Origin of the sequence: Actinomadura hibisca NBRC 15177 (assembly GCF_001552635.1) — a bacterium.
Classification (GTDB): Bacteria; Actinomycetota; Actinomycetes; order Streptosporangiales; family Streptosporangiaceae; genus Spirillospora; species Spirillospora hibisca.
In genome coordinates, this window is the sequence record NZ_BCRO01000091.1 from 1 (window position 1) to 41,319 (window position 41,319).

Consider the following 41,319-nt stretch of genomic DNA (forward strand, 5'->3'; position numbering starts at 1 on the left):
CCCCGCTGCTGGTTGATGATGCCGAGCTGGTGGAGGATGGCTGCGTGGTTTGTGCTGTTCGGGGGTGTCCAGGGCAGAGTTTGGGTGAGCAGTTGCTGTTCCCAGTCCCACGCGCTCCAGGTGTGCAGCTGGAGGCAGGCTGCGTAGGTTGCGGTGAGGGCGGTGTCCAGGTCACCGGCGGCGTGGGCGTGGAAACGGGCCTGCACCGCGTCCTCCACATCCTGCCGCCGGTCCTGCGGCCAGTTCTGGTAGCGCCACCAGTGGTAGTCGGCCGCGGCCTGATGCGCCGCACCAAGCTCAGCCGGAGCCGTCCAGTCGGGGCGGCCTAGCACCGAAGCGGTCCACCGATGCACCACCCACCCCACCGAGCCGCCCTGCCCACCGGACACCGGCGTCACCAGACCCAACCGCGCCAGTCCCGCCAACGCCGCATCCAGCCCCGCCGGAGCCACCCGCGGCCCCGCCAACCGGCCCCTGACATCCGTATACGCCTGATCCAACTCCTCCTGCGACAACCCCAGATCCTCCAGGCCCGCCTGCGGGTTGCTCCGGTGGGCTTGGGTGACCATCTCGTCCCAGCGCTGCATGCGGGTATCGCGTTCGGGGTCTGGTTCGGCCGGGGTGCCCACCGACCAGGCCGCGCCGATCCGGTCCACCGAACGCCGGAAGACCGACACCCCCATCAACACCCGCCGCTCCAACTCGCCCAACAACCCCAGCAGGTCCCCCAGCAGCACATCCCGCGCCGCCAACGTCACCGACTCCGCCAACGCCGCGTCCAGATCACCGGACGTCTGAGCAAGCAGCACAGCCGGGTCCGCGACGTCAGACCGCTCCTTGAGGCCGCGTCTCAAGCGGCGGGTGATGTCGCCGAAGCGGCCCTCGCCGCCCCGCAACAACGCGTCCAGATACTCCAGCGTGCGCGGATGCCCGCCTACCTCGGCCCATGCCAACTTCTGCTGCTCCGGCGTCAGCGCGTCCAGCCCCGGCAGCCGCCACATCAGCTTCCGCGCCTCCGCCAGCGACAGCGGTCCCAGATGGTGAACGAGCAGATCCTCCTCGGCCTCGTCAGGCAACCCGAAGGGATACCGGCTGGTGACGATCAATCGGCCTCGGCCCGGCAGCCGTGTCCACTCGGTGAGGAATTCAGCAAGTTCCTCATCGCGGAAAGCCCGCTCGGCGTCGTCGGTGAGGTTGTCCTCGAAGTTGTCCAGCAGCAGCGTGACCGGCATGTGCGCCATCAGTTCCGACAACGCCTCCAGGCGGACGGTCCTGGGCTGGTCGGCGGCGCGTAGGAAGTGAGCCAGATTTCGTAGAGGGCCAGCCTCGGCGTGCTGCGCTGTGGCCGCCAGCAGGCGGTCGGCGATCGCGATCATTACCTGGTCAGGATGCTGGCGGCCGACGACCGACACCACCAGTCCCGCGTCCGTGCCGAGCCGTCCGATCAGCTCGGCCGCCAAGGTGCTCTTGCCCACGCCGCCGATCCCGTGCAGCACCACTCCGGACGTCCCGCCTCGCAGGGCCGCCAGCAGCTTGCGCAGCTCAGCGCGGCGGCCGACGAAGTCGCCGACCGCGCGGACGACCGTGCCGCGCGCCAGCTTGATGGCGGGCGGTGGCTTGATTTTCGTATCCACACCGGCGTTCACGTCGTAGAGGGGTAGCGACGGGCCGCGCAGGAAGAGAGCTGGGGTGGCCCATTCCGCCAACTCCGCGTCGCGGTCTCCAGCAGGTTTGGTCTGGCGCTCTCGTTCCAGGTCGCGGCGCGCCTCCGACAGCGCGGTCAGCACCTCCGGCTGCGGCCGCAACGCCAGCTCGCGGTACAGCGCTCCGCCCAGCAGCGCCGCATACCGGTCGGTGACTGAGGCCGTCATCGCCAGCACCGCCGGGACACCCGCCGCCGACAGGCCGGCCGCCAAGCCGGTCAAGGCCTTCTGCTCCTTGGCCTGGCCGTCCAGCGCGGTCGAGCAACCAGACAGGACGACCAGCGGCACGCCTTCCCCGGACCGCAACGCTTCAACCAGTCCAGCCGCGTCCACCTCGTCGGTGCCGCCTTCGGCATTCTCCAACTGGAGGAAGCCCGGCTTGGCATGGCAGGAGATGTGCAGGACGTGGAACCGCTCCACCTTCAACGCGTCTTCGATCGAGGCGAGCGTCCCCTCGTTGAGGATTCGCACATGAGCCGCCGCGTGCTGGCGGGCCTCGTCCACCGCGTTCAGGATGCGGCGCAGTTCGTCTTCCAGGTCGAGCAGCGGCCCACCGTCCGGGCCGTCTGGGCTGGCCATCACCGCCAGGATGCGTAGCGGTGCCGGGATGCGGATCGCGGTGGGGGCCGTTTGCGCAGGCAGGTGCCGGTAGAGCTCGACGCTCGGGTGCAGGCACAAAGGCGTGTCCTGGCCGGGCAGCGTCAGGGTTTCCCATGGCAGGGTCGCCAGGCTGTTGTCGATCCGCAGGCCGAGTCGGAGTGGGGCGTTCTGGCTGGACGCCTCGGTCAGGGCGGCGGCCAGGGCCTCGCCTGCTGGTCCTGCTAGGAACGTCTCCCCCAGTGTCGTGCCCAGTTCGCGTAGCCGGGCCTGGAGTGCTGCACCGCGTGACGCGTTCGGGGCGCTGTTCTTGACGAGCAGTGCTGAGGCACCGGCGCGGGCCCGGTCGAGTTCCCAGAGGGTGTGGTCGAAACCGCCTGGTAGCGGGCCAGGATGGTGTTCGGCTGTGGGGTTGTCGCCGAGCGTTCCGAAGGCCACTTTCTCCGGGGCGATCTCCAAGACCGCCTCGTGCGGGCTTTCGAGGCGGTGGCTTCGGTAAGGCCCGAGGGGTTTTCCGCCGGGTCGTGCCGAACGGTCCTGGCGCAGGGCGCGGACGAGCTGTTCGTAGGGGCCGTCCTGATCCTCGCCTTGGAAGTCGGCCGCGACGAGGGTGGCGGCGAAGGTCGGCAGCGGCACGTCGTCCAGAAGCACCGGGATGAAGCGGTGCCCCGCCTTGCGGATCAGGGCCCAGTATCTCTGGTCCGAGAAATGGTCGCCCTGCATGGCGCGGCTGAACACGAACACGCTGATGGCGGAGCGTTCGATCAGTTCCTCGGTGCGCCTGACGTACGGGTCGCCCGGCAACATCTCCCACGCGTCCAGGAGGATCTCCAGGCCGTGCTCGCGCAACCGCTCGTCGTCGCGCAGCCGTGTCGCCATGGGCAACGCCCACTCCAGGTCATCCGGAGCGTGGACGATGTACACCCGTTCTGGAGCCATCCGGCCTCACCAGCCCGCCCGTCGCGCGATCGTGGCATCCCATTAGACGCTCCTCACCGTCCGTAAGTTGCGAATCACCCGTCACTGACCGAAAGCGGCTCATCCCCGTCCCGACACGTCCGGCGCGCTCTACCGTGGTCGCTACCGCAGACGGGAGGGGACCCCGGATGGACGTTTTCATCTCCTACTCGCACGACGACGCCGCGTGGGTGAAGTCGTTCGCCGCCCGGCTCCAGGGCGACGGGATCAAGGTCGCCTATGACGAGTTGTTCCTGCTGCCCGGCGACCCGCTCGTCCACTCGATCGAGCAGGCCATCCGCGACTCGACGCACGGCCTGCTCATCTACAGTCCGGCCGCGGCCGCCAGCCGGTGGGTTCGCGAGGAGTACCAGGCGCTACTGGGGCGCGCCGTGGACGACCCCGACCATCGGCTCATCCCCGTCCTCATCGAGGACGTTGAGCTGCCGCCCTTCGCGCAGAATCGGGTCTATATCGACTTCCGGAAGGGCATCACCGTCGAGTACGACAAGCTCCTCCAGGCCCTCCGGAACTGACCCTGTGGAGACCGGTTACGACGTCTACATCTCCTATGCCTCCGAGGACAGGGAGTGGGCGGAACGCCTCGCCGAGCGCCTGGAACAGGCCGGACTGCGGGTCGGCTTCGATCAGTGGGTGCTGCAACCCGGCGACGTCAGGGTGCACAAGCTGGAAGAGACCATCCGCGTCTCGACGCACGGGCTGCTTGTCTTCAGCCGGGCCGCACTGGACGCGCCGTGGGAGCAGGAGAAGTACGCCGCTCTGATGCAGCGCGCGATCACCAACGGGGCTCGTTGCGTGCCGGTGCTCATTGGGGACGTCGAGCTTCCGGCGTTCGCTGATGCTCGGCATCCGGCTGACTTCCGCGATGTCAGCGACGCCGAGTACGACCAGCGCGTCGAAGAGATCGTCCGAGCACTGCGGGGTGCTCCGGCGCCCCGGAAGCGTGCGCTAGCCGACCCGACGCACTGGACGCTCCAGATCACCCCGGAACAGGTCATGTTCGGCCCGGCGGACGAGGCCGCCGAAGCCCAACATGAGCCGAGTGGAACAGCCGCCCGGCTGGAAGGACTGCGCTGGCAACTGGAGTCGGTGCGCCGCCGCAACCGGCATGTGGTCCGGGGTGAAGATCCCGGAGGAAGCCTGAGTTCGCTGCTGGCCGAGTACGGGCGGGAGTTGGGGGACGCCTACCTGGCCGGTCCGCCGGGGAGGCCCTTCGTGATTGTCTCGCCAAGGCCGAGGCGCAGGGGGCGGCGCTGCGGCTGGGCCTGCACGTGCCCGACGAACTGGCGGACCTGCCGTGGGAGACGCTGACGCCGCCGGGGATGACCGAGCCGCTGGCGTTGCACCCGCGCGTCCACCTGTTCCGGTCGGTGGGCAACGGCGGACGCCGGGTCGATGCGCCGCCCGGCCCGTTGCGTGTCCTGGTCGCCATGGCGGACCCGGACCGGAGCGATGGCGTCTCGCTGGACCTCGAAGCCGAACTCGCCAAGATCCTCGATGCCGTGGAGCGTCCGCGCCGGGGAGCGGCCGACCGGCCCGGCGCGTTTGTGAACATCCTCAACCTCGGCACGGTCGAAGAGATCCGCGAAGCCCTGCTCCAGCAGCCGTACCACGTGCTGCACATCTCCTGCCACGCCGCACCCGGCAAGCTGCTGCTGGAGGACGCGCAGGGCGCGGTGGACGAGGTCACCACGGAACGGTTCGTCCGTGAGTGCCTGCCGGCGGGACGGGCCGTGCCACTGCTGGTGTTGTCCGGCTGCTCTACTGCTCTGGGCGCGGGGAAGGACGCCGAGGACGAACAGAACCTCAGCGGCCTGGCACGTGGGCTGGTGGCGGCGGGCGTCCCCGCGGTGCTGGCGATGACCGCGCCGGTGACGGACCCGTATGCGACCGAGCTGGCCGGGGCGTTGTACTACGAGCTGGCAATGCGGGAGTCGCCCGACGTGCTGGCGGCGGTCAGCGACGCGCGGCGGTTGCTGGAGGAGGGGCGGCGGCGGCTAGCCGAGGGGACGGTCAAAGCGTCGCTGGTGGAGTGGGCAACACCGGCGCTGTTCTTGGCGGGGAAGCCGGAGGCGCTGTACGACCCTAAGCAGGAGTTCGAGGAGATCGAGCTGCCGGTCGGACCGGAGCTTGCTGCTGCTGTGCCGCTGCGCAAGGTGGGGCAGTTCGTGGGACGGCGGCGGGAGCTGCGGGCGCTGCTCAGCGAGCATCCGCATGTGCTGCTGCACGGGATTGGTGGCGTCGGCAAGAGCAGTTTGGCGGCTGAGCTGCTGCGGCGGCTGGGACGGTCGGCCGGGATGATCGTGTCGGCGGTGGGGACGACCACGCCTGATCAGTTGCTGGGCGATCTGGGGTTGTGCCTGCTGCGGGATTCGGAAGACGAGGCCGTTCGGCGGCTGGCCAACGAGATCAGGCAGCCCGCCCACTCGTGGCAGGACCGGTTGAAGATGCTCGCACCGCTGCTGGCGCGGGTGCCGGTGACGTTGCTGCTGGACAACTTCGAGGACAACCTGCGCGACACCGCCGGGCACGAAGTGGGAAACGAGTACCTGAGCGAGTTCCTGGCGGCCTGGATCCGCATGTCAGGCGTGCATCGGACGCTGATCACATGCAGGTACACGTTCGCGCTGCCGCAACGTGCGCACCGACGACTGAAGTTCCGCCACCTGGGACCGTTATCTCTGGCGGAGGCACGGAAGCTGATGTGGCGGCTGCCGGGGCTGGACGCGCTGTCAGGTGAGGAGAGAGTGCGTGCTTGGGCTGATGTGGGCGGGCATCCGCGCACACTGGAGTATCTGGACGCGTTGTTGCGGGGTGGCGAGGCGCGGTTCCCAGACGTGCGGGAGCGTCTAGAGGATTTGCTTGAGCGTGGCGGGGTCACTGATCCGGATGCCTGGTTCGGCGCGGTGGGCGGCGACTTCGATGCGGCGTTGGCGGAGTCGGTGACATTGGCGGCGCGGGATGTGCTGCTGGGGGATCTGCTAGGGCTGCTGGGTGAGTTGGAGCGGCGGGTGCTGGTGGGGGTGTCAGTATTCCAGCGTCCGGTGGACCGGATCGGCGCGGCCTGGCTGGTGGGGACCTTGGCCGAACCTGATCCCGAACGCGACGCACGGCTCCAGCGTTGGGAGGAGGTGGTCGGCCAGGTCCGCCGGAGCAACCCGCGTGCGGTCTTGGAGGATCTGGGGTTGTCGCAGGAGGAGCTGGAGCAGGCTCACGCGGATTTCCGGGCCCGGTTGGCGGGGCCGCGGGTGGCTCCGGCGGGGCTGGATGCGGCGTTGGCGGGGCTGGCGCGGTTGGGTCTGGTGACACCGGTGTCCGGTGGCCGGGACGGCTCGGTGGGGTGGGTGGTGCATCGGTGGACCGCCTCAGCGCTGGCCCGCCCTGCCTGGACCTCCTCTCCTGAACTTGGCGCGGCGCACCAGGCCGCGGCCGACTACCACTGGTGGCGCTACTGGGTTTGGCCGCAGGACCGGCGGCTGGCTGTGGAGGACGCGGTGCAGGCCCGTTTCCACGCCCACGCCGCCGGTGACCTGGACACCGCCATCAACGCGACCCGTAGTGTTTGCGACCAGTTGCACACCTGGGGAGCGTGGGACTGGGAACAGCAACTGCTCACCCAAACCCTGCCCTGGACACCCCAGACCAGCAAAGACCGCGCCGCCATCCTCCACCAGCTCGGCCTCATCGACCAACAACGGGGCGAATACGAGTCGGCGCTGCAGTGGTACCGACGGGCTCTGACCATTGATAAGGAATTGGGCGACCGGGCGGGGGTGGCCGTTAGCTACCACCAGCTCGGCATGATCGACGAGTTGCGGGGAGAGTACGAGCGGGCATTGCAGTGGTACCGCCAATCTCTAACCCTCAAAGAGGAGTTGGGCGACCGGGCAGGCATGGCTCGCACCTACCACCAGCTCAGCACGATCGACCTGGAGCGGGGCGAATACGAGCAAGCACTGCAGTGGTGCCGTCAATCTCTAACCCTCAAAAAAGAACTGGGCGACCGGGCAGGCATAGCCGTTAGCTACCACCAGCTCGGCATCATCGACCAATTGCGGGGAGAGTACGAGCAGGCACTGCAATGGTACCGGCGGGCCCGAACCATTGCCGAGGAGCTGGGTGACCGGGCGGGCATAGCCATAATCTCTCACCACCTCGGCATGATCGACGAGGCGCGGGGGGAGTACGAACAGGCGCTGCGGTGGTATCGGCAGTCCTTGATCATCAAAGAGGAGCTGGGTGACCGGGCGGGTATGGCCATCAGCTACCACCACCTCGGCACGATTAGTGAGGAGCGAGGCGAATACGAGCAGGCACTGCAGTGGTACCGCCTATCCCTGACTATCGCTGAGGAACTGGGCGATCGGGGGGGCATGGCCATCAGCTACGGACAGCTCGGCGTCCTGTTCACCCAGACCGGCCAGACAGAGCAGGCTGTCGGCCACAGCATCCGCGCCCTGCTCCTCTTTGCCCAACTCGGCTCACCCAATGTCGGAAGACCCCTGAACCAGCTCAACCAGCAACGCCAAGCCCTGGGCCCCGAACGGTTCCGCGAACTCCTCATCACCCACACCAACGCCGAGTTCGCCAACGCTGTCATCAACCGCCTAGACGCCGCATCCCCCAAGGACCCTTCATGAACACCACCACCCTCATCCTCACCATCATCAGCACCCTCGCCGGAGTCATCGCCGCCTACTTCGCCTACGTAGCCGTCCGCGGCCGCATCCGCCCCACTCCCCCACCGCTCCCCCCGCCCCCTCCCAACCCCACCACCACCTACGACGTCTACATCTCCTACGCCCCCGAAGACCTCCCCTGGGTCAACGACTTCGCCGCCGCCCTCAAGGACCAGCACATCGAAGTCGCCTACGACGAAGTCGTCCGCCGCCCCGGCCGCCATCGCGTCCACACCCTCCAGCAAGCCGTCCGCGACTCCGCCCACGGCCTCCTCGTCTTCAGCCACGCCTCCATGGCCGACGGCTGGGTCTCCGACGAGTACGCCCTCCTCATCGAGCGCTCCGCCCGTTCCGGCCAGCTCTTCATCCCCGTCGTCATCGAGGACGTCACCCTCCCCGAGTTCGCCGCCACCCGCTACCACTCCGACTTCCGCACCCTCCACCCCGGCGACGCCCGCTACGACCAGCAGGTCAACGACATCGTCCGCGCCCTCCGCGAACGCCCCTAGCTCCCCGTGCGTCCAACCCCATGACAGGCCCCGCACGGTGAAGGCCAGGTGAGCCATGAACTCCTGTAGCGTCTTCATCTCCTACGCCCCCACCGACGCCGCATGGGTCCGCGCCCTTACCCCTCCCCTCCTCGAAGCCGGTGTTGCCATCGCCTACGACGCCCTCGTCCTCGGGCCCGGCGCCGTCGCCGTCCACCGGCTCGAAGACGCCATCCGCGATTCCGCCGCCGGGCTCCTCATCACCAGCCGCGCCGCCCTCAGCGAAGCCTGGGTCCGCGAGGAGTACGCCGCGCTCATGCGCCGCTCCATCGAAGGCGGCCGCCGCTTCGTCCCTGTCCTCATCGAGGACGTCGAGCTTCCCGAGTTCGCCGCCAACCGTTACTGCTGCGACCTCCGCAACGCCGACGGCGAGGAATTCGCCCGCCGCGTCTCCGAGCTCGCCCGCGTCCTCCGCGGTGACGGTCCCGAGCTTCCCCAGCCCGGCCCGCCCGTCCGGCCCGGCACCGGTGTCCGGCCCGAAGGGCCCCAGCGGTTCGTGTTGCGCGTCTCCGAAGCCGCCGTCGAGCTGCGCCGTGAGGACACCGGCGCCCTGCTCGCCGAGCATGTCCCCGCCGGGTTCACCCACCGCCTGGACGATCTCCGCCGCCACCTTGAGAACGCCCGCGGCTCCGACGTCCACCTCACCAAGGGCGACGCCGCAGGTCCCGATGCCCTCCTCGACGCCTTCGGCCGCTCGCTTGGTTCCGCTTTCCTCGACGGGCCCGCCGGAGCCGCCCTGGCCGGGCAGCTTGCCGAGGCCGAGCGGTTGAACGCCACCTTGCGACTCGGGCTCGAATGCGCCGAACCGCTTGCTGATCTCCCCTGGGAAGCCCTCGTCCTCCCTGGTCAAGCCGAGCCTCTCGCGCTCCATCCGAGGGTCCGCCTCTACCGTCGCCAGGCCGCCGGGCAGACGCCCGCCATGGCCATCCCCGGCCCGCTCCGCATCCTTGTCGCCGTCGCCGGGCCCGAGTCGCCCGGCGACGACATGACCCTCGACCTCGAAGCCGAGCTTCAGAAGATCCTCGGTGCCGTCGAGTCCGCCCGGCACCCCGTCGATCCCCGCCGCAAGGCCCACGTCCGCATCCTCAACGAAGGCACGCTGGAGTCCATCCGCGACGCCCTTCTCCAGGAGCGCTTCCACGTCCTCCATATTTCTTGCCACGCCGAGCCCGGCGCGCTGCTGCTGGAGGACGAGCAGGGCGGCGTCGACCGTGTCACCACCGAGCGCTTCGTCCGCGACCTGCTGCCGCCCGATCGTGGTGTTCCGCTGGTCGTGTTGTCGGGCTGTTCCACGGCCCGCGCCGAGGGGCCTGAGCTGGGCGGGCTCGCCCGTGGGCTCGCGCAGGCCGGGGTTCCCGCTGTGCTGGCGATGACCGCGCCCGTCACCGACGTCTACGCGACCGCCCTGGCCGAGATGCTCTACCGCGAGCTCGCCATCCGCGACGCCCCCGAAGCCCTGCCCGCCTTCTGTGACGCGCGCCGTCGGCTGGAGGAGGCCCGGCGGCGGCTGCCCGAGGAAGATCCGTACGCGGCGTTGGTCGAGTGGGCCACGCCCGCGTTGTTCCTGCGTGGGCCATCGTTGCGGCTGTACGACCCGGCCGCGCCGTTCGAGGAGATCGCGCCGGTCGTGGAGCAGCAGTACGCCGAGGGTGTTCCGTTGCGGCAGGTCGGCGAGTTCGTCGGGCGTCGTGGTGAGATCCGGCGGTTGCGCCGGGCGCTGCGCGGCAGTGCGCGGGGCGTCCTGCTGCACGGGATCGGCGGGCTCGGCAAGAGCAGCCTCGCCGTCGAACTGCTGCGGCGGCTCGGCGCGGACGCGGGGCTGGTGGTATCGGCGGTCGGCCAGACCACGACCGAGCAGATCCTCACCTCGATGGCCGAACGCCTGGCCGCAACGTTCCGCGACGAGGTCGTCCAGAGCGCCGCCCAGCTTTTGTGGGACGCCAAGCAACCCTGGCAGGCGCGGTTGCGTGGCATCGCCCCGTTGCTGGCGCGGCTTCCGGTGACACTGCTGCTCGACAACTTCGAGGACAACCTCGACCTGCACGGCTCCGAGCCCGTCCCGCACGACGCCGACCTCGCCGAGTTCCTGGCGACCTGGCTTCGGCTGCCCGGTCGGCATCGGCTGCTCGTCACCAGCCGCTACACCTTCCCGCTGCCCCGCCGCTCGGAACGCCTGCTGGTCGCCGACCACCTCGGGCCGCTGTCGTGGGCCGAGACCCGCAAGCTGATGTGGCGGCTGGCCGCGCTGGAACGGCTCGCGCCCGCCGACCAGCGGCGCGCCTGGGCCGACGTCGGCGGCCACCCCCGCACGCTGGAGTACCTGGACGCGCTGCTCAGGTCCGGCACGGCCCAGTTCCACGACGTCCAGGAGCAGTTGGAAGACCTGCTGGAGCGGCGCGGCATCGCCGATCCCGACGCCTGGTTCCGCGAGGCCGGGCGCGACTTCGACGGCGCGCTCGCCGAGAGCATCACGCTGACCGTGGACGACGTCCTGCTCGGCGAGCTGCTCGACCGGCTCAGCGATCTCGAACGCGACGTGCTGGTCGGCATGTCGGTCTACCGCACCCCCGCGCCCGCCCTGGCGGGGGCCTGGTGGATCGCCGAGCCTGCGGCGTTCCTGTCGGACTCCGGCCGGAATGCCCGGCTGGAGCGGCTGAACCGCCTGTTCGAAGAGGCCGGGCCAGACGCCGGGCTCGCCGACCTCGGCCTGCCGGAGGAGGAGCAGGAGCAGGCGGCACGGGACGTGGCGTCGCTGTCCATGCCGCCGGTCGAGCCGCCGCCCGGTCTGGAGGAGGCGATGCGCACCCTGGTCCGGCTGGGCTTGTTGTCCCGCACGCCGACGCCCGAAACCCCCATGTACACGATGCACCGGTGGACCGCCGGGACGCTCACCGGTCTCGCCGGGCCGGAGGCGATCGTCAAGGCGCACCGGGCCGCCGCCGTGCGCCTGGGATGGATGTGGCAACACTGGCGGCCCGAGGCTCTGGTGGAGATCGGCGTCCTGCTCGAAGTCCGCCACCACGCCGAGGCCGCCGGCGATCGGAAGCTGGCGATCTCCTTCGCCTACACCGCCCTCAACCGCCTTCAGGAGCGAGGGGTGTGGGGCTGGCAGCGGCAGCTCCTCGCCGAACTCCTCGGCCAGGTCGAGCCCGACTCCCTGGAATACGCGTCGATCCTGATGCGGCTCGGCGACATCGCCCTGAACCTCGGCGACTACGACCAGGCGCTGGAGCACTACAAGAGCGCGCTGGAGATCCGCGAGCGGGAGGGCGACGAGGCCGGTGTGGCGAGCTGCTACAACCAGCTCGGCGGCGTCGCGACCGAGTGCGGGGCCTTCCAGCAGGCGCAGGAGTGGCTGGAGCGGGCGCTGGAGATCAGCGAGCGGCTCGGCGACCGGCGCAACCTCGCCAACGCGCATCTGGAACTGAGCAACCTGCTGCTCCAGCAGTTGCGGATGGCGGAGGCCGCGCGGCACTGCGAGGAGAGCCTGCGGTTGTTCGAGCTGCTGGACGACCGGCAGGAGGTGGGCGGGGTCGGCTACCAGCTCGCCATGATCGTGCAGGAGCTGGGCGAGGTGGACCGGTCGCAGGAGTTGCTGGAACGCTCGCTGGAGATCGCCCGGGAGACCGACCAGCAGATCATGATCTCCCGGATCCAGCACGAGATGGGCAACCTCGCCCGGCTGCGCGGGGACCCCGGTACCGCCGTGGAGTTGTACCACCAGTCCCTGGCGTTGAAGGAGCGCACCGGCAATCGGACGGGCATGGCGGTGAGCTACGTGGCGCTGGGCAGCATCGCGCGCGAGCAGGGCGACATCGAGCACGCGCTGAGCTGGTTCTCCCGCGCGCTGGAGCTCAACCACCAGCTCGGCCGCACCGCGATGGTGGCGACGTGCCTGCTCGACATGGGCGGGATGCACGCCGAGCTAGGCGACCTGCCCGAGGCCATCCGGTACGCGGCCGCGAGCCTGCCGCTGCTGTTGCAGGTCGAGTCGCCCGCCGTGCCGCAGGCCGTGCTGCGGCTGGCTCGCTGCCGCGAGCTGATGGGCGACGAGGCCGCGTTCCGGAGCGTGCTCGCCGAGTGCATGTCGGACGAGCTCACTGAGCTGCTCTACGAGGCGTTCGAGGCGAACGCCGCTACTCCAGAGGGCGGAAGTGGGTGAGGCTCTCCGGGTTCGCCATCGAGTCGCGGTTGGCCGCCTTGTCTGCGGGAGTGCCTAGCAGGATTTTGCGGACTGGGACCTCCAGCTTCTTGCCTGACAGTGTTCTTGGGACGCTTGGTACTTCGGTGATCTCGTCGGGGACGTGGCGAGGGGATAGTGCCGAGCGGATTTCACGCTTGAGGCGATTCGTCAGGTCGTCGGTCAGTTCCGCTTCCGGGGCCAGCTGCACGTACAGCAGCAGGCGGCCCTCCTGGCCCAGCCGACCCGTGTCGATGACCAGGCTGTCGGCGATCTCCTCGAACGCCTCCACCACCCGGTAGAAGTCGGCGGTGCCCATCCGGATGCCGCCCCGGTTCAGGGTCGAGTCGGAGCGGCCGTAGATCACGCAGCCGCCGTCCGGGCGCACCTTGATCCAGTCGCCGTGCCGCCACACGCCCGGGAACATCTCGAAGTAGGACTCGCGGTAGCGCTCGCCGCCGGAGTCGTTCCAGAAGAACACCGGCATCGACGGCATCGGCTCGGTGATCACCAGCTCGCCGACCTCGTCGACGACCGGCTTCCCGTCGTCGCCGTACGCCTCCACCTTCGCGCCCAGCCCCCGGCACTGGATGACGCCCGCGTACAGCGGCAGCACCGGCGACGGCCCGACGAAGCCCGTGCACAGGTCCGTGCCGCCGGAGAACGAACCCAGCAGCAGGTCCCGGCCCACGTGCTCGTACACCCACGCGAAGCCCTCGGGCGGCAGCGGCGAGCCGGTCGAGCCGATGCCGCGCAGCCGCGACAGGTCCAGTTCGGAGCCGGGGCTGCGGCCCGCCTTGAGCGAGGCCGTGATGTAGGGCGCGCCCACGCCCAGGTAGGTGGTGCCCGTCTCGGCGGCGAGCGTCCACAGGTCCAGCGGCGCGCCGTCGTACATGACGATCGTGGACCCGACCAGCAGCGCGCCGACCAGGTAGTTCCACATCATCCAGCCGGTGGTGGTGTACCAGAGGAACACGTCGCCGGGGCCGAGGTCCTGGTGGAACGACAGGGCCTTCAGGTGTTCCAGCACGACGCCGCCGTGGCCGTGCACGATCGGCTTGGGCAGGCCCGTGGTGCCCGAGGAGTACACGACCCACAGCGGGTGGTCGAACGGGACGGGCTCGAACTCCAGGTCGTGGCCGGGCCGGGGCAGGTCGGCGTAGGAGGTCGTGCCCTCCAGCGTCGCGGCGGGGTCCAGGTAGGGGATGAGGACGGTCGCGTTCAGCGTGGGCAGCGCGTCGCGGATCTCGGCGACGGTGTCGCGGCGGTCGAAGCTCTTCCCGTTGTAGGCGTAGCCGTCCACGGCGACCAGGACGGTGGGCTCGATCTGCGCGAACCGGTCGATCACCGAGGAGGAGCCGAAGTCCGGCGAGCAGGACGACCACACCGCGCCGAGCGACGCGGCGGCCAGGAAGCAGACCAGCGCCTCGGGGATGTTGGGGACGTAGGCGGCGACGCGGTCGCCCTTGCCGACGCCGAGCGCGGCGAGTCCGGCGCGCACCTCGGCGACGTGCGCGGCGAGCTCGCGGCGGCTGATGACGCGGTGGCCCCCCGCTTCGGAGCGGAAGACGACGGCGGTCTCGTCGGGGTGCTCGTCGGCCCGGCGGAGGGCGGTGGCGGCGTAGTTGAGGGTGGCGGAGGGGAACCAGCGCAGGCCGTCCACGGGCGTGGGGCCGCCGGTGCGGACGGGCCCGTCACCGCGCTCGCCGACGACGTCGAAGTAGTCCCAGACCGCGTCCCAGAAGGCGTCGACCTCGGTGACCGACCAGTTCCACAGGTCCTCCTGCGATTCGGTCGGCACCCCCCGGTCCATCAGCCAGTGCCGGAATCGGGTGACGCGGGCGTTGGCGACGACCGTCTCGGACGGCTCCCACAGCGGAGCGCCCTCGGAGACCTGGGACGACATGGGCACTTCCCTCCTGCCGCGCCCCGGTGCGCGGCATCCCCCAGCTTATGTCCGCAACCTGCGCCGCGCGGGGGCCGCCCCCGTCAGGTTCCGTAGGACTCGGCGCCGCAGACGGGGCAGAGTCCGTGCTTGGAGGTGGTGTGCACTTCGGTGCGGCAGGTGGTGCAGCGACCGGACTGGCAGATCGAGCCTCGGACGCCCAGCGGGTCGCCGTCGTAGTGGGCGGGGTCGGGATAGCCGACGGCTGAGAGTTCCCAGCCTTCGCCGGTGCGGAGTGGGGGTTCGTCGTCTTCGGGCAGGACGCGGGAGGCGACGGCCAGCACGTAGTGGGCTTCCTGGGAACTCTCGGTGCCCGGCCAGGGGCTGCGTTCGGCGAACACGCGGCGGAGGGCGTCGACGAACTCGCTGTCGGGCAGGTTCAGCAGCAGGTCGGCCGGGTCGGTGCCGGAGCGTTTGGGTTTGCGGCGGGGCTTGGCCATGGGGTCAGGCGGGCGTGGTGTTGTAGGCGGCGCGTAGTTCCGTCAGGCGCGCCGCGTCCAACTCCTCGCCCTTCTCCAGGGCACGGTGGATCTCGCGGAAGTAGTTCTCGTAACCCGCCGGCGTCAGGATGAACAGGCAGCGCGCCCAGCCGGACGACGCGTTGCGGAAGCCGTGGGCGACGCCGCGCGGCACCGACACCGTGCCGCCCGCGCCCACCGTCCGGACGCCGTCGGCCAGGTCGAAGGCGATCTCGCCGTCGAGGATCTGGAAGTGCTCCTCGTGGCCGTGGTGGACGTGCGGGGCCGCGCCCAGCGCGCCCGGCGGGAAGGTGTACTCGACGATGGCCAGGGAGCCGCCGGTGTGCTCGCCGGACAGCCGGACCAGGTACTCCCCGGCGGGCGCGCGGAGCCGTTCGGCCTCGTCGGGGGTGATCAGGGCCGTCATCGGGCGAGGTCCATGACGGCGGACACGACCTCGTCGGTGTCGGCGAGGGTGGCCAGGACGTGGTCGGCGCCTGCTGCGCGCAGTTCGGCGGCCGTCGCGCTGCCGGTGGCGACCGCGATGATCGGGGAGCCCGCGATGTGGGCGGCCTGCACGTCGCGGGGCGAGTCGGCGATGTAGACGGTGGCGGACTCGCCGTAGCGCGTGTTCTGGGCCGTGCCCATGCGGCTGCGGACCAGTTCCAGCAAGGCCGCCTTGCTGTACACGCCGTTCTCGTAGCCGCCGTTGGACAGGTCGAGGTGGTCGGCCAGGCCCAGTTCGCTGATCTTGAGGACGGCGTTGGGCTGGAGCGAGCCCGTCAGCACCGACTGCGCGAGGCCGGGCACCCGGGCCAGCGCGGCGACGGCCTCGCGCGCGCCCGCCAGCACGCGGCCGTGGGTGCGCAGGTCGGCGCGGCGGGCGGCGAACGCGTCGGTCAGCGCGACCATGAAGGCGGGCAGGTGGTCGTCGGTCGTGACGATGTCGTTGAACGCCAGCGTCTCGAAGATGATCTCGGACTCGGTGCGGCCGGGCGTGGGGGCCAGCCGGACCAGGCGGCGGCCGGTGGTGCGCTGGAACGCCTCGGCGTAGGCGTCGCGGGCGACCCGCCCGACGTCGACCAGCGTGTGGTCGACGTTCCACAGCACCAGCCGGTTCGGCGTCGTCATCCCAGTCCTTTGGCGTGGTCGGATACGGGCGCCCTTATCGTCGGGCTTGGCAGGCGATGACCGCAACCGGACGCCGGGCCGATGCGGACCGCCTTCCCACTTCCCGCGACCGCCACGCGAGTGCCCGACCTGTCCCCGGCGGGGCGAAGCCGAAGGCGAGCCCCGCCGGGGACAGATCGCGAAGCGATTGGCACTCGCAAAGCAACGGTCAGGGGCGCGAGCCGCTAGGCGAGCGCCCCTGGGCCGGGGCTCAATTGGACATGTGCGGGTAGCGGTAGTCGGTCGGCGGGACGAGGGTCTCCTTGATGGAGCGCACGTTCACCCAGCGGGTCAGGTTGAAGATCGACCCGGCCTTGTCGTTGGTGCCGCTGGACCGCGCGCCGCCGAACGGCTGCTGGCCCACCACCGCGCCGGTCGGCTTGTCGTTGATGTAGAAGTTGCCCGCCGCGAAGCGCAGCTTGTCGGACGCCTCCGCGATCGCGGTCCGGTCCTGCGCGATGACCGCGCCGGTCAGGCCGTAGGGCGCGGCGCTCTCCATCTGGGTGAGCATCGTGTCGTAGTCGGCGTCGTCGTAAACGTGCACGCCCAGGATCGGGCCGAAGTACTCGGTCGTGAAGATCTCGTCGGTCGGGTCGGCCGAGTGCAGGACGGTGGGCCGCACGAACCAGCCCTGCGCGTCGTCCACCTCGCCGCCCGCCAGGATGTCGATGGTGTCCAGGCCCTTGGCGCGCTCGATGGCGGCCTTGTGCTTGGCGAACGCGCGCTCGTCGATCACCGCGCCCATGAACGCCGACAGGTCCTGGGCGACGTTGCCCACGGTCAGGGAGTTGACCTCGTCCACGAACTCGTCGCGCATCCGGTTCCAGAGCGAGCGCGGGATGTAGGAGCGGGACGCCGCCGAGCACTTCTGGCCCTGGTACTCGAACGCGCCGCGCACCAGCGCGGTCTTCAGCACGCCGAGGTCGGCCGACGGGTGCGCGACGACGAAGTCCTTGCCGCCGGTCTCGCCGACCAGGCGCGGGTAGCCGCGGTAGCCGGTGATGTTCTCGCCGACGGTCCGCCACAGGTGCTGGAAGGTGCCGGTGGAGCCGGTGAAGTGGATGCCCGCGAGGTCGGGGTGGCCCAGCGCGACCCGGGAGACCGCCTGGCCGTCGCCGGTGACCAGGTTGATCACGCCGGGCGGCAGGCCCGCGGCCTCCAGCAGCGACATCGTGAAGTGCGCGGCGAACTGCTGGGTGGGCGACGGCTTCCACACCACGACGTTGCCCATCAGGGCGGCCGAGGTGGGCAGGTTGGCCGCGATGGCGGTGAAGTTGAAGGGGGTGATGGCCAGCACGAAGCCCTCAAGCGGGCGGTACTCCATGCGGTTCCACACGCCGGGCGAGGAGATCGGCTGCTGGGTGTACAGCTCGCGCGCGTAGGCGACGTTGAAGCGCCAGAAGTCGATCAGCTCGCAGGCGGCGTCGATCTCGGCCTGCTGCACCGACTTGGACTGGCCGAGCACGGTGGCGGCGTTCAGCACCTGGCGCCAGGGGCCGGCCAGCAGGTCGGCGGCCTTGAGGAAGATCGCGGCGCGGTCGTCGAAGGAGAGCGCGCGCCAGCCGGGGGCGGCCTCGCGGGCGGCGTCGATGGCGGCGCGCACGTCGTCGTCGGTGGCGTTGCCGACGCTGCCCAGGACGTGGCCGTGGTCGTGCGGCTGCACCACGTCGATGGCGTCGCCGCCGCCGAGCCGCCGCTCGCCGCCGATGGCCATGGTCAGGTCGAGGCGCTCGCCGGCCAGTTCCTTGATCTTGCTTTCCAGCGCGGCCCGCTCGGGGCTGCCGGGGGCGTACCCCTTGCCGGGCTCGTTCACCGGTACCGGCACGTTGGTGACGGCGTCCATCTGACCACTCCCTGGAAGTCCGACATCATTGTCGATAGGCCCACGTATCGTCGCACGCCTCGGGAACGGCCGGCCGTGCGGCGGCCCCGCCCCCGAACGGGATCTACCCCGCCCCGCCCGCGACGCTCGCTTTCAGCCTACGAAACTTTGTCGAATCCGCCCATTCGCGCCGTCAGCGGGTCAGGTCGCCCAGCTCCTGGGTCGCGTACCAGAGGAGTTCGTGGCCCTCGGCGCTTTCCACGGTGAACTGCGCGTCCTCGTCACCGGCGTCGGCGGCGGCCAGGGCCTCGATCGCGGCGCGGACGTCCTGTTCGGCGTCCTCATCGTCGACATGGCCGGAGGCGATCTTCTTCCAGGACACCGGGGCGGTGATCCGGACCAGGGAGCGGTCGTCGCCGTGCTCCCGGGCGACGTCCTGGTCGGGCACCTCGGCGGCCAGCACCACCCGGCGCGGCGGGGCCTGCGGGTCGGCGGCCAGCAGCCGCAACGAGTCGCGGGCGGCGGCCGTCAGGGCGACGTACTCCAGCTCCTCCTGGTCGCCCTCGGCGTACCACTCGCGCAGCGCCGGGGTGACCGCGTGGGCGGCGAGCGGCGCGGGGCCGGCCTCCCGGGCGGAGTGGACGGCGGCGAGGCCCGGCAGCGTGGCCGGCAGATAGACGCGCATAACGATCGGCAGCCTATCCGGACCCGGCCCGTGGACCGCGCCGGGCCACACCCGGCCGCCGGATCAGAGCGCGCCGAGTTCCCGCAGCGTGGTGATCGTGCTGTCGGGGTCGGTGTGCAGGACGCCCCGGATGCCGACCGCCTCGGCCGCGCGCACGTTGTGCTCGATGTCGTCGATGAACACGCACTCGGCGGCGGGCAGGCCGAGCAGGTCCACGGTGTGCCGGAAGATCCGCTCGTCGGGCTTGCGCATCCCGACCTCGCACGAGATCACCACGGCGTCGAACAGGTCGGCGAACAGGTCGCGCGGGTAGTCGTTGCCCCAGGAGTTGGACAACAACGCCGTGCGCGTCCCGGCCGCGCGGCACTCGCGCAGCGCCTCGTACATGGGCTCGACGGGCATGAACGCGCCGAACATCCGGGCGATCAGCCCCTCGGCCACCACGGCGTCGCCGGTGTCGGTCAGCAGCTCGGCGGCCAGCAGCCGTTCGAACTCGGCGGGCTCCAGAGTGCCGTCCTCCAGGCCGTGGATCGGGTTCACCCCCGCGCCGTCGTAGGCCTGCCGCACCCAGGCGCGCATGATCGACTTGTAGCGGTCCACGTCGATCCGGTCGGCGGCCAGCCAGCGGCCGATCGCGTCGTTGAGCGGCGAGGTCAGCACCCCGCCCCAGTCGGTGATCACAGCGTTCACGGTCACGGGCCGATGGTAGATGACGGCGGTACGCGCCTTATGCCCGGCGGTTCAGGCCCGCCGCCAGCATCAGCAGCGGCGCGGCGGGGAGCACGTAGCGGTAGTCGAACTGCGCGGTGAACGCCGGGATCACGATCAGGCCCATGCCCGCGCACCACGGCAGCAGGTTGTCGCCGCCCAGGTCGGCGCGCCTGCGCACGATCCGCACGGCGCCCAGGACCGCGATGACCAGCAGCGCCAGGCCCGGCAGGTAGACGGCCTTCTGGTACGCCCCGAGGAAGCCCGCGTACGGCTCCACCACGCGGGGCGGCTCGTAGCCCGGGTCGTAGGCGCGGATGTACTGCTCGGCCTTGGCGTCCGGCCGCGCCACCTTGGGCGCGAACAGGTACAGGCGGTAGGTGTCGGCGTCCGGGAACGGCGGGTGCCCCAGGCGGAAGGCCCGCGCGATGTCGGTCCCGGCCACCGCCAGGTAGTCCAGCGGCTGCGAGATGATCGCCCGGACGGCGAAGGAGCGGGCCACCCGCTCGCCCTCGGGCGTGAAGCCCTCGGCCTCCACCCGGTGCCGGGGCGCGTTCATGCCCCAGATGTAGGACTGGCGCACCGAACGTTCGGCCGGGGACGAGCCCAGGCACAACGCCATCTCCTCGACCGGCACGTCCATCTTGTGGCAGTCGGCGAACGGCGCGACCCGGCCGTACAGGAAGACGCCGGTGCTGCGGGTCAGCGTGAACTGGCCGTGGTCGGTCGCGAACCACGACGCGTAGGCCACCAGCGGGATCACGGCCGCCGCCACCGCCGCCGTGACCGTCCGCCAGCCGGCCCGCCGCACCAGCAGGACCACGATCACCAGGGCGAGCAGCGGCAGGCCCGTCGAGCGGGTGATCGCGGCGAGGCCCATCAGGAGCGCGCCCGCGACGGCCCAGCGGGCGCGGTGCCGCTGCGGGCCCAGCAGCGCCGTCACCGACGCCATCACCAGGAACGCGAACAGCGTGTCCGACATGACCAGATGTTCGAGCTGGAGCTGGTAGGCGTCCAGCAGCAGCGGGGCCGCCGCCAGGCCCGCCATCCAGGGTTTCAGGCCGCGCCGGTAGAGCAGGGCGTAGAGCATGACCGCCATGCCGACGCCCATCGCGTGTTGCAGGAACGCGACCAGCGTCAGGCTCTGGAACGGCCCGGCCAGCGCCAGGAACAGCGAGTACCCGCTAGGACGGATCAGGTTCGGGTTCGGGTTGACCGCGCCCGACAGGTAGTCGTAGGAGTCGGGGAACCACAACACCGACCGGTACCCGAGCATGGTGACGATCCGCAGCACGACGCCCAGCGCGGCGACCGCGAGGAACACGCGGTGCCGCCGGGCGAACGCCCGGGACCGGTCCCTCGTGGGAACGCCGCGCTCGGCCGACGGCGTCGCGGTGGTGTCCGCCGGCCGTGTGCTCAGCTCGGTCATGGTGGGTCAACGATGCCGGATCGGCACGATCTCGTCCATCTCCGCAATCGTCTCGAAACCTTTCGGTGGATCGGGCCAGGGTAGCCGCCCGAAATAACCGAACGCCGTTCTGTAAGACTGGCGGCATGGACTTTGAACTGAGCCCCAAGGCGCGCGAGTACCAGGCGAGACTCCAGGAGTTCATGGACGGGCACGTGTACCCGGCCGAACGCGTGTACGCCGAATGGCGGGCCGCCAACGACCCGCACGCGCTGCCGCCCGTCGTCGAGGAGCTGAAGGCCGAGGCCCGGCGGCGCGGCCTGTGGAACCTGTTCCTGCCCGACGTCTCGGGGCTGTCCAACCTGGAGTACGCCACCCTCGCCGAACTGACGGGCCGGTCCCCCGACCTGGCGCCGGAGGCGGTCAACTGCGCCGCCCCCGACACCGGGAACATGGAGGTCCTGCACATGTTCGGGACCGCGGAGCAGAAGAAGCGGTGGCTGGAGCCGCTGCTCGACGGCGAGATCCGGTCGGCGTTCGCGATGACCGAGCCGGAGGTGGCCTCCTCCGACGCCACCAACATCACCACCAGCATCGTGCGCGACGGCGACGAGTACGTGGTCAACGGCCGCAAGTGGTTCATCACCGGCGCGGCCGACGAGCGCTGCAAGATCTTCATCGTGATGGGCAAGACCGACCCCGACGGCCCGGCGCACCGCCAGCAGTCGCAGATCCTGGTGCCGCGCGACGCCCCGGGCGTCAAGATCCTGCGGCACCTGCCGGTCTTCGGGTACCAGGACCAGCACGGCCACTCGGAGATCCTGTTCGAGGACGTGCGCGTTCCGGCCGCCAACCTGATCGCGCGGGAGGGCGACGGCTTCATGATCGCCCAGGCGCGGCTGGGGCCCGGCCGCATCCACCACTGCATGCGCGCCCTGGGCATGGCCGAGCGCGCCCTCGACCTGATGTGCCGGCGGGCGGTGGACCGCGTCGCGTTCGGCAGGCCGCTGGCCGCGCAGGGCGTGGTGCGCGAGCAGATCGCCGAGTCGCGGATGGCGATCGAGCAGGCGCGGCTGCTGACCCTCAAGACCGCCTGGCTGATCGACCGGCACGGGGCGAAGGGGGCCCGCACCGAGATCGCCGCGATCAAGGTGGTCGTGCCGCGCGTCGCCCACCAGGTGCTGGACCGCGCCATCCAGGTGCACGGCGGCGCGGGCGTGTCCGACGACACCCCGCTGGCGGCGATGTACTCCTGGGTGCGGGCCATGCGGATCTTCGACGGGCCGGACGAGGTCCACGTCCGCACCGTCGCCCGCCAGGAGCTGCGGCGCCGTGTTTGATCGGCCTTCCGGCCCGCTTCCCTCGCCTGGCGGCTCGGCAAGCGACCGGAAAGCGTGCGAACGCTACATCGCTTCGCGATCTGCCGCAGGGGACCTCGCCTTCGGCTTGGGCCCCCTGCGACAGGTCAGCGTTCGCGTGCGGGGCGGCGTCGGTGGACAGGTGCCACCGGCCCGCCGCCCGGTCAGGCGGATCTCAGGCGCTGGAGGGCCTCCCGGACTCCCCCGTCGGTCTCTTCCAGGACCACCGTGGCGCGCGCGGCCGGCACCTCGCCCAGCAGCGACACCAGGGCCACGCGGGTGTTCCCCCCTGCCTCGGCCAGGGCGTTCTCGCAGGTGCGGGCGTCCATGCCGGTCGCCTCGGTGAGGATGCGCACCAGGCGGGCGCGCAGTTTCCCGTTCAGCGCGTTCACGCTGACCATCAGGTTGGAGTAGGTGCGGCCCAGCCTGATCATCAGGGTGGTGGAGAAGGAGTTGAGCACCAGCTTGGTGGCGGTGCCGGCCTTCATGCGGGTGGAGCCGCTGATCACCTCCGGGCCGGTGGCGAGGCCGATGTGCACGTCCACCTCGTCGCCGTAGGGCGTGTGCGGGTTGCAGCTGATCAGCGCCGTGCGCGCCCCGGCCGCGGCCGCCGCGCGCAGCGCGCCGACCACGTACGGGGTGCGGCCGCTGGCGGCGACGCCGACGGCGATGTCGCCGCGCCGCACGTCGGCGGCGTCGCGTGCGCCGAGCTCCACGTCGTCCTCGACGTCGGAGATCGCCTGCGACAACGCGCCCGGCCCGCCGGCGTGGTGGGCCACGACCCGGCCCCAGGAGCCGAAGGTGGGCGGGATCTCGGCGGCGTCGATGACCGCGAGGCGACCGGAGGTGCCGGCCCCGAAGTAGTGCACCCGGCCGCCCGCGCGCAGCGAGACCACCGCCAGGTCCACCAGCTCGGCGATCTGCGGGAGCACGGCGGCCACCACCGTGGGGACGGTGGCGTCCTCGGTGTTGATCAGCCGCAGCACTTCCATCGTGGGCAGCACGTCCACATCGACGGTGCGGGGGTTACGGCCCTCGGTGGGCAGATCGCAATCGATCACCGACGCCTCCGGTCGGGTCGCACGGTCCGGCCGCGGACCGCCTCGAACGTGGCCTCCAGGGCCTTGCGGGTGGGTCCGTAGGTGCGCTGCGCGATGCCGACGAACAGGCAGTCGATCACGGTGAGCTGGGCCAGCCGGCTGGCGGTCGCACCGGAACGGAAGGTGGTCTCCCGCGCCGCCGTCGTCAGGATAAGGTCGGCGACCTCCGCGATGGGGGACTTGGGGAAATTGGTCAGGGCCACGGTGGTCACCCCGCGGCCGCGGGCCACCTCCAGGGCGTCGATGGTCTCCATCGTCGCGCCGGTGTGGGAGATGCCGAGCGCCACGTCGCCGCTGCCCAGCACCGCGGCGCTGGTCAGCATGATGTGGGCGTCGGACCAGTTGGCGCACACGCGCCCGATGCGGTGCAGCTTCTGCTGGAAGTCGGCGGCCACGAACGCGCTGGCGCCGACGCCGTAGACGTCCACCCGCTCGGCGGCCACCACGGCGTCGACGACCTGCTCCAGCACCTTGATGTCGAGCTGGGCCGCGGTCTCCTCGACCGCGCGGGCGTCGGCGAAGGTCACCTTCTCCACGATCTGCTCTAGCGAGTCGTCGGGACTGATGTCGCTGCCGATGACCCGGCCGCCGGTGGCGCTCTGCGCGCGGCCCGCCTCGGTGGCCAGGGTCAGTCGGAGCTCTGGATAACCATGGAACCCGATCGCGCGGCAGAACCTGATGACCGTGGTCTCGGAGGTGCCACAGTTCTGCGCGAGTTCGGTGATGGTCGAGTTGGCGACCCCTTCGGGGTCGTCGATGACGCGTTGCGCGACACGGCGCTCCGCGGGGGGCAGCGAGGGCAGCAGCGAGCGCACCCGCACCACGGTGCTCAGCGGCGTCGCCTCCCTGGCGGGCGACGCCTCCGCCCCGGGCGGGTGGTGGGGCGCGCCGGCCTCCCCTGTGCTCCCCGGCTCTGAGCCGGTGGGTTTCCTCATGTAAGGAATTTTCTTACTTGCGCGATGTCACGTCAACGGTAGAAAAGGCTACGGTCGCCATGTGTTGACCCATTTGGCCGGTCCTTTCGTGATCGGCATAGACGCGGGTGGCACGAAGACCCGCTGTGTCGTACTAACGCTCGGGGGAGCCCTGGCCGGTGCCGGCACCGGTCCCGGAGCCAACCCCAACTCCGGGGGCGACACCGCGGGGGCGCTCACCACGGCCCTGCGGGAGGCGCTCGGCGAGGTGGACCGGTCCCTGGTGATCGCCGGCGTGTTCGGCATCGCCGGGGCCGGCTCGGCCGGCCGGCCCGCCGCCGTCGCCGCCGCCCGGCGGGCCTGGCACGCGGTCGGGCTGCGCGGCTCGCCCGCGGTGGTGACCGACATCGCCGTGGCGTTCGCCGCCGGGACCAGCTCGCCCAAGGGCATCGTGGTGTTCTCCGGCACCGGTGCGGGCGCGGCCGTGATCAACGACGGCGCGATCGTGCAGCGCGCCGACGGCTACGGCTGGCTGGTCGGCGACGAGGGCTCGGCGGTGTGGCTGGGCCGCGAGGCGGTGCGCGCCGCGCTGGCGGCGCTGGACGGCCGCAGCCGCCCGACCGCGCTGACCGAGTCGGTGCCGCGCGCGCTGCTCGGCGCGGCGGTGGTCGCCGAGCTGGACGCGGCCCGGCGGCCCCGCCCCCGGCAGCGCCGCACGCTGGCGATGGCCGGGGCGGCGCCGCTGGACGGCGGCTGCCACGGTGGCGGGCACGGTGGCGGCCATGGCGGCGGTCACGGTGGTGGGCACAACGGCGGGCATGCCGGTGGCGGCCACAACGGCGGCGCGTCCGGCCTGGGCGCCGGGGCCGCCCCGCTCGGCCCCGGAGCCTCGCCGCTGGGCGTCGCCGCGCCGTCCCCGCACGGCCCCGGCCCTGCGCTGGCGGCGGGCGCGAGCACCGCGATGCTGGTGCAGGACGCGCCGCGCCCGCCCGAGCCGCAGGCGTTCGCCGAGTCCCCGCCCAACCCCCAGCTCGCGCAGGCGATCATCAAGGAGGTCTACGGCCGCCCGCCGGCGGCCCTGGGCAGACTCGGCCCGGTGGTGGCGGCCGCGGCGGCGGCGGGCGACCCGGTGGCCCGGCGGATCACCGAGGAGGCCGCCGAGTGGCTGCTGCGCGACGTGGACGCGGTGCGCCCGGCGCTGGCGGACCCGGCCGCGCCGGTGGTGATGCACGGCTCGGTGCTGCGCAACGGTCCGGTGGCCGACGCGGTGCGCGAGGGCCTGCGCGACCGCTTCGCGGCGGCCCCGCGCCGCGCGGGCGATGGCGCGATCGGCGCGGCGGGCCTGGCGTTGCGCCGCCTGGGCCACCCGCTCCCCGGCTGACCCGGCCCCGCCCCGCTGCAACGCCACGCCTCACGCCGCCACGCCCTGCCGCGCCCCGTCGCGCCTTGCCATGCCTTGCCGTGCCTTGCCGTACCCCTCGCGCTCTGCCCTGCCACACCCTGCCGTGCCCCGCAGCGTCCTGCTCCGCCCTGCCGGGCCCTGCCGTGGGGCGGAAGAGGTCCGGGATTCTCCCGGTTCCGGTTGCGGGTGGGCGGACCGTTGTGATTAAGCTGTGATCAACGGTGGAAACGACCTTTCCCCGGCCGTGCCCGTCAGGGGCGGCTCCGGGGGAATCCGCCAGCCACGGATGTGGCCTGTACCGAACCGGCTGCGATACGCGCAGCGCCGTCCGTCTCGCCTGTCCCCCTTCCGAGGGGTGAACGGCCGAACGCCCCTTTCCGCCCTTCAGCAGGGCCGGTGTGGCTTCGGCACGTCCCGGCGCACGGGCGGCGGTCACGTTCTGTACACCCACACCGAACGAGGTCGTCTTGCACGCGCTCCCCCCTGCTCGTTCCCGCCTGCGCGCCGTCGCCCGGCTGGCACGCGCCGTCGCCCGCCGCCTCAGGTCCCTGCGCCCCTCGCGTCGCGTCGTGCGCGTCGTGCTGGGCGCGTCCGCCGCCCTGGTCCTGCTGGTCGCCGGGACGCTCGTGGTCGTCTACCAGCGGACCCCCACCCCGACCGAGCCCCAGGCCGGGGTCACCGACGAGGGGTCGACCGTCTACTACGGCGACGGCCGCACCCCGATCCTGCGGCTGGGCGCCAACCGGCAGGCCGTCCGGCACGGCGACATCCCCGACCACGTGCGCTGGGCCGTCATCGCCGCCGAGGATCGTGGCTTCTACCAGGGGCACGGCGTCTCCCCCGTCGGCACCGTCCGCGCCCTGTGGAGCACCGCCTCCGGCGGCGGCGCGCAGGGCGGCTCCACCATCACCCAGCAGCTCGCCCGCAACTACTACAAGGGGCTGAGCCGCGACCGCACCCTCGACCGCAAGGCCAAGGAGATCTTCATCGCGCTGAAGCTCGACCGGGCCAAGAGCAAGGACGCCATCCTCGACCTCTACCTCAACACGATCTACTTCGGCCGCCAGACCTTCGGCGTGCAGGCCGCCGCCCGCGCCTACTTCGACAAGGACGTGCAGCAGCTCACGGTCGCCGAGGGCGCTCTGCTGGCGGCGATGATCCAGCTCCCGGCCTACTTCGTGACGCGCGGCGACTCCGCGCCCGCCCGCGCGTTGCGGGCCCGCTGGCGGTACGTCATCGACGGGATGGTCGGCATGGGACGGCTGACGCGCGCCGACGCCGGGCGGCTCCGCTTCCCGACGACGCGCAAGGAGTGGCGCGGCGTGCTGCTGTCAGGGCAGTCGCCGCTGGTCCGGCAGCGGGTGCTGGAGGAGCTGCGCGACGCCGGGATCCCCGAGCAGAGCGTCGTCAACGGCCGCCTGAAGATCTACACCGGGCTCGACCAGCGCTGGATGGCCTACGCCGAGCAGGCCATGCGGGCGGCGAGCGAGCCGCGCTGGCACCGGGACGTGCAGGCCGGGCTCGTCGCGGTGGACCCGGCCGACGGGGCGGTCCGCGCGTTCTACGCGGGCGACCCGAAGCGCAACCAGATCGACACCGTGTTCCGGCCGATCGCGCAGGCCGCCTCGACGTTCAAGCCGTACGTGCTGGCGGCGGCGCTGCGCAAGGGCATGACGGTGCGCACGCGCGTCAGCGGCAAGTCGCCGGTGAAGTTCGCGCCCAACGGCGAGACCACCCCGATGACCGCGCCCGGCTACCGGGTCGACAACGACGAGAAGATCGGCTCGCTGGGCGCGGTGGACCTGGTCCGGGCCACCGCGCTGTCGGTTAACACCGGGTTCGTGAAGCTGGCGTTCGAGGCGGGGGTCGACAACGTGATCCGCGCCGCCGCCGACCTCGGCGTCCCGGCGGCGGCGCTGAAGCCGTTCAAGGGGCAGGCCGGGGTGGCGCTCGGCGTCGCGGACGTCTCGGCGTCGGTGCAGGCCGCCGGGTACGCGGCGTTCGCCAACGGCGGCACCGCCGTCACCCCGCACCTGGTCACCAAGGTCGTGGACGCGCAGGGCCGCGAGGTGCCCCTGCCCTGGAGGCGGCCCGGCCGCCGGGTGCTCACCCGCGAGCAGGCCGCCCAGGTGACCTACGCGCTGCGCAGCACGGTGGTCGCGGGCACCGGGCGGCGGGCCGCGCTGGCCGACCGGCAGGCGGCGGGCAAGACCGGCACCTCCGACCGCAACCGCGACGCCTGGTTCGTCGGGTACGTCCCGCGGTTGTCGGCGGCGGTGGTGATGTCGGACGCGCGCGCCAAGACGTTGCGGGACCTGCCCGGCCATCGCGGCGTCGTGTCGGGCGAGGACGTCCCGGCGAAGATCTGGCGGGCGTTCATGGCGAAGGCGACGGCGGGGACGGCGGCCGAGGACTTCCCCGAACCGGCGTTCGCCGGGACGACCCGCGACCTGGTGCCGCCCGCGACCCCGGCCCCGTCCCCGGGCCCCGAGCCGGAGTCGACCGAGTCGGCTCGACAGCGCGCCAAGGACCGGCTAACGTCGCGAGGTCGGATCACGAACGAGTAACGACCATGTCGGGGGGCCTGGTCCCGTGCGTCGCGCGTCACCCGCCCTGGCCGCCACCGCCGCGGCGCTCCTCGCGCTGCCCCTGGCCGCCTGCAGCGAGGAGCCCCGGCCGGCGGCCCCGGGCGCGGCCTCGGACTCGGCGGAGCCGTCCGCCACCCCCACCACGCCGCCGCCGGGCGCGTGGATCCCGGAGTTCGTCGCCGGCATGAGCCTGCCCGAGAAGGTCGGGCAGCTGTTCGTGCCGACCTTCTCCGACGCCGCCGACGCCAAGGCGATGATCGAGAAGTACCACGTGGGCGGCTTCATCTACTTCCCCGGCAACCTGACCTCGCCGCGCGCGACCGCCACGCTGTCCAACCGGTTGCAGAAGGCCGCGAAGGTGCCGCTGCTGCTGGGGGTGGACGAGGAGCAGGGCCTGGTGACGCGCACGCCGTTCATCACCCGCTTCCCCGGCAACATGGCGCTGGGCGCGACGCGCAGCACCGCCGACGCCCGCGACGCGGCCCGTGTCACCGCCGCCGAGCTGCGCGCGGTGGGCATCAACCAGGACTACGCGCCGGTCGCCGACGTCAACGTCAACCCGGCCAACCCGGTGATCGGCATCCGCTCGTTCTCGTCGGACCCCAAGCTGGTGTCCACGCTGCTGGCCGCGGCGATCGGCGGCTACCAGTCGGCCGGGGTCGCCGCGACGGCCAAGCACTTCCCCGGGCACGGCGACACCGCGACCGACAGCCATACCGGCCTCCCTGTGATCAAGCACACCCGCGAGCAGTGGGAGCGGCTGGACGCGCCGCCGTTCCGGGCCGCGGTCGCCGCCGACGTGGACGCGATCATGTCGGCGCACATCGTGGTGCCGAAGCTGGACGACTCGGGCGATCCCTCGACGTTGTCGCGCACGGTGCTGACCGGGTTGTTGCGGCAGAAGCTGGGCTTCCAGGGCGTGATCGTCACCGACTCGCTCCAGATGGAGGGCGCGCGCCGCAAGTACGGCGACGCGGCCACCCCGGTCCGGGCGATCAACGCCGGGGCCGACCAGCTGCTGATGCCGCCGAGCCTGCCCCGCGCGCACGCGGCGGTGCTGAAGGCGGTGCGCAGCGGCAAGATCTCCAAGAAGCGGCTGGACGAGGCCGTCGGGCGCATCCTGCGGTTGAAGGAGAAGCGCGGGCTGTTCCAGAACGCGCAGGCCGACCCGGCGCGCGCCGACGAGATCATCGGGTCGGCCGCCAACAAGGCCGTCGCGCGGCGGGTCGCCGAGCACGCGGTGACGCTGGTCCGCAACAAGGAGAACGTGCTGCCGCTGAAGGGCAAGCGCGTCTACGTGTCCGGCCCCCGCAGCGACACCCTCGCGGCGGCGCTGCGCAGCGCGGGCGTGAACGTCGCCGCCTCTCCCGGCTCCGCCGACGTGACGGTCCTGACCACGCTGAACTCCGACCCGTCGGCCCGCATCCGGGCGGCCGGCAGCAAGCCCGTCGTGGTCGCCGCGCTGGGCCGCCCCTACGACCTGGACCGGGCGGGCGGGGCCGACGCGGCGCTGGCGACCTACTCCTCCGCCGCCGTCGCGGTGAAGGCGCTGGGCCGCGTCCTGTCCGGGCAGGTCAAGCCCACCGGCAAGCTCCCCGTCGCGGCGGGCGCCCCGATCGGCACGGGCCTCACCTACCGGTAGACGGCCCGGCAGCGGGACTGGCAGGATCAGCGCGCGCTTACCTTCCGGGAGGTTCCGTGCGCCTGCGCCTGCTCCTCGTCGTGGCCCTCGCCCTGCCCGCCGCCGCGTGCAGCGGCGACCCCGCACCGGCCAAACCCGCCGCCGGGACCCCACCCCGCCCCAGCGCGCGCACGGCGCTGCCGCCGAAGCAGACCGCCGCCGCCCGCACGGCCCTGACCAAGTACCTGCGGGGCCTGGCGGCGGGCGATGCGAAGGTGTGCGGCCTGACGACTCCGGCCTACGAACGCGCCGTCTACGGCAAACCGGGCGGCTGCCGCCCCGGCCTCCCCCAGGCCCGCCGCAAACTGCGCCCGAAGGACCTGGCGGCGCTGCGCACGGTGACCGTCCCGACCGCCGAACCGGGCGCGGGCCCAGGCGAGTACAGCGTGCAGTTCGAGGACCTGAAGTGGAAGGCGGAACCGGCCCGCCCCGGCGGCGTCCTGGCCGCCCGCTTCACCCTGCACAAATCCGGCCCCCACTGGCTCCTGGTCTCCTGACCCTCGCCACCTGCGCGTTCCATCGCCACCGTGTGCACGACCGCCGGTAGCGTGGGTCCCGGCGAAGCGAGGAGCACACCGATGTCCATGCCTGCCTGGGCGACCGATCCCAAGTCCCTGCTGCTGACGGCCGCGCAGTACGCGGAGCTGCCCGATCATGTCCGCCGGTCCATCGAGGTCGTGGACAATCACGTGGTCTTCCTGCACTCGGGCAGCGTGGAGCATTCCCGGGTCGCGCGCCGCCTGGCCGAGGCGATCGAACGGGCCCGCCCGGACGCCCCCTGCATCGCGGTCAGCACCGAAGTGGACATGCACTACCGGAAGTTCCATCGCAACTCCGACGGCGACTGGCTCTCCTTCCGCCGCCCCGATGTCACCGTGCACCGCTGCCTGGCGCGCGGCAGCGATCTGACCAGCCGCGACGCGCTGATCGTCGTCGAGGTCGTGTCGCCCGGCAGCGAGCAGGCCGACACCGTGCAGAAGGTCGCCGAGTACGCCAAGGAGCAGATCCCGGTCTACCTGGTGGTGACCTTGGACGACGAACTGTACGTCAAGTTCGTGCGCGAGTACCGGCTCGACTGGTCGAAGGCGGGTTACCAGCTCGTGGCCGTGCACGAGGGCGAGCTGACGCTCACCGAGCCGGTCGCCTTCTCCGCGACGTTCGCCGACCTCGACCGGGCCTGAGAACACGGAGGCGAGGTCACCCCTACACCGGGTGGCCTCGCCTCCGCGGGTTCTACAGGCCCAGTTCCGCCAGGGCGGGCAGGGTCGCTCGGGCCGCGTCGCGGGCCTCGGTCGCCGAGCGGGCCTCGCGGGCCGCCAGGGCCGCCGTGCGGCACTCGGCCAGCGTGTGGTGGGCGAGGGCCGCGCGGACCAGGGGCAACGACGGGGCGCTCATCGACAACGACGTCACGCCGAGGCCCACCAGCACGCACGCCAGCGCCGGGTCTCCGGCCGCCTCGCCGCAGACGCCGCACGGCACGCCCGCGTCCGCCGCCAGCGCCACCAGGTCCAGCACGGCGGGCTGCCACGGGTCCTGGAGACGGGCCAGGCCGCCGATCTGGCGGTCGGCGGCGCAGGTGTACTGGGTCAGGTCGTTGGTGCCCAGGCTGAAGAACTCGATCTCGGGTGTCAGGTCGCGGGCGCGCAGCGCCGCCGCCGGGACCTCGATCATGACGCCGGGGTGCTCGATACCCGCCGCGCGGCAGGCGGCGGCGAAGTAGGCCGCCTCCTCGGCGTCGGTCACCATCGGGGCCATGACCTGGAGCTTGGCGCTCTGGCCCGACGCGGCGCGCGCCAGCGTCGTGAGCTGGGCCGTCAGCACGTCCTCGTGGCGGCGGAGCATCCGCAGGCCGCGCTCGCCGAGCGCCGGGTTGGGCTCCTCCCCGGGCGGCGGCAGGAACGCCAGCGGCTTGTCCGCGCCCGCGTCCAGGGCCCGCACCACCACGCGGCCCTCGGGGAACGCCGCCAGCACGCGGCGGTAGGCGTCCTCCTGCTCGGCGTCGTCGGGCGGCGTCGAGCGGTCCAGGAACAGGAACTCGGTGCGGTACAGGCCGACGCCTTCCGCGCCGTTGGCCAGCGCGGCGTCCAGGTCTTTGGGGCCGCCGATGTTGGCCAGCAGCGGGACGGCGTGGCCGTCCTTGGTCGCGCCGGGGCCGGTCGCGTCCGCCAGCGCGGACGCGCGGGCGTCGGCGGCCTCGCGGGCCTCGGCCACCTCGGCGTCGGACGGGTCCACCCGCACGGTGCCCGCCGCGCCGTCCACCAGCACCATCGTGCCGTCGGCGAGGCCGGTCGCGCCGGGCAGCGCCACCACGGCCGGGACGCCCATCGTGCGGGCCAGGATCGCGGTGTGGCTGGTCGGGCCGCCCTCCTCGGTCACGAACGCCACGACCTGCGCCGGGTCCAGCACGGCGGTGTCGGCCGGGGCCAGGTCGCGCGCGACCAGCACGAACGGCACGTCGGACTCGGGCACGCCCGGCACCGGCAGGCCCAGCAGCCGCGCGACGGCGCGGTCGCGGATGTCGTCCAGGTCGGTGACGCGGGCCGCCAGGTACTCCCCCGCCCCGGCGAGCATCTCGCGGTAGACGGCGAACGCCTCGAACACCGCGCGGGCCGGGGCCGTCCCCTTCGCGATCCGCTCGGCGGCACCCTCGGCCAGGCCGGGGTCGCGCGCCATGAGGGCCTGCGCGTTCAGCACGTCGCGGCCCTCGGTGTTGCCAGCGGCGGCGGAGCGCTCGCCGCGTTCCTCCAAATCGGCGGCCACGGCCTCCAGCGCGGCGTTCGCCGTGGCCAAAGCCGCTGCGGCGTCACCGTCGTGCCGGTCGCCTTCCGGCGGCTCGGGCACCGCGCCCGCGATGCCGCGCACCGGGCCGTGACCGACGCCGGGGCTCACCCCGGCGCCGGTCAGCACCTCAGGCACCGGAGGGCTCCGGCTGCGCCAGGATGTCCTGCAACTGGTCCAGCACCTCGTCGGCGCCGTCGCCCTCGGCGGCCAGCGTCACCTGCTCGCCGTGCCGCGCGTCCAGGCCCAGCACCGCCAGGATGCTCTTGGCGTTGACCGGGTCCTTGCCCTGCTTGGCGACGGTCACCTCCATCGGGGCCTTGGCCGCGGTCTGCACGAACAGCGCGGCCGGGCGGGCGTGCAGCCCCACCTTGGACTCGATCTTGACATTACGCTCGGTCACGGCAACTCCTCGTCAGCTCCCGGGCACCCGCAGCGCGGGGCCGGGCAGTACGGCTATTTCCAACAGGTCGGCCACCACGCGGTCGGCGGCGGCCAGCGCGTCCGGCGGCTGGGTGGTGGTCACCGCCACGCACGTCATACCCGCGGCCTTGACCGCGGCCACCCCGGCGGGCGCGTCCTCGAACGCGACCATGCGCCCCGGCGGCAGGTCGAGGCCGCGCGCGGCGGCCAGGAAACCCTCGGGGTGGGGCTTGCCGACGGTCACGTCATCGGCGGTCACCACCAGTTCCAGCAGGTCGCGCACGCCCAGGGCGTCCAGCAGCCCGGTGGCGTACCCGCGCATCCCGGACGTCACCACCGCGACCGGGACGCCCGCCCCGTGCAGCGCCCGGACCAGCTCGACCGCGCCCGGCACGGGCCGGACGGCGGGCAGGTCCGGGTCGTTCTCGTAGGAGACGGCCTGCAGGAACAGCTCCTCGACGCCGCGGCCGGGGAACAGGTGGATCAGGTCGGCCAGCGCCTCGCGGCCCCGGCGCCCCGCGAACGACGCGATCAGCGCCTCGTCGTAGGGGGCGCCGTGCGCGTCGAACAGCCGCGACCACATCACGCGGTTGCGCGGCTCGGTGTCGATCAGCGTGCCGTCCAGGTCGAACGCCACTCCGGCGATGCTCAGCTCGGTCAACGGCTCAGTTCCACTGGAAGAGTTCGGTGCCCTTGGCGACCTCGCCGCTGTCCACGACCTGCGACAGCGCGTCGGCCCCGGCGTCCAGGGCGACGACCGCGCAGATCGGCGAGCGGCCGCCCGCCTCGATCTCGGCGGGGTCCCAGGCCACCAGCGCCTGCCCGGCGGTCACCTCGTCGCCCTCCCCGGCCAGCAGCCGGAAACCCTCGCCCTTGAGCTGGACGGTGTCGATGCCGAGGTGCACCAGCACCCCGTGCCCCTCGGCGTCCACCACCACGAAGGCGTGCGGGTGCAGCTTCACGATCTTCCCGGAGACCGGGGCGATCGCCTCGCCCGGCTTGCGCTCGGGGTCGACGGCGGTGCCCGGACCCACCATGGCCTGGGCGAACACGGGGTCGGGCACGCCCGGCAGGCCGACGGCGCGGCCGGCGACCGGGGACAGTACTCGGGTCATTGACCGGCCTCCCTAGTCGAGGATGTCCTCGATGTCGCTGGCGATGGTGTCGGCCTCGGGACCGACCACGACCTGCACCACGGTGCCGCTGCGCATGACGCCGAAGGCGCCGGCGGCCTTCAGGCCCGCCTCGTTCACCAGCCCCGCGTCGGAGACCTCGGTGCGCAGCCGGGTGGCGCACGGCTCGATCTCCACGATGTTGTCGGCGCCGCCCAGGGCGGCGACGATGGCCTCGGCCTTGTCCATGTCGGTGTCTCCTCGTCTCAGTCGGTCTGGGTGACCTTGTTCAGGCCGCGCGGCACGTCCGGGTCCAGGCCCAGCGCGCGCGCCAGGTTCTCGACCAGGATCTGGCCGGGCACGATCAGGCCCAGCGGCGCGACCCATTCGGGCAGGTCCGGCCCCGCCAGCGCGGCGGTGCTGGCCTCGGCGAGGGCGTCGCCGCCGCCGAGGCCGAAGGCCGCCGCGCCCGCGCCGCGCACCCGCTTGGCGAGCGCGACGGTGCCCGGCAGCGTCGGGCCCTCGTTGGCCGCGACCAGCAGCGCGGGCGTCTCGGCGTCCACGACCGCGATCGGGCCGTGCAGCAGGTCGGCGTAGGACAGGCCCATGGCGTGCAGGTAGCACGCCTCCTTGATCTTCAGGGCCAGCTCCAGCGCGGTGCCGAAGGCGATGCCGCGGCCGGACACGACCGCGCCGGGCACCTCCGCCAGCGCCGCGACGATCTCGGGCAGCGCGGGCGACGCCTCGGTGGCGGCGATGAGCCGTTCCACCTCGTCGGGCACGCGCGCGAGGTCGCCTGCGTCCACGTCGGCGCCGAGGCCGAGGCCCAGCACCGCGAGCGCGGCGAGCTGGGTGGTGTAGGTCTTGGTCGCCGGGACGGCCAGCTCCTCGCCCGCCTCGGTGATCAGCGCGACCTCGGCGGACTCGGCCAGCGGCGAGCCCGCCCCGTTGGTGACCGCGACGGTCCGGGCGCCGCAGCGGGCGGCCCAGTCCATGGTCTGCACGATCTCCTCGGTCTTGCCGGACTGGCTGATCGCCACCGCCAGCACGCCCGACAGGTCGAGGTCGCGCTTGTAGGTGGTGGCGATCGACGGCGCGGCCAGCGTGGCGAGCCGCCCGGCGTGCGACTCGACCAGGTAGCGGCCGTACACCGCGGCGTTGTCGGACGACCCGCGCGCGATGAACAGCACCTGGCGGGTGCCCTCGGCGAGCTTCGCGATGTCGGACACGCGCGGCAGCAGCCCGTCGACGGTGTCGCGCAGCGCGGCGGGCTGCTCGCCGATCTCGGCGCGCATGCGGCTGGTGGTGCTCATGATCCCCCTCAGAAGACTTTCTGCCCGTTGATCCACGTCGTACGCGCCCGGTAATCGTCGTCGAGCCAGACCAGATCGGCGGCGGCGCCGGGGGCGACGCGGCCGAGGTCGGATCGGCCGACGAGGTCGGCGGGCACGCGTGTGGCGGCGTCGATGGCGACGACCGGGTCGAGGCCGAGGGACACCGCGTTGCCGACGGCCTCGTCCAGCCGCAGCCCGGAACCGGCGATGGTGCCGTCGGCGCGCAGCGGGGGGCCCTGCTCGGGCATGGTGATCGGCTCGCCGCCCAGCTCGTAGGTGCCCGGGGGCATCCCGGCCGAGGCGGCGGCGTCGGTGACCAGCACGACGCGGCCGGGCGCGGCCTGGAACACCAGGCGGCAGACCTCCGGGGCGACGTGGTGCAGGTCGGCGATCAGGCCGGGGTGCAGGCGCTCGTCGATCAGCGCCTGGACGGCGACGCCGGGGTCGCGGTGGTGCACGCCGGACTGGGCGTTGAAGATGTGGGTGACCATGCGGGCCCCGGCGTCGGCCGCGGCGGCGGTCTGCGCGGCGGTGGCGTCGCTGTGGCCGACGCTGACCAGCACGCCCGCGGCGGTCAGGGCGCGGACGGCGTCCAGCGCGCCGTCGCGCTCGGGGGCCAGCGTCACCAGCTTGACCAGGCCGGTCTCCAGCAGCGTGGCGATCGCGTCGGGCGCGGGGTCGGTGAGGAACGCCTGGTTGTGGGCGCCCTTGCGCTGGGGCGACAGGAACGGGCCCTCCAGGTGCACGCCGAGCACCTTGGACCCGGCGGGCAGGCGCGGCAGCAGGCCCTTGGCGCGGGTCAGCGCGGTGGCCTGCACCTCGACGGGCGCGGTGATGAAGGTGGGCAGGAACGCGGTCACGCCGGTCTCGGGCAGCCGGGTGACGACGGCCTGCCAGCCGCGCTCGTCGGCGTCCACCATGTCGTAGCCGTAGAAGCCGTTGACCTGGAGGTCCACCAGGCCCGGGGCGAGGATGCCCGCGGCCAGGTGCACGTCGGCGGGATCGTCCGGGCGGCCCTCGCCGACCTCGGTGATCACACCGTTCTCGACCCGGACGAATCCCGGGGACACCAGGCGGGTAGGACCCCCCTCGGGGGAAGTGATCAAGCTGTTCGCGGTGATCAGAAGTGCTGCCATAGGTGCGCACGCTCCGTGACGCCGAAACCACTGGTCGTCGCCTCCGACGACTGGTCTAGTCCGGACTAGACCAGTACGCACCATATCTCAGGTAACCGGAAGAGCGAAGATGTCGGGTCCCGGTCGTCCGGGCGGGGGCCCTCTCGGGGGAGGTCGTCCGCTCATGAGTTCCACGGCCGCCGCGTCCGGCGGCGGAGCACGCGGGGCGTGGTCAGCGACGTTCGCGGTGCTGCAACGCATCGGCCGCAGCCTGATGTTGCCGATCGCGGTCCTACCCGCGGCCGGCATCCTGCTGCGGCTGGGCCAGGACGACCTGCTCGGCAAGGACGGGCTGGGCTGGAACCGGATCGCCGAGGTGTTCGCGGCGGCCGGTGGCGCGCTGCTGGACAACCTGGCGATCCTGTTCGCGGTGGGCGTCGCCATCGGGTTCGCCAAGAAGTCCGACGGCTCGACGGCGCTGGCCGCGATCGTGGCCTACCTGGTGTTCGACCGCGTGTCCAAGACGCTCTTCCAGCACAGCTCGGAGCTGAAGGCGAGCGTCACGCAGATGGTCCAGGACGGCGACAGCTCCAAGGAGGTGCTGAACCTCGGGGCCAAGAACCCGACCCAGGTGCTGGGCGGGATCGTCGTCGGCATCATGGTCGCCCTGCTCTACCAGCGCTTCTACAAGATCAAGCTGCCGTCGTGGCTGGCGTTCTTCGGCGGCCGCCGGTTCGTGCCGATCATCAGCGCGGTGGCGGCGCTGGTGCTGGGCGTGGTGTTCGGGCTGGTCTGGCCGCTGCTCGGCGGGTGGATCGACTCGTTCGGCGACTGGCTGACCGGGCTCGGCGCGGTCGGCGCGGGCATCTACGGCGTCGCCAACCGGCTGCTGCTGCCGTTCGGCCTGCACCACATCCTGAACTCGCTGATCTGGTTCGTGTTCGGCACCTACGACGGGCCGGACGGCGCGGTGCACGGCGAGATCAACCGCTACCTGGCCGGGGACCCGCACGCGGGCACGTTCCTGTCGGGCTTCTTCCCGGTGCTGATGTTCGGGCTGCCGGGCGCGGCGCTGGCGATCTGGCGGGCCGCGCCGCCGCACAAGCGGGACGCGGTCGGCGGCCTGATGATCTCGGCGGCGCTGACCGCGTTCGTGTGCGGCGTCACCGAGCCGATCGAGTTCTCGTTCATGTTCGTGGCGCCGCTGCTGTACGGCATCCACGTGGTGCTGACCGGCATCTCGATGTACGTGCTGGCGGCGGCCGACGCCCAGCTCGGCTTCTCGTTCTCGGCCGGGCTGATCGACATGGTGCTGAACGCGACCAAGAGCAACACCCGCCATCTGGGGCTGATCATCGGCATGGGGGTGTTGTACTTCCTGCTCTACTTCGGCATCTTCACCTTCGTGATCAAGCGGCTGAACCTGCCGACGCCGGGCCGCGAGCCCGAGGACCAGGAACCGCCGGACATGGCGAAGGACGGCCTCTGACCGCAGACAGAACCACGGCGGCGGACCTGGGGATCGTCCTCAGGTCCGCCGCCGTTCCACGTCTCTGACCTGCACGTATTCACGATCATGCGTGACCGGTCCGTTACCGGCCGGGGCATTGACACTCCTTTCCGGCATGTGGTCTAGTCCGGCCTAGACCAGTACGAACCTGTCGATCCGGCGAGGACGCCCCCCGTGACGACCATCGATCCGCACAGCCCCGTCCCCAAGTACTTCCAGCTCCGCGCGATCCTGCTCGACCTGATCGAGAGCGCGGAGCTGCCGGTGGACGCGCTGATCCCCTCCGAGCGCGAGCTGTGCGCGCGGTACGAGCTGTCCCGCATGACCGTGCGGCAGGCGGTGGAGCAGCTGGTCACCGAGGGGCGGTTGTACCGCGTCCCGGGCAAGGGCACGTTCGTGGCGCGGCCCAAGCTGGAGATGCCGCTGCGGCTGATCTCGTTCACCGAGGACATGCTGGCACGCGGCCTGCGCCCCGGCGCGGTGGACCTGGACCGGCGCACGATCCCCGCGGACGCGCGGCTGGCGCGGCTGTTCGACGTCGAGCCCGACACCCCGATCCACGTCATCGAGCGGCTGCGCACCGCCGACGGCCAGCCGATGGCCGTCGAGCGCGCGCACATCCTGGCCTCGCTGGCCCCCGACCTGCTGGACCGGCGGCTGGCCGACCGGTCGTTGTACGGGGTGCTGGAGGCGGTGTACGGGCTGGTCTTCGACGCCGGGGACCAGACCATCGACGCCGTGCTGGCCGACGCCGCCGAGGCCCGGCGACTCCAGATCCCCCGCAGCAGCGCCGTGCTGCTGCTGCAGCGCCGCTCCTACATCAACGGCGTCTGCGCGGAGCTGGGCGTGTCGACCTACCGGGCCGACCGCTACCAGATCCACACCGCCCTCGGAAACCCCCCGTCGCGCCCCTAAGAGGAGGAACCCCCTGATGAGCACCGCTGTCGCAGCGGACGGCACGGCCAAGCCCAAGCGCGGCTCCAGCACGTTCGCCGTCCTGCAACGCATCGGCCGCAGCCTGATGTTGCCGATCGCCGTCCTGCCCGCCGCCGCCCTGCTGCTGCGCCTGGGCCAGCCCGACCTGCTCGGCGTCGACGGGCTGGGCTGGGACAAGGTCGCCAGCGTCGTCGGCGAGGCGGGCAACGCGCTGCTGAGCGCGCTGCCGCTGCTGTTCGCGGTCGGCGTGGCGATCGGCTTCGCCAGGAAGGCCGACGGCTCCACCGCGCTGGCCGCCGTGGTCGGCTACCTGGTCTTCGACCGCGTCTCCAAGGTCATGTTCTCGCTCAGCGACAGCGCCGAGCTCAAGGGCCGCTTCATGATCGACAAGATGGCGGACGGCAAGGCCGCCACCGTCATCGACTGGGGCGCCAAGAACCCGACCGACGTGCTGGGCGGCATCCTGATCGGCGTCGTCGCCGCGCTGCTCTACCAGCGCTTCTACCGGGTGAAGTTGCCGACCTACCTGGCGTTCTTCGGCGGCCGCCGGTTCGTGCCGATCATCACGGCGCTGGCGGCGCTGGTGCTGGGCGTGGTGATCGGCCTGCTGTGGCCGTTCCTCGGCGGCGTGCTGGCCGACTTCGGGAACTGGGTGACCGGCGCGGGCGCGGCCGGCGCGGGCGTCTACGGCGTGATCAACCGCCTGCTGCTGCCGTTCGGCCTGCACCACATCCCGAACTCGCTGATCTGGTTCGTGTTCGGCGACTTCCAGGGCCCCGACGGCGTGGTGCACGGCGAGATCAACCGCTACCTGGCGGGCGACCCGAACGCGGGCGGCTTCCTGGCGGGCTACTTCCCGGTGCTGATGTTCGGCCTGCCCGGCGCGGCGCTGGCGATGTGGCGCGCGGCCCCGGCGCACCGCCGCCCCGCCGTCGGCGGCATCATGATCTCGGCGGCGCTGACGGCGTTCGTGACGGGCGTGACGGAGCCGATCGAGTTCGCGTTCATGTTCGTGGCGCCCGTCCTGTACGGGGTGCACGTGGTGCTGACGGGCATCTCGATGGCGGTGCTGGAGGCGGCGGGGGCCCAGCTGGGCTTCGGCTTCTCGGCGGGCCTGATCGACATGGCGCTGAACGCGACGAAGGACAACACCAAGGGCCTGGCACTGATCCTGGGGATGGGGGTCCTGTACTTCCTGGTGTACTTCTTCGTGTTCAAGTTCCTGATCGAAAAGTTCAACTTCGCGACGCCGGGACGGGAGCCGGAGGGCGAGGACTCGGTCGCGGCGGACCCGGCGGCGGCGCCGGAGGTGGCGGCGGGGTCGGAGCCGAAGAAGAAGCGCAAGTCCGAAACGCAGGACTCGCCAGCGTAAGAATTCAGGCCCACCCAGCCCAGGGCCACTAACGCCGAGGTGGCAGAGCATTCCCTGATGCTCTGCCACCTCGGCGTTCGCGTTACGCGGGTGCCCGCATCCGGCCAGAACGTATCAGCGCTCCCCCGCAGCCCTCCTTCTTCACGACACCGAGGAGGGCCGCTTCCATGCCACCGACCAACCCGCCCCTGCGCCCGCCCGTACGAGTAGTGCCGTACACGCCGCACAACAGCACTCAGGGAAGGGCAAAGACGGAGAGAACCCACCTACGCCCAGTAAGAGGCGCACCACCGTCGAAACAGCAGGAACCGGCCCCGCGCCCCGCCGTCCCCGGCCTGAGGCTGATCAACCCACCAGAGACGAGCGTGCAGGACGTGGCCGAGGCGACGGCACGCCTGGTGATCGAGGTGCTGGCGGGCGTCCGAGTCCCCCGCCACCTGGACACGAGGGCGCTGCCGCAGGTGAGATCGGGCGTGGCGGCCCACCAGATCGCGGTGGCGAAGGGAGCAAAGGTGGCCCCACCGCGAGTGCTATCCGTCCGAGCACAGGAACCGGCCCCCGACGTGGTGGAGGCAAACGCGGTGGTGATCCTGGCGGGCCACATCCAGGCACTGGCGTTCCGTCTGGAGCGGCACAGGGGCCAGTGGCGCTGCACGGCGGTGGAGACGACAAGACCGACGAAGCCGAAGCCAAAGTCGGCAAGCCGCCAGGCAGGCTGACCAGACCATCCACCCCAGCCCCGCGCGGGTTTGTGCACATGACCATCCACCCCAGCCCCGCGCGCTGCACCATCACGCCAACCCCGGCCACCGGGG

General features: G+C 71.9%; 33 protein-coding genes. 15 read left to right on the forward strand and 18 right to left on the reverse strand.

Features of this window, described 5'->3' with window-relative positions; all coding sequences use genetic code 11:
• On the reverse strand, positions 1 to 3,179 hold a 3,179-nt coding region (locus AH6_RS34145), incomplete at its 3' end, for a CHAT domain-containing protein (protein ID WP_245679587.1).
• Between the two features lie 227 nt (positions 3,180 to 3,406).
• Here AH6_RS34145 and AH6_RS44885 point away from each other — a divergent pair.
• Genes AH6_RS44885 through AH6_RS34170 form a run of 5 tightly spaced genes read left to right on the forward strand, consistent with a single transcriptional unit; the run spans position 3,407 to position 12,667 of the window.
• Positions 3,407 to 3,793 carry a toll/interleukin-1 receptor domain-containing protein gene (locus tag AH6_RS44885; RefSeq protein ID WP_067488503.1) on the forward strand — a complete coding sequence of 129 codons (387 nt, stop codon included), beginning with the start codon at positions 3,407 to 3,409 and terminating at the stop codon, positions 3,791 to 3,793.
• Positions 3,794 to 3,797: 4 nt separating this feature from the next.
• Complete coding sequence (locus tag AH6_RS34155) at positions 3,798 to 4,589, forward strand: toll/interleukin-1 receptor domain-containing protein (RefSeq protein ID WP_067488505.1); 792 nt, start codon at positions 3,798 to 3,800, stop codon at positions 4,587 to 4,589.
• Positions 4,544 to 7,918 carry a tetratricopeptide repeat protein gene (locus AH6_RS46835; protein ID WP_373861850.1) on the forward strand — a complete coding sequence of 1,125 codons (3,375 nt, stop codon included), beginning with the start codon at positions 4,544 to 4,546 and terminating at the stop codon, positions 7,916 to 7,918. Before AH6_RS34155 ends, AH6_RS46835 begins: the two co-directional genes overlap by 46 nt.
• Positions 7,915 to 8,466, forward strand: a complete 552-nt coding sequence (locus tag AH6_RS34165; protein WP_067488509.1) for a toll/interleukin-1 receptor domain-containing protein — start codon at positions 7,915 to 7,917, stop codon at positions 8,464 to 8,466. Before AH6_RS46835 ends, AH6_RS34165 begins: the two co-directional genes overlap by 4 nt.
• A gap of 55 nt (positions 8,467 to 8,521) precedes the next feature.
• Positions 8,522 to 12,667 (forward strand): tetratricopeptide repeat protein, encoded by a 4,146-nt coding sequence (locus AH6_RS34170; protein WP_067488511.1) that lies wholly within the window; start codon positions 8,522 to 8,524, stop codon positions 12,665 to 12,667.
• On the opposite strand, the gene AH6_RS34175 is transcribed toward AH6_RS34170, so the two are convergent.
• The 8 genes from AH6_RS34175 to AH6_RS34210 all read right to left on the reverse strand — a co-directional run bounded on the left by AH6_RS34175 (position 12,642) and on the right by AH6_RS34210 (position 20,902).
• Positions 12,642 to 14,591 carry an acetoacetate--CoA ligase gene (locus tag AH6_RS34175; RefSeq protein ID WP_067488513.1) on the reverse strand — a complete coding sequence of 650 codons (1,950 nt, stop codon included), beginning with the start codon at positions 14,589 to 14,591 and terminating at the stop codon, positions 12,642 to 12,644. The two genes, AH6_RS34170 and AH6_RS34175, sit on opposite strands and share 26 nt — an antisense overlap.
• 83 nt (positions 14,592 to 14,674) lie before the next feature.
• Entirely contained in the window at positions 14,675 to 15,070 is a 396-nt protein-coding gene (locus tag AH6_RS34180; protein ID WP_067488515.1) for a hypothetical protein, read from the reverse strand.
• 4 nt (positions 15,071 to 15,074) lie between these two features.
• Positions 15,075 to 15,515, reverse strand: a complete 441-nt coding sequence (locus AH6_RS34185; RefSeq protein ID WP_067488517.1) for a cupin domain-containing protein — start codon at positions 15,513 to 15,515, stop codon at positions 15,075 to 15,077.
• Positions 15,512 to 16,219, reverse strand: a complete 708-nt coding sequence (locus AH6_RS34190; protein ID WP_067488519.1) for an HAD family hydrolase — start codon at positions 16,217 to 16,219, stop codon at positions 15,512 to 15,514. Before AH6_RS34190 ends, AH6_RS34185 begins: the two co-directional genes overlap by 4 nt.
• A gap of 250 nt (positions 16,220 to 16,469) precedes the next feature.
• On the reverse strand, positions 16,470 to 18,101 hold the full coding sequence (gene pruA / locus AH6_RS34195; RefSeq protein WP_067488521.1) for an L-glutamate gamma-semialdehyde dehydrogenase: 1,632 nt from the start codon (positions 18,099 to 18,101) through the stop codon (positions 16,470 to 16,472).
• A gap of 172 nt (positions 18,102 to 18,273) precedes the next feature.
• Entirely contained in the window at positions 18,274 to 18,765 is a 492-nt protein-coding gene (locus tag AH6_RS34200; protein WP_067488523.1) for a DUF6912 family protein, read from the reverse strand.
• A gap of 63 nt (positions 18,766 to 18,828) precedes the next feature.
• On the reverse strand, positions 18,829 to 19,461 hold the full coding sequence (locus tag AH6_RS34205) for an HAD family hydrolase (protein WP_067488525.1): 633 nt from the start codon (positions 19,459 to 19,461) through the stop codon (positions 18,829 to 18,831).
• A 31-nt stretch (positions 19,462 to 19,492) separates the two neighbouring features.
• On the reverse strand, positions 19,493 to 20,902 hold the full coding sequence (locus tag AH6_RS34210; protein WP_083983760.1) for a hypothetical protein: 1,410 nt from the start codon (positions 20,900 to 20,902) through the stop codon (positions 19,493 to 19,495).
• A 125-nt stretch (positions 20,903 to 21,027) separates the two neighbouring features.
• Between AH6_RS34210 and AH6_RS34215 the strand changes: the two genes are divergently transcribed.
• On the forward strand, positions 21,028 to 22,221 hold the full coding sequence (locus AH6_RS34215; RefSeq protein WP_067488527.1) for an acyl-CoA dehydrogenase family protein: 1,194 nt from the start codon (positions 21,028 to 21,030) through the stop codon (positions 22,219 to 22,221).
• A gap of 182 nt (positions 22,222 to 22,403) precedes the next feature.
• On the opposite strand, the gene AH6_RS34220 is transcribed toward AH6_RS34215, so the two are convergent.
• Positions 22,404 to 23,300, reverse strand: a complete 897-nt coding sequence (locus tag AH6_RS34220) for an N-acetylmuramic acid 6-phosphate etherase (RefSeq protein WP_067488529.1) — start codon at positions 23,298 to 23,300, stop codon at positions 22,404 to 22,406.
• Positions 23,297 to 24,274, reverse strand: coding sequence for a MurR/RpiR family transcriptional regulator (locus AH6_RS34225; protein WP_245679588.1), 978 nt, complete (start codon positions 24,272 to 24,274; stop codon positions 23,297 to 23,299). The genes AH6_RS34220 and AH6_RS34225 overlap by 4 nt, the downstream gene beginning before the upstream one ends.
• A gap of 88 nt (positions 24,275 to 24,362) precedes the next feature.
• Between AH6_RS34225 and AH6_RS46240 the strand changes: the two genes are divergently transcribed.
• The 5 genes from AH6_RS46240 to AH6_RS34255 all read left to right on the forward strand — a co-directional run bounded on the left by AH6_RS46240 (position 24,363) and on the right by AH6_RS34255 (position 31,105).
• Positions 24,363 to 25,634, forward strand: a complete 1,272-nt coding sequence (locus tag AH6_RS46240) for a BadF/BadG/BcrA/BcrD ATPase family protein (protein ID WP_245679589.1) — start codon at positions 24,363 to 24,365, stop codon at positions 25,632 to 25,634.
• Positions 25,635 to 26,122: 488 nt separating this feature from the next.
• On the forward strand, positions 26,123 to 28,222 hold the full coding sequence (locus AH6_RS34240) for a transglycosylase domain-containing protein (protein ID WP_169807959.1): 2,100 nt from the start codon (positions 26,123 to 26,125) through the stop codon (positions 28,220 to 28,222).
• Positions 28,223 to 28,247: 25 nt separating this feature from the next.
• Positions 28,248 to 29,885 carry a glycoside hydrolase family 3 protein gene (locus AH6_RS34245; protein ID WP_067488535.1) on the forward strand — a complete coding sequence of 546 codons (1,638 nt, stop codon included), beginning with the start codon at positions 28,248 to 28,250 and terminating at the stop codon, positions 29,883 to 29,885.
• A gap of 56 nt (positions 29,886 to 29,941) precedes the next feature.
• Positions 29,942 to 30,421, forward strand: a complete 480-nt coding sequence (locus AH6_RS34250) for a hypothetical protein (protein ID WP_067488536.1) — start codon at positions 29,942 to 29,944, stop codon at positions 30,419 to 30,421.
• 81 nt (positions 30,422 to 30,502) lie between these two features.
• Positions 30,503 to 31,105, forward strand: coding sequence for a Uma2 family endonuclease (locus AH6_RS34255; protein WP_067488539.1), 603 nt, complete (start codon positions 30,503 to 30,505; stop codon positions 31,103 to 31,105).
• 52 nt (positions 31,106 to 31,157) lie between these two features.
• On the opposite strand, the gene ptsP is transcribed toward AH6_RS34255, so the two are convergent.
• Genes ptsP through nagA form a run of 7 tightly spaced genes read right to left on the reverse strand, consistent with a single transcriptional unit; the run spans position 31,158 to position 36,707 of the window.
• Entirely contained in the window at positions 31,158 to 32,831 is a 1,674-nt protein-coding gene (gene ptsP / locus AH6_RS34260) for a phosphoenolpyruvate--protein phosphotransferase (protein WP_245679593.1), read from the reverse strand.
• 1 nt (position 32,832) lies between these two features.
• A complete protein-coding gene (locus AH6_RS34265) occupies positions 32,833 to 33,105 on the reverse strand; it encodes an HPr family phosphocarrier protein (RefSeq protein ID WP_067488543.1) in 273 nt (90 codons plus the stop codon).
• Positions 33,106 to 33,117: 12 nt separating this feature from the next.
• Positions 33,118 to 33,786, reverse strand: coding sequence for an HAD family hydrolase (locus AH6_RS34270; protein WP_245679590.1), 669 nt, complete (start codon positions 33,784 to 33,786; stop codon positions 33,118 to 33,120).
• 4 nt (positions 33,787 to 33,790) lie between these two features.
• Entirely contained in the window at positions 33,791 to 34,240 is a 450-nt protein-coding gene (locus AH6_RS34275; RefSeq protein WP_067488545.1) for a PTS sugar transporter subunit IIA, read from the reverse strand.
• A gap of 12 nt (positions 34,241 to 34,252) precedes the next feature.
• Positions 34,253 to 34,486 (reverse strand): PTS sugar transporter subunit IIB, encoded by a 234-nt coding sequence (locus tag AH6_RS34280; protein ID WP_067488549.1) that lies wholly within the window; start codon positions 34,484 to 34,486, stop codon positions 34,253 to 34,255.
• A 17-nt stretch (positions 34,487 to 34,503) separates the two neighbouring features.
• On the reverse strand, positions 34,504 to 35,550 hold the full coding sequence (locus AH6_RS34285; RefSeq protein ID WP_245679591.1) for an SIS domain-containing protein: 1,047 nt from the start codon (positions 35,548 to 35,550) through the stop codon (positions 34,504 to 34,506).
• An 8-nt stretch (positions 35,551 to 35,558) separates the two neighbouring features.
• A complete protein-coding gene (gene nagA / locus AH6_RS34290; RefSeq protein WP_067488551.1) occupies positions 35,559 to 36,707 on the reverse strand; it encodes an N-acetylglucosamine-6-phosphate deacetylase in 1,149 nt (382 codons plus the stop codon).
• A gap of 163 nt (positions 36,708 to 36,870) precedes the next feature.
• Here nagA and AH6_RS34295 point away from each other — a divergent pair, with 163 nt between their 5' ends.
• From AH6_RS34295 to AH6_RS47160, 4 genes are all read left to right on the forward strand, one after another.
• Positions 36,871 to 38,175: a PTS transporter subunit EIIC gene (locus AH6_RS34295; protein ID WP_067488552.1), complete on the forward strand. Its 1,305-nt coding sequence runs from the start codon at positions 36,871 to 36,873 to the stop codon at positions 38,173 to 38,175.
• A 195-nt stretch (positions 38,176 to 38,370) separates the two neighbouring features.
• The gene (locus tag AH6_RS34300) at positions 38,371 to 39,111 is read left to right on the forward strand and encodes a GntR family transcriptional regulator (RefSeq protein ID WP_067488554.1); all 741 of its coding nucleotides are present in this window, start codon (positions 38,371 to 38,373) and stop codon (positions 39,109 to 39,111) included.
• A gap of 16 nt (positions 39,112 to 39,127) precedes the next feature.
• Entirely contained in the window at positions 39,128 to 40,504 is a 1,377-nt protein-coding gene (locus AH6_RS34305; RefSeq protein ID WP_067488556.1) for a PTS transporter subunit EIIC, read from the forward strand.
• A gap of 167 nt (positions 40,505 to 40,671) precedes the next feature.
• Positions 40,672 to 41,223: an Rv3235 family protein gene (locus tag AH6_RS47160; RefSeq protein WP_373861849.1), complete on the forward strand. Its 552-nt coding sequence runs from the start codon at positions 40,672 to 40,674 to the stop codon at positions 41,221 to 41,223.
• The last annotated feature ends 96 nt before the right edge of the window (positions 41,224 to 41,319 follow it).

What these genes read in the sequence shown, in the direction of transcription:
- AH6_RS34190 (WP_067488519.1), bottom strand. Translation starts at nt 16,219, where the DNA reads ATGACGACGCCGAACCGGCTGGTGCTGTGGAACGTCGACCACACGCTG.
- AH6_RS34295 (WP_067488552.1), top strand. Translation starts at nt 36,871, where the DNA reads ATGAGTTCCACGGCCGCCGCGTCCGGCGGCGGAGCACGCGGGGCGTGG.
- AH6_RS34210 (WP_083983760.1), bottom strand. Translation starts at nt 20,902, where the DNA reads ATGACCGAGCTGAGCACACGGCCGGCGGACACCACCGCGACGCCGTCG.
- AH6_RS34175 (WP_067488513.1), bottom strand. Translation starts at nt 14,591, where the DNA reads ATGTCGTCCCAGGTCTCCGAGGGCGCTCCGCTGTGGGAGCCGTCCGAG.
- AH6_RS47160 (WP_373861849.1), top strand. Translation starts at nt 40,672, where the DNA reads ATGCCACCGACCAACCCGCCCCTGCGCCCGCCCGTACGAGTAGTGCCG.
- AH6_RS34280 (WP_067488549.1), bottom strand. Translation starts at nt 34,486, where the DNA reads ATGGACAAGGCCGAGGCCATCGTCGCCGCCCTGGGCGGCGCCGACAAC.
- AH6_RS34215 (WP_067488527.1), top strand. Translation starts at nt 21,028, where the DNA reads ATGGACTTTGAACTGAGCCCCAAGGCGCGCGAGTACCAGGCGAGACTC.
- AH6_RS34255 (WP_067488539.1), top strand. Translation starts at nt 30,503, where the DNA reads ATGTCCATGCCTGCCTGGGCGACCGATCCCAAGTCCCTGCTGCTGACG.
- nagA (WP_067488551.1), bottom strand. Translation starts at nt 36,707, where the DNA reads ATGGCAGCACTTCTGATCACCGCGAACAGCTTGATCACTTCCCCCGAG.
- pruA (WP_067488521.1), bottom strand. Translation starts at nt 18,101, where the DNA reads ATGGACGCCGTCACCAACGTGCCGGTACCGGTGAACGAGCCCGGCAAG.
- AH6_RS34180 (WP_067488515.1), bottom strand. Translation starts at nt 15,070, where the DNA reads ATGGCCAAGCCCCGCCGCAAACCCAAACGCTCCGGCACCGACCCGGCC.
- AH6_RS34285 (WP_245679591.1), bottom strand. Translation starts at nt 35,550, where the DNA reads ATGAGCACCACCAGCCGCATGCGCGCCGAGATCGGCGAGCAGCCCGCC.
- AH6_RS34200 (WP_067488523.1), bottom strand. Translation starts at nt 18,765, where the DNA reads ATGCGCGTCTATCTGCCGGCCACGCTGCCGGGCCTCGCCGCCGTCCAC.
- AH6_RS34165 (WP_067488509.1), top strand. Translation starts at nt 7,915, where the DNA reads ATGAACACCACCACCCTCATCCTCACCATCATCAGCACCCTCGCCGGA.
- AH6_RS34170 (WP_067488511.1), top strand. Translation starts at nt 8,522, where the DNA reads ATGAACTCCTGTAGCGTCTTCATCTCCTACGCCCCCACCGACGCCGCA.
- AH6_RS34275 (WP_067488545.1), bottom strand. Translation starts at nt 34,240, where the DNA reads ATGACCCGAGTACTGTCCCCGGTCGCCGGCCGCGCCGTCGGCCTGCCG.
- AH6_RS34185 (WP_067488517.1), bottom strand. Translation starts at nt 15,515, where the DNA reads ATGACGGCCCTGATCACCCCCGACGAGGCCGAACGGCTCCGCGCGCCC.
- AH6_RS44885 (WP_067488503.1), top strand. Translation starts at nt 3,407, where the DNA reads ATGGACGTTTTCATCTCCTACTCGCACGACGACGCCGCGTGGGTGAAG.
- AH6_RS34225 (WP_245679588.1), bottom strand. Translation starts at nt 24,274, where the DNA reads ATGAGGAAACCCACCGGCTCAGAGCCGGGGAGCACAGGGGAGGCCGGC.
- AH6_RS34305 (WP_067488556.1), top strand. Translation starts at nt 39,128, where the DNA reads ATGAGCACCGCTGTCGCAGCGGACGGCACGGCCAAGCCCAAGCGCGGC.